We start from the raw sequence: 57,671 nt of genomic DNA on the forward strand, positions 1-57,671 counted from the left end.
AAATCTGACTCTGACGCGGGATGGAGCAGCCCGGTAGCTCGTCAGGCTCATAACCTGAAGGTCGCAGGTTCAAATCCTGCTCCCGCAACCAATACTTCCAGTCAGATATCAAACACTTAGCGCCCAAAGGGGCGCTTTCTGCGTTCGCACCAACTCAACTCGAAGCACTCTGGAAGCATTAGGGACGCAATTCACCCTGTGATGAATGCGCAACAGAGGCTGAACGAGCACCTGGGGCGGCACGAAAACAGGACACGTCCATTCCCCCAAACATGCTTTGGAAACGCTTGATCCATCGCAAAGTCCCCAATCCTGCCAGGCACTAGACTGACCGTCGCATTCAACGACCTGGCAAAAGCTATGAAGAAGAGTTCACCCATCTTTTTGGCTCTGGTAGTCATCGTGGTTGCTGGCGCGGTTATTTACTCCGTCATCTACCAAGACGGTGATCAATTGCCGAGTGGCTTCGTACAGGGTAATGGAAGGATTGAGGCAGAGCAGGTTGAAATTGCGCCAACGATCGCCGGGCGTGTTGCCAAAGTTCTGGCACCTGAAGGCGGCATGGTCGCCGCCGGTGATGTACTTGCCAGGATGGACATAGATGAACTGTCTGCAGCGCTGGACCGGGCAAAAGCCGAGGTAGCCTTGGCGCGCCAGACAAAAGCAGAAGCTGAAGCCTTGGTTCTGCAACGCCAAAGTGAGCAACGTCGGGCGGCGCAGGAACTTGAACGTGCTACAGCGCTTCTGACCGGGAACAATATCTCTAAGACAGTTTTTGAGGAACGTGAAACCATCCACCAAGTTGCGTCTGCTGTGTTGGGTGCCGCCAATGCCCGAGTTGCAACCGCAGAAAGCCGGATTGCCGCTGCAGAAGCCGAGGTGCGCAGGATTGAGGCGCAAATCGAAGACAGTTCCTTGTTGGCACCAATGCCGGGTCGCGTTCTTTATCGATTGGCAGAGCCGGGCGAGGTCGTCGGAGCGGGTGAACCGATCCTGACCCTTCTCAGTCTCGAGAACGTGTATATGGAAGTTTTCCTTCCTGCTCGGGAAGCCGGGCTGTTGCCGATTGGAGCCGAAGCTCGCATCGTGCTTGATGCTTTACCCGAATACGCCACACCTGCATATGTCAGCTTTGTTTCTCCCGAAGCGCAATTCACGCCCAAACAAGTCGAGACTCTGGATGAACGCGAGCAACTGGTCTTTCGTGTCCGCGTTCGTATCCCCCAAGACCTGGTTGAAAGCCGGATTGAACACGTAAAAACGGGCCTGCGCGGCATTGCCGTGATTCGGATCGATCCCACCAGCGCATGGCCCGAGGCGCTTGAACAGCCCATCCCGCAAGAGCTGTTCGAATGAATGCCACAGTCGCCTCGTCAGAGTTTCGAATTGCCGGTGTTACACACAGGTATCGAAAACACATCGCGTTGAACTCTGTAACCTTGGACCTTCCAACCGGACAGCTTGTCGGCTTCATTGGCCCAGACGGGGTGGGCAAGTCCACATTGCTTGGGTTGATCACCGGTGCAAAGAAGCTTCAATCCGGATCAATCGACGTTCTGGGCGGAGCGATTGATGAGCCCACTCATCGTAGACGCATATGCCCTGCGATCGCATTCATGCCGCAAGGTTTGGGTCGGAATCTCTATTCGGAACTGTCGGTACGCGAAAATTTGGAGTTCTTCTCGGGCCTTTTCGGACAGGGGCACGACGAGCGTGACGCCCGGATCACCGCATTGCTGACAGCGACCGCGCTTGCACCATTTGAGGATCGCCTGATGGGCAGGCTTTCTGGTGGAATGAAACAGAAGCTTGGCCTGTGCTGTGCGTTGATTCATGACCCCAAACTCCTGGTTCTGGATGAGCCAACAACCGGGGTTGATCCGTTGTCGCGTCGACAATTCTGGGCATTGATCGACGCTATCCGAACGGAAAACCCCAAGCTCTCTGTCCTTGTGTCTACAGCCTATATGGAGGAGGCCGAAGGCTTTGACTGGATCGTCGCGATGGACGCAGGTCGCGTCATCTTTCAGGGTAAACCCGCCGAATTGAAGCGTGCCGATAAGGACTTCGAAACTGCGTACCGACGCTTGCGGGCAGACGAGGCATCTGGTTCAGCGCCGGGTCAATCAATCGTTCGACAGATCAAAACGGATCCCGTGATTACTGCACGCGGGCTGACACGGCGCTTTGGCGATTTCATCGCCGTGAACAACGTTGATTTCTCGATCAATCGCGGAGAGATTTTCGGGTTTCTGGGATCAAACGGATGCGGAAAATCCACGACGATGAAAATGTTGACCGGTTTGCTGCCTGCAAGCTCAGGCGAGGCATTGTTATTCGGCAAACCCGTTGACGCCAGGGATCGAAAGGTGCGCCGCGAGATTGGGTACATGAGCCAGGCGTTTTCATTGTACGGTGAATTGTCAGTGTATCAGAACCTTCAGTTGCACGCCCGGATTTTCGCAATCCCTGACCGCGACGCGCGCATTTCGGAACTGACGGAACGATTCGGACTCGGCACGCATCGTGATACCCTTGCGGCCGCCCTGCCCCTTGGGATCAAACAGCGCCTGTCGCTGGCGGTTGCGATCATCCATCGCCCGCGTGTGCTAATACTGGATGAGCCGACATCCGGAGTGGACCCAGAGGCGCGAGATACGTTTTGGGCCTTGCTCGTCGAGTTGTCCCGACAAGACGCGGTAACGATCTTTGTCTCCACCCATTTCATGGCAGAAGCAGAACGATGTGACCGTGTTTCGTTCATGCACGCAGGCCAGGTCTTGGCAGAAGGCACACCAGCCGAACTGATCGCCGCTGAAAGCGCCGACAGCCTTGAGGCTGCGTTCATCTCAATTCTGGAGGCGGCAGAAAGACCGGCGCCGGTTGAAGCACCGAGAGTTGATTTGGCCACCAATTCCAAACACGTCGGTGGCAGTGTCGGGCGCGCACTGGCCTATACGCGACGCGAGGCCGTCGAGGTGGCGCGCGATCCTGTGCGCCTTGCCTTCGCGTTTCTTGGGTCAGCCATTTTGATGTTGGTTTTCTGCTTTGGCATCACGCTTGACATTGATGAACTGGACTTTGCCGTTCTAGACCTTTCTCAGGGTCCTGAGAGCCGTGCCTATGCAACTGAGTTCGCGGGGTCGTCCTATTTCAAACCCACGCCGCCATTGGAAAGCGCTATGGAAGGCCACAACCGGCTCCAGGCAGGAGACGTTTCACTGGTCTTAGAGTTGCCACCGAACTTCGGTCGTAAGCTGCGCACAGGCGAGCCGACACAGGTCCTCGCGACAGTCGATGGTGCCATTCCGTTTAAAGGCGAGACCGTTGAAGGATATGTCGCGGGACTGCATCAGTCCTTTCTGGACGAACACGCCCGAAAGACGGGGCAACGGGACTTCGAGATTGCCCGGATAGAACCGCGATTTCGCTACAATCAGAGTTTTGAAAGCATTGCAGCAATGGCCCCGGCCATGCCGGCGATTTTGCTTATCATGTTGCCGGCCGTCTTGACGGCGGTCAGTGTCGCGCGTGAGCGTGAGCTGGGATCTGTGGTGAATTTCTACGTAACACCGACAACCCGGCTCGAATTCCTGATTGGTAAGCAAATTCCCTATATTGCAATTGCTTTTGCAAACTTTCTTTTGCTGGCAGCGATGACCATTTTCGTCTTCGGTGTGCCGCTCAAAGGCGATCCCATTCCGCTAGCGGTTGGTGCGTTTTTGTATATCTGGGCAACGACGTCCTATGGATTGCTGATTGCCACAATGACATCCAGCCAAGTGGCAGCGACATTTGCGACAGCCATCGCCTCGGTTGTGCCGACCATCCAGTTCTCGGGCCTGTTGCAGCCCGTTTCCACTTTGGAAGGGGGGGCTCAGTTCATCGGCTCGCTCTGGCCATCTTCCTATTTTCTGCACCTGAACGTCGGCGCGTTCACCAAGGGCTTAGGGTGGGAATCACTTGCCCCGGACATTCTTGCGCTTGCCTGTTTCGGTCCAGTGCTGACACTCGCCGCCGCCCTTTGCCTGCGCGCGCAGGAGAAGTGAATGCAGCGCCTTTTTTGCATATTCTGGCTGGGGTTGAAGGAAATGATGAGCCTGCGCCGCGATTGGGTGATGATGGCCTTGCTGGTCTGGTCATTCACGCTGGCTCCGATCATGGAAGCAACAGGCGTTGCAAGCTCGGTGAATAACGCCTCAATCGCATTTGCAGATGAGGATAACTCTCTATTATCGCGCACCCTTGCCACTGCGTTTTTCCCACCGGAGTTTCAACCGGTCGTGCAAATTGAACCGGGGACCGGTCCAGCGCACATGGATGCCGGGCGGTTTATCTTCATCGTTGCCATTCCTCCAGGTTTTGAAAAAGACCTGCGTGCCAGAAGCACACCAGAGATACAGGTTCTGATAGACGCCACGGCTATGGAGCAGGCAGGTATTGGCGCCAATTACATCACCAATATATTGAGCGCTGAAATCCATCGCTTTGCAGTTGGTGTCGACCTCGTAGATCCTCCCGCAATCAATGTCATTCTGAGAAGTGCCTTCAACCCAAACAGAGATACGGTGCGTTTTGCGGGCATCGTTGCGCTGATCGGTCAGATCATGTGGCTCACGACCATCCTGACCGGCGCTGCCATGATCCGGGAGAGAGAGCATGGAACAATTGAGCATCTGCTCGCCATGCCGCTAACTCCGCTCGACATTGCGATGGCCAAAATCTGGGCCAATGCGGCCGTTGTTCTGATCGCCGCGGGGTTATCGCTGACTTTTGTCATGCAGGGTTCGTTGGACATTCGTATCGCCGGATCAAAGACACTGTTCCTATTTGGAACCGCACTTTTTCTGTTTACAGCTACGGCGCTTGGGGTATTTCTGGCGACGATCGCGCGCTCAATGGCGCAATTTGCGCTTCTGGTCATGCTGATTGTCCTGCCAATGCTGATGCTGTCCGGAGGAGAAACACCCGTCGAGGGGCAACCAGGCTGGTTGCAAGCCGGAACGCTGTTTCTGCCATCGCGCCACTATATGTCAGCCAGCCAAGCAATTGTTTTCAAAGGTGCTGGAATCGAAACGGTCTGGCCGGAATTCGTTTGGATGGCTGTGTTGGGTCTGGCCCTGTTGATGACAAGTCTGGTTATGTTCAGACGGTCAGTCGCCCAGATGAGTTGATATCAACCGACCGTGTATGTTGTGGACGGGCGTATTGTGAAACGACGGCGCGAATTACCCAGTGAATTTGATCTCGGTTAATGTGAGTGCACCTCTGGGTGTGGTAAAATTAATCACCGTCTTCTTTTCCAGGGAGAGTTCACATGCCCACAAAATCAGCCGAAATCGAGACACAGGAAGCCCTTACCGACGTGTTGAAATCCATGCAGGGCATGATGTCCATGAACTCCGCGGTGACGCCGCAGATCGAGCAGTTTTGGAAAGCGCAGGACCACCTGCTGAGCGAGGCGGAGGAATACTCCCGCCTCTGGTTCAAGCGCCGCCATGAGGCTGCACGCACCGCGCTGCAAACTGCCCGGGAAGCTACGTTTGGCGACAACCCAGATCCAAGCAAAACGATGCAAGCCGTCGCCGAATGGCAACGCCATTCCATGGAACGAATGGTGGAAGACGCACGTGAATGGTTCGAAATGGTGTCGCGCTGCGCAAAATACGTAAGCGAAACAGAAGCAGACATCATCGGCGAAAACATGGAAGCTGCCTCCAAGGTCGCAGGCAAAGCCAAAAGCTGAGACCGACTAAACCCGTTTGACGCAGCCTTTCTTCGACGGGCGCGGTGCACTGTGACCCTCCATGTGTCGCTGGCTAAACCGAGTGGCCACGATTGCGGAAGCGCTCTGACAGTTTTTCGTGTGTGTCCAAACATGATTGAACATGCAAAGTTGGGACCAAGCGTTCGAGTTTGACGAGAATAAGTGCCCGGTGTTTTGGGCAATCTTTCGCCCCCCTTTCAGTTCCCACCTATCCCGCGCTGGGGTCTGGGACAATTTGGGTCAACGGGACAAACAAGCGATAATCTGGTCCGTTTCTGGTCTCCTGCGGGTTCGTTGTGGCATTTGGATAACCAGAGATCGGTCGGTGCGGAACAATTTGGTGTGCGCAGCTGTCAGCTCGCCTGTGGCCAAGGCGTCTTCGATCAGGCACAGGTGCCCCATCAGTATTCCTGCGCCCGCCTTCGCCTCCTCTACGGCCAGACTGTAGAGGGAGAATTGAGCACCGCCCTTGGCACTATGCAGGTCATAGCCAGAGTGTTGGGTCCATTTGGTCCAATCTTCGTTCCACACCAGATCGTGCAGCAACGGTACGCCCAGAAAACCGTTTGCGCGGCAAACTTGGTCCTTAAGCGCCGGGGCGCAAACCGGCACGATCTCGTCCGGGCAAACGACCACCTGATTGGCCGTGCCGTCCGGTGGAGCGAAGAAGATTGACAGGTCGAACAGTTCGCGCCCAAGGCTCGGCGGCGCTTCCAGCGCAGTGACTGAAAAACTGATGTCAGGAAATTGAGATCGGATCTGGCGCAGCCTTTTGGGAAGCCAGAGCTGAGCAATGGCCGGTAAAGCAGCGATATGAAAATCTGCATTGGGTTTAAGGTTGCGCAGCGCACGGGCCGCGTCGGCCAATTGGTCAAAAGCCCTGGTGAATTCAGCGACAAGCGACTGCCCCTCGGGTGTGAGTTCTACGCCTTGCGCGTTGCGCCGGAAAAGTGCTGCACCGGCCCAGCCTTCCAGCGTTTTGACGTGTTGCGAGATTGCACCCGGTGTGACGTTCAACTCTTCAGCCGCGGCGACAAAGCTGGTGTTGCGCGCCGCCGCCTCAAAAGCGCGCATTGCGTTCAGTGGGGGCCCTTTGGGACGCTTTGGGGAAACGCTCATCACCTTAGCCTTAGTTTTTCTACGCCAAGAAATAACAAATCTGCTTTGCGAAGTCACGCAGCAGCAGTCACAGTGGACGAAACAGGAGGATGTCAGATGACACTTGCACATAGAGACTGGGTGCCCGCCGCTAGCGAAACGCTGGTTCAGAATATCGCGACAAAGACAGCATCAGCATCGTCCGGCGATCTATTGGACCAGATCGCGCATCTGGCAGAGGAAAACCGCCGCATTCACGAGAAAGAGTGTTTCAACCTCAATCCCGCGACCAATGTCATGAACCCCAAGGCCGAGGCGCTTTTGTCGTCGGGCATCGGGTCGCGGCCTTCGCTGGGCTATCCCGGTGACAAATATGAAATGGGGCTGGAAGCAATCGAAGAAATCGAAGTCATCGCGGCCGAGCTTTGTGCAGAGGTCTTTGATGCCCGATTTGCAGAGGTTCGTGTGCCGTCGGGCGCAATTGCAAATCTTTATGGCTTCATGGCGACCTGTAAGCCGGGTGATACAATCATTGCGCCACCCGCAATGATCGGCGGCCATGTGACCCATCATACTGCGGGCTGTGCAGGGCTGTTCGGGCTGCGCACGATCGAGGCACCGGTTAACACAAATGGCTACACAGTCGATCTGGACCAACTGCGCGACCTGGCGCGGGCTGAGCGCCCCAAGCTGATCACGATCGGCGGAAGTCTGAACCTTTTTGAACACCCTGTTGCCGAGGTGCGGGCCATTGCGGACGAAGTTGACGCGAAAGTCATGTTCGACGCCGCGCATCAGTGCGGGATAATCGCGGGGCGTGCCTGGTCGAACCCGTTGAACGAGGGCGCGCATTTCATGACCATGAGCACCTATAAAAGCCTTGGTGGACCAGCAGGTGGATTGATCGTGTCGAATGATGTCGACATTGCCAAATCATTGGATGCTATTGCTTTTCCCGGGATGACAGCCAATTTCGATGCCGCCAAAACGGCCGCTCTTGCGGTTACCATGCTGGATTGGAAAGACTTTGGTCAGGCGTACGCGAACGAGATGATCGCATTGTCAAAAGCACTGGCCGCAGCGTTGGATGCGCAGGGTGTTCGCGTCTTTGAGGGTGCGGAAGGCTTCACCAATTCGCATCAGTTCGCGGTTCTGGCAGAGCCCTATGGCGGAGGGCAGGCGGCATCGAAGAAGCTTCGCGAAAGCGGGTTTCTTGCGTGCGGCATCGGAATGCCTGTCAAGCCGGTTGAAGGGGACTTGAACGGGTTGCGGATTGGCACTCCTGAATTGGTTCGCTGGGGCATGACCTCTCGAGATGCTGATCGCCTCGCCGATTTGATCAGGCGAGGACTGGACGACGCGCCTGTCGCTTCGGAAGTCTCTGCCTGGCGTAGTGAATTCGACACGCTGCATTTCGTGAACTAGGCGCAAGCGGCCACCACATCCGCCCGGTCTGGTGGCTGCTCTTAACTGTTTTCCTGAATTATCGCGTCAATTCTGGCCAATGTAGCAGTGTTGACGGCGACACCTTTTTGACCTGCGGCAAGGCGACATGCACGGCGCCCATCTCCGGGCAGGTGCGCGCCGTCCTGATCTCTGATCGACGCGACCAGATCCGATATTGCGGTTGAAAACAGTCCATTTGACGAAACCGCAGGGTCAATAGCGATGAAGAACTGCCCGGTTTTCGGTGGACCCCCGACCGTTCCCGAGAACGGAGAGGCATGCAGCCCAAGAGTAGATCCTGTCAAAGCCGCCGCCATGATTTCAGTCAGCAAAGCGATACCCACACCTTTGTACCCGCCGGATGGGGCCATGCTTCCTTTCAGACCGACATTCGGGTCTGTTGTCGGGTTTCCGTCCGGGTCCAGTGCCCAGCCGACCGGGATGGCCTTGCCTTCTCTGGCGTGTTTCATCACTTCGCTTTTGGCGATGGTGCTGGCGCTCTGATCAATCAGCAAGGCGGGTTGCCCGTCTGGGCCCGGCACCGCAACAGAGAACGGGTTGGTGCCGACAACGGGCTTCGATCCACCCGAAGGTGCAATGGATGCTGGTGCATTGGTGAATCCAAGACCAACCAGACCCGCCTGCGCCAGTCGATACGTGTGATAACCCAACACACCGCAATTGTAGCTGTTGGTGATCGCAAGGGCCGCGATGCCCTGTTCACGAGCCGCCGGGATCAATGCTTCGAAGCCCATTTCAATGGCTGCATGTGCGAACCCGGTCGCAGCGTCTACGCGGATAAGGCCGGGGCGCGGGGTTTCCAGCGCCGGTACTGCCTGACCGTCGACTTTACCGCATTGTACATGTTCACAGTAAATCGGAATGTAAGCCAGACCATGGCTGGCCACCCCATCCGCTTCGGTTGCCGCAGTGGCCACGGCCAGAGGGCGCGCGCTTTCTTCACTTGTGCCAGCGGCAACCAACGCGGTGAAGGACAGCTTTTCGATTTCGGCAAGCGACAGGGTTTGGGTCTCGGTCATCTGATGATCCTTCAGTCATTGTCCGACAGGCCGGAACCAGCGCCAAGCAGTCGGGATTCTTCAGTTGCAGGGGCATATGTACGGTGCGCCATGGAGTTGAGGATCTGCCACGCCTCTGCATTTGGGGCGGCACGGCTTAGCAGGGGGCGACCGTATTGAATGTGGTCGCCCTCGGTTATCTCAACATGATCAGCGCGGTCCAAATTGCTGTCTGCACAGCTTAGATGAACACCATCAGTTGTCGCAGAATACCCGTCGAAGGTGACTTTTACTGTCTTTCCCAGCTTTTTGGCCCCCGCAGCGACAAAGGGCAGCAACAGCAGCGGTGCTGCGAGATTTGAAATCGCAATGGTGCCTTGGGACAGGACGGCCGGGGAATCCGATATCACAGCTCCGGTCATCAGGGGGCACAGGTCTTGTTCGCCAACCCATACTCCGTTCGGAAGCACAGGAATGTGGCGTTCCAGACAGGGCGCATATTCACGTTTGAGCAGTTGGGCCAGAATAGCGGGCCCGTCGAACCCTTGGGCGCTTAGCCAACGGGTGGCCTTTGCAGCCTCTTCCGCCACGCCCCAGGCATATCCGGCCCCGCGGGTTGCACGTTTGGCGGTTGCTTCGACTTCGTTCAATGAAAAAGTCATTGTGCAACCTCCGGATAAACCCACAAATCTGAGTTTGCGGTATTTAGCTCATCAGGGTAGGGGGCGCCGGCATACATGCAGATGCGGACCCAGCGATCTGAACGAGGGTCGAAATGCGTCGCGCCAAAGAAGGACAGCTTTGCGCGCAACATATCGATGGGCATCACTTTCGCGCCGATTGTGTTGTCATGAATCTCACCATATGGCGCGATACGGCTGATTTGGGCGCGGCGCACGGTGTGGCGGTGCTCGGGGTGGCGCAAAAGAAATTCTGCTATCGGCGCATCATCCGGCCAGTCTTGCAGAGCCCTGAAAGCCATCGCCGCATCACGCGCGGGCGCGAGCGGTTGTTCATAGTCTGCAATTGGTTCTTCAAACCGTTCACCCAGTCGGGGTTCAAGTTTCTCTTCGGAAACGTACCAGGCGCGCGCGCAGTTTTTCGGATCACTCCAATCAAGATCCAGCGCCCAGTCAAAACTGTTCCGGATCAAGGTACGCACCCCTGACACCGGCATTGTTCCATCAATAACCTGTGCAGCCGTGTTTGTGTCCGCCATGCAGCTGGACAGCCCATCCACGACATCTCCGTAAGGCTCAAGGATCAGCGAGGCCAGCAACTCCTGGCCTTCTTCGCTGAGCGCGGTTTCCGACCATCGGATCATGCGATCCCACGGATGGTCTCGTGTCAGGTCGTCTGTAGCCAGAAATACGTCGATCGAATTCAGGTCGTCCTTCAGTGCCGCCAGTTTTTCCACCTGTATCGGATGTTCGGATTGCCACCACGCGATTGACTGTTTGCTGCGCGCGAATACGTCGCGAAAGACGCACGCGTCTTTTTCGGTCGCTGTCTTAATTGACCGCACGCGCGAGATGGCCTCTTCCCGCGCCATGATCCAGTTGTTGAACAGAACGGGATGGTTCACGATGAACGGCGCCATTCCCAGTCCTGTGGAATTTCCGATGCCCAGCCAGCGTGCGATTTCAGGATCAAGCTCGGCGGTTTGATCCCCACCTTTGACCTGCGCCATATATTGCACCAGATCGCGTACAAAAATCCGGGTCAGGTACACCGACAGCATTTCGATCTGGAAGGGACCGCTGACCTCATCCCGGTCCGCCGTTTTCTCACGATCCGCAGCGCCGAATTTGCCCGACCCGTAAACAGCCGTGGTCCTCATCAGATAGCCGACCTGATAAATCTGTTCCAGGTCCGGTTGTTGGCCCGCAGCCAGACGATCCACCACATGAGCCCAGAGTCGCACGGAACGGTTGGCGCGTGACAGTGACAATTCGGTTTCACTAACACGCCCTGCCTCTTGCAGCGGCACGTTCCGCGACAGCCGATCAATGTCTTCTAGCGTCGGGATACCGTCGAACAGCGCAAAGGTGGCGTCCCAGGCTTCGGCAATAACCCGGTCTGACCGTTGATCGGCAGGCAGGTCATGGGCAAATGCTACCAGCGAATAGGCGCGATCGGGGCCTTGCGCGGTATAGACCGCATGGCCGACACCTTTGTCGTCAATTTCGAATGCAGGTCGCGAGAAGCTCCAGTTTTCATCGGCCATGCGGCGTGTCAGTTGCCGCATAAAGCTGAGCCGGCATTGATGCAATGATCCCAGCCGTGACAGCCGCATGACCGTAGCGGTGTCACGTCTGGCGATCTCTGTCTGCGCGTGTGGTTCCATTTGGCTACCTTTGTGGGACGAAGTTCTCGGCAAAGAACCGATACCAGTTCCTGCCCATGATCCCGGCCACTTCGTCATCGTTCAGGCCGGTCGCGCGTAACCCTTGTTCGATGTTTCCAAAGTCTCGGTTGTCCTGAAACCAGCCCGGCATTGGTGGAAACCCTGGAGCCGAGGCCGAGCCTTCGCCATAGTCGATTTCTTTTGTCCACCGCCCCACACGCATCCATTCAACGATACTGTCAGGCTGATCCTGGCACAGGTCAGTGCCGATCCCCAGATGTTCGGCCCCGTATTTGTCCGCAGTGCGGGCGATCATCTCGCAAAAGCTTTCCAGCGTGCAGTCAGACTTGTCCTTCAGGTGGTGAGGGTAGACCGAAAAACCCAGCATCCCACCGTTTTCAGTCACGGCGCGGATGACATCATCTCGCTTGTTGCGCAGGGCCGGGGACCAATCGTGCGGATTGGCATGCGTGATTGCGATGGGCCGGTCTGAGAGTTCAGCCGCCTCGATTGTGGACCGGTCAGCCGAATGGCTCATGTCCACCACAAGGCCCACGCGGTTCATCTCTTTGATCACCTGCTTGCCCATTCGGGTGATGCCGGTGTCTTCGGCCTCATAACAACCGGTCGCCAGCAGGGATTGGTTGTTATAGGTCAGTTGCATGAACCGCGCGCCCAAATCGTGCAGGATTTCAACCAGCCCGATGTCGTCTTCGATGGGCGATGGGTTCTGAAACCCGAAAAACACGGCGGTCCGGCCTGTTTCACGGGCCGTGTCGATATCGCCGGCCCACCGCCCTTTCATGATCAGATCCGGATATTGCTCGAACCAACGGTTCCATTTCTCGAAATTCAGAACCGTTTCTCGGAAATTCTCATGATAGGAGATGGTGACGTGGATCGCGTCCACGCGCCCTTCGCGCAATTGGCGAAATATCTTCTCCGACCAATTGGCATATTGCAGGCCGTCGATCCGCATCAGACGGGGCCTGCGCTGATATAGGCGGTTTTGACAGTCGTATAGAATTCAGCCGCTGCCTTACCCTGTTCGCGTGGACCATATGAGCTGTCGCCCCGGCCACCGAAAGGCACGTGGTAATCGGTGCCAGCGGTGGGCAGGTTAACCGTCACCACGCCGGTGCGTGCGTTGCGGCGGAAATGGGTGGCGCGGGCCAGCGACTTGGTCACGATGCCCGAGGTCAGGCCGAAATTGGTGTCGTTGACCACGCTCAGCGCTTCATCATAGCTGCCGACCTTGATGACGGATGTCAGGGGCGCAAACATTTCTTCGCGGTTGATGCGCATGTCGTTGGTGGTGTTCAGGAACACGCCCGGCGACATGTAGAACCCGTCATGAGGCATCTCCAGGCGCTGACCGCCACAGGCCAGCTCAGCCCCTTCGGATTTGCCCAGGTCGACATAGGCGAGGTTTTCTTTCAACTGCTGCTGGCTGACGACGGGGCCCATCTGCACGCCTGCTTCCAGTGCGTGACCCACCTTCATTGCCTGCGCACCGGCAACCAGTTTCTCGACAAAGGCATCGTGGATGCCCGCGTGAACCACCAGACGCGACGAGGCGGTGCATTTTTGACCGGTACCGCCAAAGGCCCCGCCCAGCGCCAGAGTTACGGCCAGATCCAGATCGGCGTCGTCCATCACGGCCAGCGCGTTTTTGGACCCCATTTCCATTTGCACCTTGGTCAGGTTCTGGATCGCCGCGGCGGCGATGCCTTTGCCCACGGGCACAGACCCGGTGAAGGAAATCGCATTGACCTTGGGGCTTTCCACCAGACGTTGCCCGACCGAACGTCCCGAGCCCATCACAAGGCTGAACAGACCTTTCGGAATATCCTGCCGTTCGATGATTTCAGTCAGGGCCACAGCCGAGGCGGGGGTGATGTTGGCGGGTTTCCACACCACCGCGTTGCCATAACACAGCGCCGGGGCAATCTTCCACGAGGCGGTTGCAGTGGGGAAGTTCCACGGACTGATGATCGCAACTACGCCAACAGCTTCGCGGCGCACATCCACTTCGATATCGGGGCGCACGGAATCGGCGTTCTCACCGATCTGGCGCAGACACTCGGCGGCGTAATATGTGAAGAACTGACCGGCGCGGTAAACCTCGCCCTTGCCTTCGGCCAGCGGCTTGCCTTCTTCGCGGCTGAGCAATGTACCCAGTTCTTCGGCGCGGGCCATCAACTCGTTGCCGATGGCGTTCAGGACGGCCTGTTTCCGCTCCAGCCCGTAGGCAGCCCATTCGGCCTGCGCGACGCGCGCCTGATCCAGCGTCGCCTCAAGCTGATCGGCGCTGGCCTGTGTGAACATGCCAACCAGATCGCTTAGATCCGAAGGATTGCGGTTTTCAATTTCGCTTTCGCCCGCCAGCCATTCGCCGGCAATCAGGTTCAGTTTGGTCACGTCAGGCCCCAAATTCGCAAATTTCGATTTGGGTCAGGATGGAACTTTCGGCTAACATCAGTCAAACTCAAATAACTTTAGGAAACTTCAGAAAGTTTGAAGTATGGCGATGAAAGTCGAGATGCTGCGGTGTTTTTGTACCGTGGCCCAAACCGGAAACCTTGCCGAGGCTGCCAGCCGTCTGGGTCGGACACAATCCGCCGTCTCAATGATGCTGAAGCAGTTTGAAGATCATCTGGGCAAGAAACTGTTTGAAGGTGAACGGAAAAATCACCTGTCGCCGCTGGGTCAGCAGGTTCTGGACCTTGCTCTCAAACAGGTGCGCGATTTTGATCAAACTGTTCAGAACATAGAAATGGCGGCGCAGGCGGAACATGGGTTGATCCGTATCGTATCCGTGCCGTCGGTGGGGGCCTTGGTCTTTCCCGCCTTGCTGGGACATATGACATCACGCTTTCCGGGGTTGAAGATCGAGTTGCGAGACGGGGATTCGCAACAGGTTCTGGACGCCGTCGCCGGGGACAAGGCGGATATCGGCATTGCATCTGGCCATCATCCCCTGAATGGGGTCAGTGCCGAGCCGCTTTTTCAGGATCGTTTTGGACTGGTTGCAGCATCCGATCATCCGCTTATGACACGGGCCAAACCGCCCGAAATCTGTGACCTGATGGCGGCACCCTTCGTGCGAAACGCCTTGTGCGACATTATTGAATCCTCCTCGTTCAAAAAGATTCTGGACCGGGCCGAGGTCACCATTCACAACACGCACTCGCTGATCACAACGGTCAGGGCAGGCGAGTGGATCACGGTCCTGCCGCAGACCGTCGCGCAATTCATCCCGGATGCGGTCGCCTTTCGCCCGATTTCAGATTTGCCAGACAAGCGAGAGGTATATCTTTACCGTCGGGAAAGAGCCCGCTTCCGCGAGATCACCCAGACGTGCTGTTCGTATATCCTGACGAGCGGTTTTGGAGATGCTGGCTTGGTGCAAGAACGAGTACCGGATTAACCCTGCTCAAAATCACAAATTAATTTGGTTTTAGCAGACTCGAAGCGGTGCACATGCTAGGTTCCAGGATGAAGCGGGGGACTTCAGAGGGGCAACATGTCTCAGGACCTGAGGGGCTGGCTGAGCGCAATTGGATTAAACGAGTACGCGCAGGCCTTCGCAGACAACAAAATCGATTTCTCCATCCTGCCTGATTTGACGGCCGAGGATTTGATCGAAATCGGGGTGTCGGCCGTCGGTGATCGGCGGCGGCTACTGCGCGCCATTGAACAGATTGATGCCAGCCAAACATCAGCAGAGCCTGAACCTGCCGCGCAGCTCGAGCCCGCGCGCCGACAGGTTACAGTGATGTTTGCCGATCTGACCGCATTCACGAAACTATCCAGCGAATTGGATGCAGAAGATCTGCATGCGCTGCTGAATCAATTCTTCAGCAAAGTGGACAATGTCGTCGAAAAGTATGGTGGTCGTATAGACAAGCATATCGGTGATGCGGTCATGGCCGTTTTCGGAGCGCCGATTTCACATACCAATGATACCGAAAGGGCCGCGCGTGCTGCTGCCGAGATACATGCAGCTCTGCCGACCTTGTCACCGCCGCTTTCCTGCCACATCGGTATTTCCTCGGGTCAAGTCATTGCCAGTACGACCGGAAGCCAGTCGCATACGGAATACACCGTTACAGGAGACGGGGTGAATCTGGCGTCCCGCCTGACGGATATTTCCGCGGGGGGTGAGACTCTGGTTTCACACGACATTCAGCGCGCGTTGGGGCCGCTATTCGTGGGCGAATCCATTGGTGTGAAGGCCATCAAAGGGCTGAATGATCCCGTTGAAATTTGGCGTCTGGATCGATTGGCCCGGAACATTCGCACACGGCGTCACAAATTCATCGGGCGCGAGCGGGAATTGTCGGTGTTTTCGGCCACATTTGACCGATGCAAGCGCCACGGCAAGGGCGAAGTCCATGTGATCCTGGGTGAGCCCGGGATCGGGAAAACTCATTTGTCCGAGCAAGTCGCTGAGCTGGCATCCGGCCAGTCCTACACGATCCACAACGGTGTCGTAATGGATTTCGGCGCGCGCGAAGGGCATTCGGCCATTCAGATGGTCGCCCGCAGCATTCTGGGTCTTGACCCATCAGACGGCGCGGAAACGGGTGCCGCAGCGGCCAGGGACGCAATCGCCAGGGGCTGGGTCAGCCCGCCGAACGCCGCGCACCTCAATGCGCTGCTTGAGCTGGAGCAGGATTCGGGACTGGCCGAGGTGTTTGCGGTGATGGACAACAAGACCCGCCTGCGCGGACGGCGGCAGGTCATTGAAGAGTTGCTGTCGGCCAACAGCCAGGAAGCCCCCCTGCTGATCCAGATCGAGGACATCCACTGGGCTTCGCCCGAGACCCTGATGACCTGCTCTCATATTGCGGCGGCAACGCGAGATATCCCTTGCGTGTTGATGATGACCAGCCGGGCCGAAGGCGACCCGATTGACCGGGATTGGCAAATGGCAACCGATGGCGCGCTGGTATCCAAGATGGAACTGGCGCCGATGGGCGAGGAACAGGCCAGACTGTTGGTCGAAGAATTCACGGCCATCGACCCCGAGTTGCTGGACACCTGCGTCAAACGCGCCGGGGGCAATCCGCTGTTTCTTGAGCAGTTGTTGCGCAATACGGATGTGCTTACACAGCAAAGCGTGCCTGGCAGTATTCAGGGGATCGTTCAGTCCCGACTGGATGCACTGGATCGAACCAGCCGCTCCGCCATTCAGGCAGCATCGGTACTGGGGCAACGGTTCTCTGCAGAAGTGCTGAACTTTATTCTGGGTGAAGGGCATCTGGATACGACCAGCCTGATCCGATCCGCGCTGGTCCGAGAGGCGGGGCCTGACCTCATGTTCGCCCACGCGCTGATCCGGGATGGATCCTATGCGACGTTGGTCAAATCCGAGCGCGCGCGCCTGCACAGGCAGGCCGCCAAGTGGTTCGAGGATCGCGATGCGACCCTGTGCGCACAGCATCTGGACCGGGCCGGGGCGAATAACGCCGCGCAGGCGTATCTGGAGGCGGCAGACAAACTGATCCAGGCCTTCAGATTCGACGATGCCAGCCCATTGATCGAACGCGCCCTGGAACTGCCGTCCCCTGCAGGTGTCCGGTTCGACCTGCTTTGCGCACGGGCTGAAACGCACAGGCTTCAGGGTCTGTCTGGCGACGCACTGCGAGAATTTCAGGAAGCTGCTCGCGTTGCCGAAACCGATGAGCAAATCAGCCGCGCGCATATCGGGCTCGCGCAGGCTGCGCGGCAAGCCAGCCTGTATCAGGACGCGCTGGAGGCACTCGATATGGCTGAAACCGCCGCCGAGCGTTGCGGGTCAGAGCGGGATGTGGCGCAGATCAATTATGTGCGCGGTAATGTCTTTTTCCCTCTGGGTCGGGACAAGGAAGCGCTAAGCGCCAATGAACGCGCCCTGACGCTTGCCCGCAAACTTGGATCTGCCCGCCTCGAGGTTGGGGCGCTAAGCGGATTTGGTGATGCAAACTTCATGAAAGCCACCATGAAGACAGCGACAGGCTTTTATATGCAAGCTGTTGAACGAGCGCGCGAAAAAGGGCTGGTCCGCGATCTGGCCGCCAATCTGCACAATCTCAGCGTCGCGCGCAGTTACACCGGGGACGTAGCACAGGGCAAGGCGGACGCCATTGAGGCCATCGAAGTCTCGCAAACGTATTTTGCCTTTGTTCCGGAATGCGTTGCACAGACCTGCCTTGGCGTGGCCGAGACCTTTTTGGGCAACCTTGATCAGGCGCTGGAAGCGTTCAGTGTTTCAGCTGAAATTGCGGAACGCGTCGGTGCAAAACGCCTTGAGGCGCAGGCCCTTGAACATCTGGCGCGAACGCAGGTTTATGCCGGAAAGTTGGACCACGGTCGGGAAACAGGTCGTCGCGCGGTTGAAATCGCGCTTGAACATGGGCGGAACTTTGTAGGGCCCAAGGCTTTGTCGGCCCTGGCAATGGCCGAGGCCAACCCTGATGAGCAAACGCGCTTGTTGAACCTGGGGTCTGAGATCATTTCCGAGGGATGTGTGGGTCACAGTCACCTTCACTTTTACTCGGACGCCTGCGCCGTCATGCTGGCGCGCGGCGATTGGGACGCAGCACTTGAATATGCGGATGGGCTTGCAGCCTTCACGACTACCGAGCCTTTGCCAATGGTCGATTTATCCATTTGTCAAACACGACTTTTGGCTGAAAGCGGACAGCAGAACACTCCGCCAATACAACACGGGGGGTATGCCGATCTGACAACGCAGTTTGCCGCTATGGGTATCACGCAATCCCTTCTGGGTTCAGTGGGGTTTCTGGCTGATTAGGTGACACGGCAGGAGGCTGAATGAGCGTTGAAAGAAAGGTGTGGCTGATTTCTGGCTTGTTGACCCTTGGGCTTGGGGGTCTCTTGCTCAAACTTTGGATCGAACTGAATCATTTTGAGGGTGATCCCACTCAACTTCCGGATCAGGCATCAGTGGACGCATATCTGGAAAAACTGGATGCCGTGCCAGATTACCGCGTTAAAACGGGGATCTTCTTAAAATCATTCAGCTTTCTTGGTGCCAGCGACGTGCAGGTCACCGGTTACGTCTGGCAGCGCTACATCACAGGTGTTCATGATGAGATCCGTCCGGCCGAGGGTGAGATCGGTTTTCTTCTGCCGGAAGCGGTCGATACAGCAAACGGCCTGATCGAAGAGGCCTATCGGCTGCCGCAACAAGATGGGTTGCTGATCGGGTGGTATTTTGAACAAACCCTTCGGCAGAGTTTTGACTACACCCGCTACCCCTTTGATCACAAAACGGTCTGGGTGCGCTTCTGGCCCGCATCTTTTGACATCAATGTTGCGCTGGTTCCTGACTTTGAGGCTTATTCCGCGACCGGCCCGGATGATATTTTCGGCATCGACAGTCAGATCGTGATGGGTACGTGGGAACGTGAGAACACCTATTTCGACTATAAGTTGTCAAGCCTGGATACGACGTTGGGCATCGCTCAGAACGCCTATCAAACCAACATGCCCGAGCTGCATTATAACTTTGTCATCAAACGCAATTTCGCAAACGCGTTCATCGTGCACATGGTCCCGCTGCTTGTCGTGACAATGCTGCTGTTTGGGGCGCTGATGACCGTCACGCGCCGCGAGGGGCTGGCAGATCGGCATGACTTCAGCACGTCCAGTGTAATCGGAACCTGCTCGGTTCTGTTTTTCGTGATCCTGTTGGCCCATGTGCAGCTGCGTGAAGGGTTCGCAGGTTCTCCTGTGATCTATATGGAGTCGTTCTTTTTCCTGATGTACTTCATGCTGCTGGCAGTTTCGGTCAATACATACCTGTTTGCGTCCGACGTTGAGACGTCGTTGCGGATCATCCACTATCGGGACAACCTTATTCCCAAGGCCGGGTTCTGGCCGTTCGTCCTGCTTTGTATGGTGGTGATCACGGCCTATAATCTCAGTTCCAAGGAAAGCCCGAAACCGCCACCAGTCAGCACAGCGGAAAACTAGATAGCCGGCTCGAATCCGGGCTTGGGTTCACCCTGCGCCATATCCAGCGTGTAGTCGCTGATGACATCTGATTTGCCGTCACGCCAGTTTTGCATGTATTTTTCAGGATCGGCGATCACATAGGCGTAGGCGGGTTTCATCACGCCATCCAAGATCACGTTGATCTTTTTGCGGATATAGACGTTCTTGGACGAGCCCGGACCATGATAACCTTCCAGCTTATCCAGCTCGTGCAGGCCCGATTCCGTCACCCGGTAAACCTCTCCGCTTACTTGTTTGCCCATGCCCTGCTGATCGACAAGGGTCGCCATTCGGTGCAGGAAGCCACAGTTCGGATTGTCGCAGAACGGTTCATTTGGAACGATCAGGGGCATTGGTTGCCGCGTGCGGGCAGGCCCGACGAAGTCATTCAAGACCCGGCTGTGTGCCTCATGGTTCGGGAACCCCTGTTTCAGGGAGCCGTATGTGAAATACAGATAGGTGGGTTCCTGAACGGCAATAAAGGTTTCGTCACGGCCCTGTTCCGCGTCTTTTATCTTAAGGTTGTGGTCTCGCGCCCAAGCATCCAGCATGGTCCGTATCTCGGGGGCGATATCCATGCCCTGAACAAATTTAATGCACGAGGTTGCATCCATGCCATTGGCGCGCAACAGGATGTCGACCATCCTTGGGGCTTTGTTCATCACAGCCACATGCAATGCCGTGAAACCGTGATCGTTGACGATATTGACGTCGATATCGCGGTCGATCAAATCCTGTGCCGCTTCATAGTCTGGCTTGCCCAGATCGTGACCGCCTTCGTTCAACTCTCCTTCGCCACCGGCCGCATAATGCAGCAATGAATCGCCGTGGGCCTCGTCCACGATATTGATGCCCACGACACCTTCATCGATGGCGCGGAACACACGTTTCCATTCATTGATATCATCAGCGGCGGCAGCCTCTCGGGCCCATTTGCACACGCGGTATTTTTGGTCGTCCAGTTCTTCGAACGCTTCGCCCAATGCTTCCATGATCTGGTCAGGTGTGGCCATCATGCCAATCCCCATCCGACCGTTTGACAGCCGGCCTTCCCGGGGACCTATGAAATCAATGCCCAGCGTCTTCAGTCTTGCGACATTGTTCTGGGTGGTGATGTTGTTCCACATATTCGTGTTACAGGCCGGGCACAGGATCACGGGCTTCTTCTGGTACTGCCACGCCACAAAGACCGAGGTCAGAAGGTTATCGGCGATCCCGTTTGCCACTTTGCCCATGGTGTTGCAGGTGATAGGAGCGACGATCACGCAATCGGCCCAGTCGCATAGCGCCAGATGAGACGCTCGCACCGGCATGTCGAATTCCATGTAACGGAAGTTCCATTCATCATCGTCGCGGTAGTAGTCGTTATGGGTGATCTTGGCGTCGATCCGTTCAGCGCCGAAGTCCCGAAAGAACTTCTCGGCCGAAGTGGAAGGGATCAGTTTGACATTGTGTCCGGCGTCGACGATGCGCTCAACCAGTTCGGGGATCTTGTCTGCCGCTGATGATCCGCAGGCACAAAGCAGCACGTTGCGTTTGCCGCTGCTTACCTGGTTCATCACACCTTTGGGATAGCCGAACATGTTCTTGTTCAGGCTGGGCGTCTCTTCAAGCTTGGAAACGGGAAGACCCGCTTCGATCATGCGGTCCTGAAGGTGACCCGCCTTGATCATGTCCACAATGTCTTCCAGCTTTTCGCCTTTGCTGATGCATTGGCCTTGGAAAAACAGGTAGGGAACTTTGGGTTTTTCACCTAAAGATATCAGCTGACGTCGCATCTTTATCGCGTTGGGGTCGCGACCGCCCACATCTACCTGCTTTACGCTGGTCGCACCGATGTTCGAAAGAACACTTCTGAGCATGTAGGACCATGGGTCTTCATCTTCATAAAACAGAACCATGGGGTTGTTCCGGATAATGCTGGTGACATCTCCGGGGTCTTCGGGCGGCTCAACCGTTTCGATCACCAGCAACGCCGGGTTTTCCAGATCGCGCAGCCCGCGGAAGATGTTGCCGCGAGGGGCTTGCCAGACCTGTGACGTTGCGGGGCTCATGTCGACGATCGTCACAAGGTCGGTTGCTTCATCATATGCGATACAGAGGCACCAGAATTCTTCGAGCAACGCGGTTTCCCGGTAAACGTTTACTGGTGGGCGGATGGCTTCGATCCCGGTGACCCGATTAAAGTCGATATTGATCATCAGGTGACGGTCCGTAATGGCGTCCAGGCCCTGAAGTTGCATCTTGAACCAGTCTTCGGGGGTATCGATCGATGTGTCCTCGCGCGTTCCGAAACTGCGAAGTGAACTGCTCAGGTGCACGTTTTCGGACCCGTTCAGGTATTTCTGGGCCATGTCGTGCATGTCCGCGGCCGTGGCCACCCGTGAGACAACATCCGTGAAAGAGGCTTCGGTGGCCCGCAGCAGCTCGTCTTCGTCTACCTTGTCGTCGCCGTGAATGGCGAGGCTTTCCACCAATACCCCCAAGGAGTTCATGTTCGGAGTGGCGCGGCGGAACAGGTTGCGCCGTTTCTTGGGGTCTTTCGCCAGATAGAGTGTGCTGTCGACATAGTTGCATCGTTGCCTGAATGTCTTCAGATGCGTCTTGACCGCGGCACGCGCCGAGAAGCGCAAAATACCACGCGACCGCATCGAGGTTCCATCACGGTCCGACATCGCCTTCCAAAGCCGGTCTGCGGTTGTAACCCAAAGCTTGCCGTATTTCTCAGGATGTACGTCCATCATGTGCACCAGCCCAGTGCTTGGGTTGCACTTGGCGATGACGGCAAAATGCCCGCCCGGCATATTCGCTTTGCCATGGGCGACGCCGACCTGAAAATTCGCCACCAGAATATCGTTGTCACCACCCAGCCGGTTGGATTCGTCAATCGCATCCAGCAACAGCTGCACGTTTGTCGTGTCCTCGTCCATGAAATAGGCCTGAACCTGAACCCTGTCCCGCAGGCCCTGCGAATGAATGTAGGTACACGCGACGTCAAACAGCTCACCCAGTGAGATACCGTCATTGACGACGAAAGACGAAGGCAGCGCGCATTCACGGAAAATGTCGTTCACTTCGCAACTGAAGCCCAACGCGGACATGCTGAGGGCGGCAGCCGTCACGCTGCAACAATTGATCGGCTGCTGGAAATTCTGCAATTGAACACTGACCAGATCGCCGAACATCGTGGCGAAGCAGGGTTGCCGGATTTCCTCTGGTATCTGCCGCCAGTTCTCGCTGGACAGAAAAGCCAGCCGCGATCCGTCCAGCGCAAGCGCTTCGAGGCTGACGGGAATGTCCGATATCTGAAGGTGCTCTTCATAGAAATAGTCACCGACATCCGCGCTGGCCAAAGGATTTCCATTCTGCCGCAGCTGAACCACACCGCGCAGAACAACATACATGCCGCTTGCTGGCAGAACCGTGTTGTCGGTCACCTCGATACATTCGAAATGAGGGTTAATAACTGACGGGTCGGCAATCTTGGCCTCGCCCGGCAGAACCTTGTATATCAGGTTCCAGTCTGCGTCATTTGGGATATATGATCTGGACGTTTCAATTTGATCTATAAGCACAACTGTTCCCCCCGGAGTTGCGTTTCAAATGTCTAAGTGCGGCCAGCCGGGGCTTTCGGGTTTTGCGATGTGCAGATACCCGTCATTCTGAATTAAGGGCGGGTCTGTTTTTGCCTGTCACTGGCCAGGGCCGGCCTGCCAAAGAAAAAGTATAAGCAAATTGGCCCAATTGGCTGCACAGTATCCGATTTTTGAATAAAAATCACGATGGCAGTGATGTTGGGTTTAGGCGGCCCGCTCCGGCAGGCAAATATGCGGTGCACCCTATGCATCGAAGGGGCCGGAAAGCTGTCGGAATTCTGGCTGATCTTCCGTTTAATCGGCGAACAGGTAGTCCAGCCGCATCACCGCGCTGGCCTTTTCTTCGTCCACCCCTAGAAATTCGGATATGACAGCTACGTTTTCGGCGCGCTGGGCGGTTTCCCGCAGTCGCAGGTAATTGTCCAAACCGGCGGCGCGGATTTGTTGGGACTCGTAACTCAGATCGTTGCGAAGTGTCGGCAGCAGATGGGAAACAGTCTCGACCGGGCTGTTGTCCCCCGCCAAGCCGACGCGGCGCGCATGTCCGATCAGGTATTCGTCCGAATATTCGCATTCGATCTCAAGCACATGGGTTTTGGCCTGATCACCGCTGAAATCCTGAACTACGTCCAGATTGGCCGGGTCGAGGCACAGAACCAACTGGTTTGATCCGAAACTTTCGAAAAGCATTCGTACAACGGCCCGCCGATGGCGCGAGCGCTTGGTCAGCGTCGTTTCAATACCGCCCAGATCAGGCAGTTGAGTTTCCTCTTCGTTAAACAGGTATTCGACGCAGGGGATATCTGTTTCAGACGCGATCTGATCGACCAGCCTTTTGGCGACATGCCACTTCTTGCACACGATCACAAACAGCTCTCGGTCGGGGCCCAGAACACTTCCGGCCTCCCAGAAACGTTGCCCGAACCGGCGCCCGATGCGCCCCCGGCCGGCCAGAAACGCATACAGACTGCGCCCCTCGTTCGAGATGGAAAAATCGATGCCCTCACTCGCGTAAAGTGAGCCGAGACGCTCTTTCAGTTCATGCGCCTCTGGGCTGATCTTGCGGGCAAACAAATAGTCCTGACCCAGAAGCATGTCATAGTGATCGTTGTAGAACGTGACGGGCATTCCATAATCCGAAAACATCAGGAATGTCGGTGTACGGTTTTCGATTTCACCCTTCGGGATCAGATGGCGTACCAGCGTTTGAAAGAAGGTTTCATCGGGTATCCAGGTAGTCGCAAAAAACCGGATCACGTCCCTGCGCTGTCGCAGGAAGTCCAGAATCATCTCGACCGTTCGGCGGCGCAGACACCACCATTGGCTGCCTATCATAACCTGAAGGTCTTCGGGAATTCGCCGCGTCAGCCCGAAACGCTTCTGCGTTTCATAGGCAGCGTAGAATAGTTTCGGCTGGGTGCGTTCATTGAAATAATGGCGATAGATTAGCCGGTCTTCTTTCATGCCGGTCTTGATCCAGTCGCTTTCGAAAAAGTCGTGGCTTTCAATGAAATCCTTGTCGTGATTATCCAGAAACCGATGGGTGTATTCTGCCGTTTTGATCGCCATGCAATCACCGGACAGCATGTAAAAATGCGTGGCGCGTGGGAAGGTTTCGACAGCAGCCTGCAAGGCGTTCAGCGTGGCCTGCACCAGCGACCACTCTCCCCAGCCGCATTTGATGCGCCTTTTTGCAAAGGTCACGTTCGGATTTTGATCCAGCGCGGAACGGATGCGCCCGTAAGCTTCGGGGCTGGCGCTGGCGTCAAAGTGGATCGCCATGCAATCGCCCGCAGCAGTCAGCTGTTCAGCCTGTGCAATGATCGCATCAGGGTCCTTATGGCACAACAATATATAGGCAATCTTAGCCATCGAGGTTAGGTAATTTCCGTTTCTGCCCGGTTTCAACCGTGATACTGAGGATGAGCGATTGAATAAACAGAATAATTTTGGTTCCTTGTTATCAAAAGCTGGCATATCGGTTTGAGACCAGACCAGCGTAGGAGGCACAGCAGATGGGTTTTCCCGGTACCTGGATGACCGAGAGCGAAAGCATGGTGTACCGCGTCGTGCCCAAATGCGCCTGCTCGACCATTGGGCAGATCATGTATTATTCGGATCACGGCCAGTTCTTTGACGGTGACATCCATGACGCGAAGGATGGTATGCACAAATGGGCCTTTGATCAGAGCCAGGATCTGATTTCCAAAAATGTGCGCGATCATGCCTCGTATTCCTTTACCTGTGTGCGCAACCCATACACGCGTATTCTGAGCTCGTTTTTCGACAAGATCTGCGGGATCCAGCGCAACGGCAAACGGTATCGTGGCAATCTGGTGCCGACGCTGATCTACAATTACGGGATCGAGGTGGGCGGTGACGATGGCAAGGGAGAGTTTGACCAAATCGCCAGCTTTCGCCGGTTCCTGCTGTTTGCGCGGGATACCATCCGCTGGCGACGCCCGATGGACCCGGACATTCACTGGTCGGCCATGTCTGGTCACGTGTCGACCTTCATCGTGAACGGTGGCCGTTATGATCGGATTTTCTGGACCGAAGCGTTCAACGACGGGATGCAGGGTGTCTTGGACAATACCAAGCTGAAGCACTCTATTTCGCTGTCCGAAATACCCCGGTTCAACGAATCCGAAGGCCATGGCCCCAAGCGCGCACATCCGGTCGAGGATTATTTCGACGACCTGTCGATGCATCTGGTCTATGAGATCTACAAGCAGGATTTCGAGTTGTTCAAATACGATTTCGAAAACCCGGCCAACAAGATGCCGATCGGCGAAATCGATCTGGACGAAATTCACGCCAAGCTGGGCGATTGATCTTAAGGCTGGATGCCTCGTCCTCTGTCAACGTTTCGTGCGAAACACCTGCTCTGGTTGGCCCGAGAGCGCCTGTGCATGATCGGCTTACCGGTCTGCCGCGTCAGCAGACCGGTAATGTGTCAGTTTAGACTTGGCGTACGGCACCTTTTGCCGCGCTGGTGGTCAGCTTGGCATAGGCCTTCAGCGCGGTAGACACCTTGCGTTTGCGCGGCGCAGCAGGCACCCAGCCTTTTACGTCCTGTGCTTCGCGCCGGGCGGCAAGCTCTTCATCTGACACGGCCAGATTGATCGAGCGGTTGGGGATGTCGATTTCAATCGTGTCGCCATTCTGGACCAGGCCAATCTCTCCGCCTTCAGCCGCCTCGGGCGAGACATGGCCGATCGACAGACCGGATGTTCCGCCCGAAAACCGCCCGTCGGTTAGCAGGGCGCAGGCTTTGCCCAGACCCTTCGATTTCAGATAGGATGTCGGGTACAGCATTTCCTGCATCCCCGGACCGCCACGCGGGCCTTCATAGCGGATCACCACCACGTCGCCCTCTTTCACCTTGCCAGTGAGAATATCGCTGACTGCCTGATCCTGGCTTTCGCACACGTAAGCCGAGCCAGTGAATTGCAGGATATTGGCATCCACACCAGCGGTTTTCACGATGCAGCCGTCGCGGGCGATGTTACCGAACAGAACCGCCAGACCACCGTCCTGACTGAACGCGTGTTCCTTGGACCGGATCACGCCGCCCTTGCGATCAGTGTCCAGTTCCTTGAACCGGTTCGACTGGCTGAACGCCTGTGTGGTGCGCACACCGCCGGGGGCGGCCTTGAACAGTTCCTGTGCCTTGGGGTTGTTGGCGATGGTGATGTCCCAGTTGGCAATCGCCTCTCCCATCGTGGCCGAATGCACGGTGCTGCATTCGTTGTGCAGCAGGCCCGCACGGCTGAGCTCACCCAGGATCGAGAAGATACCACCGGCACGGTGGACGTCTTCCATATGCACATTTTCGGTGTTGGGCGCGACTTTGCAGAGGCAGGGAACACGACGGCTGAGGCGGTCCATATCGGCCATGGTGAAGTCAACTTCACCCTCATGCGCGATGGCCAGCAGGTGCAGCACCGTGTTGGTCGATCCACCCATGGCGATATCAAGGCTCATGGCATTTTCGAACGCATCAAAGGTGGCAATCTCACGGGGCAGAAAGCCTTTTTCATCCAGATCGTAATGGCGCTTGGTAATCTCGACGATCCTGCGGCCGGCTTCAAGGAACAGTTCTTTGCGGTCTGCGTGCGTCGCCAGAGTCGAGCCGTTACCCGGCAGGGCCAGACCCAGCGCCTCGGCCAGACAATTCATCGAATTCGCGGTGAACATGCCCGAACATGAACCACATGTGGGGCAGGCGTTTTCTTCGATGTGCTGAACCTGTTCGTCGGTGAACTTGTCGTTCGCAGCGGCCACCATAGCGTCCACAAGGTCAATCTTCTTGGCTTCCAGATCGGCGATGTCGATCTTGCCCGCTTCCATCGGACCGCCTGAGACGAAAATGGCCGGGATGTTCAGACGCATGGCGGCCATCAGCATGCCGGGAGTGATCTTGTCGCAGTTCGAAATGCAGACCATAGCGTCCGCACAATGGGCGTTGACCATATATTCGACCGAATCCGCGATCACTTCGCGTGAGGGCAGCGAATACAGCATCCCGTCATGGCCCATGGCGATACCGTCATCCACGGCGATCGTGTTGAACTCTTTCGCCACGCCACCTGCGGCTTCGACCTCGCGCGCGACCATCTGGCCCAGGTCCTTCAGATGCACGTGACCCGGCACAAACTGGGTGAATGAGTTGACGATGGCGATGATCGGTTTGCCGAAATCGTCGTCACCCATACCTGTGGCCCGCCAAAGGCCACGTGCGCCAGCCATGTTGCGGCCATGGGTAGAGGTTCTGGATCGGTACATTGGCATGATGCTGTTTTCCCTGTTGCCTCGGGTTGCATAATTCGGGGTTCGTACGTTATAGCGCACGTAGCACATGTGCGTTATAACGTACAAGGTAAATCGCAGGGCGCGGGTATGGCTATGGACGACATTACGCTGAAATTACGGGATGTGCGGACAGCTTCGGGGTTGAGCCTGTCCAAAGTCGCCGAGATGACCGGGGTCAGCAAAGCCATGCTTGGCCAGATTGAGCGCGGCGAATCGAGCCCAACGATCGCCACGCTTTGGAAAATCGCCAAGGGTTTTCAAATACCGCTCAGCGGGCTGATCGACACGACGCTGGGCGATCCATCGGTCTTTCAGACCGTAACCTTTCCCGGCAGTATCGAGGTCAAGATCGTCTTTCCCTTCGATCCCGCACTGGGTGCCGAAACCTTTCACGTGAACCTTGACGCAAACCAAAGCCACGAATCCCCGGCTCATGCCGCCGGGGTGACCGAGGAAGTGTTTGTCCTCAGCGGTACTTTGGAAATCCTGCGTGGCGAGGAATGGGTTCCCTTGCAGGCCGGGCAGGGGTTGCGCTTTGCTGCGGACCTGCCGCACGGATATCGCGCCGGTTCGCAGGGGGCTGCGTTTCTGAATATGCATCACTACGCCCAACACACAGAAACTCCTGAAATTGGTAAGGCACCTTCATGACTGCCATTTTTGACACTCTTACCATCGTGGATGCCATCGGCTCATTCGGGGCGCTGATCGTGGTGGCCGCGTATTTCGCGACGCAGATGCGGATGATGAATTCCGATGATCTGGCCTTTCCGGTGATCAACCTGCTGGGGTCTGTCCTGATCGTCTTTTCGCTGCTTGAGAATTTCAATCTGGCCTCGATGCTGATCGAAGGCTTCTGGATTGTGATCAGCATCATCGGCATCATCCAGCATTTACGCCTGCGCAAGGCGCGATAAATCCAGAGGTTCACAAGCGCTAGCGCTATCCAGCCTTGAACGCCCATGCCACGGGGTATAGGGAAACCCCAAGCTCGCTTAGGGGAGGCTTTGATGCAGGACGATCCGAAAACCCTCGTATCCACCGAATGGTTGGCCGCGCATATGAAAGACCCGGATCTGCGGATTCTGGACGGGTCGTGGTATTTGCCCGCGCAAAACCGTGATGCCAAGGCCGAATATGATGCCGGGCATATCCCCGGAGCACGGTTCTTCGATATTGATGAGATATCAGATCACCGTTCCGACCTGCCTCATATGGCGCCACCGGTCGAAAAATTCATGTCACGCCTGCGGGCCATGGGTGTCGGTGATGGTCATCAGGTTGTGGTTTATGATGGTGCCGGGTTGATGTCCGCAGCGCGCGTTTGGTGGCTGTTCCGTCTGATGGGGCAGGAAAACATCGCGGTTCTGGATGGGGGTTTGCCAAAATGGCAGGCCGAGGGGCGCGAGATCGAGGATCTGCCTCCGGTCATTCGCGACCGCCACATGACTGTTCGCGTGCAAAACCAGCTTGTCCGCGATGTCACGCAAGTTTCCGCCGCCGCCAAACTGGCAGATCACGAAATTATCGATGCCCGCTCGGCCGACCGGTTTGCCGGAACCGCACCCGAGCCGCGCGAAGGGCTGCGTTCGGGCCACATTCCGGGCTCGCGCAATGTGCCCTTTGGGCAGTTGTTGAACGCCAATGGAACAATGAAGTCGCCCGAGGACTGCCGCGCCATATTCGAGGCTGCAGGCGTCGATCTGTCTAAACCGGCTATCACCTCTTGCGGTTCAGGTGTCACGGCCGCCATTCTCAGCCTTGCGTTGGAACGCATGGGCAAGAAAGACCACTCGCTTTATGACGGCTCCTGGGCTGAATGGGGTGCCTTCCCGACCCTGCCCGTCGCAACCGGAGAGAACTGATGTTCGAGAACCTGAAACCGCAGCCCGCCGACAAGATTCTGGCGCTGATGCAGATGTACCGCGAAGACCCGCGTGATCAGAAGATCGATCTGGGTGTTGGTGTCTACAAGAATGCCGAAGGCGTGACGCCGGTGATGCGCGCGGTGAAAGCCGCCGAACAGCGCATCTGGGAAGAACAGGAAACCAAGGCCTATACCGGTCTGGCCGGTGATCCGGCTTATGCGGATGTGATGATCGGTTTGATTTTGGGTACTTCGGTGCCGCGTGGCAACATCGCCACAGTGGCGACACCCGGAGGCACCGGCGCCTGTCGTCAGGCGTTCGAGTTGATCCGGATGGCGAACCCTTCGGCACGTGTGTTTGTGTCGAACCCGACCTGGCCCAACCATCTGTCGATCCTGAATTACCTGGGGATGGAAACCGTTCAGTATCGTTACTTCGATGAAGAGACCCGGGGCGTCGATTTCGATGGGATGATCGCAGACCTGAAAACCGCCAAAGCGGGTGACGTGGTTTTGCTGCATGGCTGCTGCCACAATCCGACCGGTGCCAATCTGAACATGGTGCAATGGCAGGAGGTTGTGAACCTGATCAATGCACTGGGCCTCGTTGCGATGATCGACATTGCCTATCAGGGTTTTGGTGACGGTCTGGAAGAGGATGCGCAAGGCGTGCGGCTGGTGGCCTCATCGGTAAAGGAATGTCTGATTGCGGCGTCATGTTCCAAAAACTTCGGCGTCTATCGCGAGCGCACCGGGTTGCTGATGGCCGTCAGTGACAACGCGGCTGAAACGGCGTTGAATCAGGCCACGCTGGCGTTTTTGAATCGCCAGAACTACTCCTTCCCGCCGGACCACGGCGCGCGCGTGGTGACAACCATTCTTATGGATGAGGCGTTGCGGGCAGACTGGGCAACTGAACTGGAAGAGGTTCGCCTGTCCATGCTGGGCCTGCGCCAGCAATTGGCTGACGAGTTGCAGCGTCTGGCCGGATCCGACCGGTTTGGGTTCATCGCCCAGCACCGGGGCATGTTCTCACGCCTTGGGGCGGCACCGGAACTGGTCGAGAAACTGCGCGTTGAACACGGTATCTACATGGTCGGCGACAGTCGCCTGAACATTGCCGGGCTGAACGCAGCGACTGTGCCGATTTTGGCCAAAGCAATTGTGGATGTCGGGGTTTAAACGCCGACGCGACATTCGAAACGGAAACCCGGGCGCGAACGCCCGGGTTTTTTTGTCAGGTGGCGGCAAGGCTTAGCCTTTCGAGAATTCGGGGTATGCTTCCATTCCCAGTTCCGCCATGTCGAGGCCGTTGATCTCATCCTCTTCGCTGACACGGATGCCGACGGTGGATTTCAGGATCGTCCACAGGATCAATGCGCCGACAAAGGTGAAAACGCCGTATGCAGCGATGCCCAGAAGCTGCGCGCCCAGGCTTGCGTCACCGTAGAAGACGACGGCAATGGTGCCCCAGATGCCACAGAACAGGTGGACCGGGATGGCACCGACAACATCATCGATCTTGAACTTGTCCAGCATCGGGACCGCGAAGACCACGATAATACCACCCACGGCACCGATCCACAGGGCACCGAACAGGGTTGGGGCCAGCGGTTCGGCCGTGATCGAGACCAGACCCGCCAGCGCGCCGTTCAGCACCATCGTCAGGTCGGGCTTCCTGTACAGAACCTGAGTCAGGATCAGCGCTGCAACCGAGCCCGAAGCAGCCGCCATGTTGGTGTTGGCAAAGATGCGTGACACGTCCGATACATCGCCCACGGTTCCCATCGCCAACTGCGAGCCGCCGTTGAATCCGAACCAACCCAGCCACAGGATGAACGTTCCCAGGGTCGCCAGCGCCAGGTTAGAGCCGGGCATCGGGTGAACTTTGCCATCTTTGTACTTGCCGATCCGCGGGCCCAGGATAAGGGCCCCTGCCAGCGCAGCCCAGCCACCGACCGAGTGTACGATGGTCGAACCGGCAAAGTCCGCGAAGCCCTTGGCATCCAGCCAGCCGCCGCCCCATTTCCATGAACCGGAAATCGGGTACATGATGCCTGTCAGCACGATGACGAAGATCAGAAAGGGCCAAAGCTTGATCCGTTCCGCCACGGCGCCGGAAACGATGGATGCGGTCGCGGCCACGAACACAAGCTGGAAGAAGAAGTCTGAACCGACCGAAGCATAGTCCAGTGCCGCATCCGCCGGCGCAACACCAACCGCATCAAGCGTTGTGGTCGAGAAGAACGGGCCAAGCCAGCCCGTGATGGACCAACCGTCGCCGGGATACATCAGGTTGAACCCGATCAGCCAGTACATGATTGCGGCAAATGAAAACAATGCCACGTTCTTGATCATCTGCATGGCAACGTTCTTGGATCGTACCAGACCGCCTTCCAGCATGGCGAAACCTGCGGCCATGAAGAAAACAAGAAAGCCCGCCATCAGAAACAGCAGCGTGGTAAAGATATACTGGGTGTGCTGTGCCGCTTCGCCGGTTGCGGCGGCCTCTTGCGCAAGACCCATCTGCGGCAGCGCAACAATGGCGGCGGCAGGGATGAGAGATTTCATCAGGTTCATTGTCAGTCCTCGAATGATTGTGAGTGGGCGCACTTACAGCGCGTCCTCGTTGGTTTCCCCGGTACGCACACGCATCGCCTGTTCGACATCGAGGACAAAAATCTTGCCGTCACCGATCTTGCCGGTTTTGGCGGTTTTGGTGATGGTCTCGACGATCTGGTCGGCCATTGTCGCAGGCACCACGATCTCAAGCTTGATCTTGGGCACGAAGTTCACCGCATATTCGGCACCACGATAGATTTCGGTGTGACCGGACTGCGAGCCGAAGCCCTTGATCTCGGTTACCATCATGCCGCGCACGCCAGCCTCGGTCAGTGCTTCGCGCACCTCCTCCAGCTTGAACGGCTTGATTGTCGCAATGATCAGTTTCACGTCTTTCCCCTCTGATTGTCCGGTGGGACCGGCTTGTTTGCACCTGCAGAAAAAAAGCGCGCCGCGGCGCAGTAAGAAACGCTTTCGGGGCCAAAACCTGTCGGAAAATAATGCGAAGTTGCACAATTTTTGCACAACACAGTCGTTGCGACTAATAATTGAGCACTATAGAGAGGGGAAATTCCGGAAATTCGGACCTCTACATACTGCGGTTGTCGAGGTATGGTGACCAAAAAGTATAACCGGGCAGAGTTTGAGCATGACTGAGTCCAAGCGCCGCAAGCCGACATTGGTCGCGGATAGACGGTACCCTTCAAAGGGCCGAAAACCGGCGGCGACCAAAAGCGCGGCGGGCAAGAAATCGACGGCGCGCAAAACGGCCACGCGCAAAACCACACGCAGGAAAACCCGCAAGTCATCAGGGGGCAAAGGCGGGGGTATCTTTCGTCGCTTGTTCCGATGGATCTGGCGGCTGATCTGGGGCTTGACCTGGCGTGTCGGTGCGGTTTCGGCCATGCTGCTCGCGCTGGCGGTGGGTATCGTTTACGCAACCTTGCCGGATGTGGATGCCTTGCTGGATGGGCGTGCGCGGGGGTCCGTGACCTTGCTGGATCGTGACGGCAAGGTCTTTGCCTGGCGTGGTGATCAGTTTGGTGGCGTGATCACGGCCGATACCGTGTCTCCGCATCTGAAAAACGCGGTTGTCGCGACCGAAGACAAACGATTTTACCGGCATTTCGGGGTCAGCCCGCGTGGTGTCGCCAGCGCGGTCAGCATCAACCTGAAAGAAGGCCGCGGGCCTTTGTCCGGGCATGGCGGATCGACGATCACGCAACAGACCGCGAAACTGCTGTGTCTGGGTGTTCCCTATGATCCCAGCGATTGGGATTCCGAGGCCGCGTATGAGGCCGACTGCCGTCAGGGTTCCTTGTGGCGCAAGGCCAAGGAGGCTGTCTATGCGCTGGCAATGGAGGTGAAATACTCCAAGGACGAGGTCCTGACGATCTACCTGAACCGCGCTTTTCTTGGCGCAGGCGCGCGTGGGTTCGAAGCCGCAAGCCAGCGCTACTTTGGAAAATCTGCCGCCGAGGTTTCGCCCGCAGAGGCCGCGATGCTGGCTGGTCTGCTGGTTGCGCCTACACGCTATGCACCGACCAACAACCTGCAACGGTCTCAGGATCGGGCGCGGCTGGTGATCGGTCTGATGGAGGATCAGGGATATCTGACCGCCGCACAAGCCAGCGAAGCGCGTACGCGCCCGGCGCAACTGTCTGAAGCTGCAGCTGCCCGAGCAGGAGGCTATTTCGCAGATTGGGTTGTTTCGGAACTTCCCAGTTATTTTGGCGACAACACAACCGAAGATGTTGTGATTCAGACGACTTTGGATCAGCGGATTCAGCGATCGGCGGAAGAGGCTTTGCAATTCATCTTTCAGGAAAAGGTGCGCGAAGGCTCCAAGGCGCAGGCGGCCATCGTGGTCATGTCCGCGGACGGCGCGGTAAGGGCGATGGTCGGCGGCCGAGAAACACGGGTTGCCGGGGTGTTTAACCGGGCCACCATCGCCAAGCGCCAAACTGGTTCGTCCTTCAAACCTTTTGTCTACGCTACCGCGCTGGAACTCGGCTATTCCCCGCTGGATACGGTAATGGATGAACCTTACTGCGTGGACATTCCCGGGTCCGGTCAATGGTGCCCCAAGAACTATACCAACAAGTATTACGGGCGCGTGTCACTGGCGGATGCGTTGAAGAACTCGCTGAACATTCCGGCGGTGAAAGTTGCCGAGATTTCGGGCTTGGATAACGTCCGCACCGTGGCCAGTGGCTTTGGGATTGCCAGCGATCTGGCGCAAGGTCCGGCCTTGGCGCTGGGTGCGTCGGAAAGCACGCTGATTGAGATGACGGGGGCTTATGCAGGTATTCTGAACGGCGGCTCTGCCGTTGAACCTTATGGCCTGACCGAGCTGAAGCTGCTGGGGGATGAAGCACCTGTCATGGTCACGACGACAGGTATTGGTGAGAGGGTCGTTAATGAGACGGCAGCCAAACAGTTGACCTGGATGATGGAACGTGTGGTGTCCGAGGGCACAGGTGGACGGGCCAAGTTGCCCGGCTGGCAGGTGGCGGGCAAGACCGGAACGACCCAGGCCGCGCGCGACGCGTGGTTCATCGGGTTCACGGCGGATTATGTGACCGGGGTCTGGATGGGGTATGATGACAACACGCCCTTGTCCGGCGTGACCGGTGGTGGCTTACCGGCCGAGATCTGGAAAGAAACCATGCTGCGCGTGACCGAGGGGATGACGCCCACCCCGTTGCCGATGATGGCGCCGGAACCTCCGGTGCAAACGGCGCAGCCGCAGCAACAACGGCGTAAGAAACAAACCGGGTTGGATCGGGCGATCAACAACCTGCTGAACAACATCTTCGGGAATTGACCGGCCAAAAAAAAAGGCGGTGCGCCGGGCACCGCCTTTGCAATTGAATTTGGGTCGGATCAGAGGCTTTCGTCGAGGGCCGCCAGAATGGCGTCGCCCATTTCGCTGGTCGAGACGGGCTGAACGCCCTCATCCGCAAGCAGGTCGCCGGTGCGAACGCCGTCGGCCAGAACCTTCTCGATCGCAGCTTCCAGCCGATCCGCTTCCTCGCCCTGATCAAAGCTGTAGCGCAGAGCCATCGCAAAGCTGAGGATGCAGGCGATCGGGTTGGCTTTGCCCTGACCCGCGATATCGGGGGCAGACCCGTGTACGGGCTCGTACATTGCTTTGGGGCGTCCATTGGCCATCGGCGCGCCCAGCGACGCCGACGGCAGCATGCCCAGAGAGCCGGTCAGCATCGCGGCGCAGTCGGACAGGATGTCACCGAACAGGTTGTCGGTCAGGATCACGTCGAACTGTTTCGGCGCACGCACCAGCTGCATGGCACCGTTGTCGGCGTACATATGGCTCAGCTCAACTTCGGGGTAGTCAGCGGAAACGCGGTTGACCACTTCGCGCCACAGAATGCCCGATTCCATCACGTTGGCTTTTTCCATCGAGCACAGCTTTTTGTTCCGGCGCATCGCCAGTTCAAAGGCCGAACGCGCGGCGCGTTCAATCTCGGATTCGGTGTAACGCTGGGTGTTGATGCCGACGCGTTCATTGCCTTCCTCGAAGATACCGCGTGGTTCACCGAAATAAACGCCCGAGGTCAGTTCGCGCACGATCATGATATCCAGACCCGCAACGATGTCTTTCTTCAGCGACGAGAAATCAGCCAGCGCGTCAAAGCACTGGGCCGGGCGCAAGTTCGAATACAAGTCCATTTCCTTGCGCAGGCGCAGCAGGCCGCGCTCGGGCTTCAGGCTGAAATCCAGATCGTCGTATTTTGGGCCGCCGACAGCGCCCAATAGAACCGCGTCGACCTCTTGCGCCTTGGCCATCGTCTCATCGGACAGAGGCTTGCCGTGGGCATCATAGGCGGCACCGCCGACCAGATCCTCGCTCACGTCAAATTGAAGACCGCGATTGGCGCCGAACCAATTGATGATTCTGCGCACTTCGGCCATGACTTCCGGGCCAATTCCGTCTCCGGGCAGGATAAGGAGCGAAGGGTTGGACATGAAGGGTCTCCTTGCGTTTTGTTGCACAGGGCCTAGCGTCTGCGTTGCATCGGGTCAATGAGACGAACCTGCCAAAACAGAAGGAAAACACATGCTGACACCTGGAAATCCGGTTCCTGCGCTGAAAATCGAAACTGTTGCCCATGGCAGGTTCGATCTTGAGGCGGACAAGGGCGAAAACGGGACGCTGGTTATTCAATATCGCGGGCTGCATTGCCCGATCTGCATCAGGCAGATGACCGAGGCCGAGGCGGCGCTGGACGATTTCGCGGCGCTGGGTGTCGAGGTTATCATGATCACCACCGATACCGCCGAACGTGCCGCTGAAACCGCCGCAAAAGCCAATGTTTCCCGCCTGCGTGTAGGCCACAGCCTGCCCCTGTCTGAGGCACGGGAGGGTTGGGGGCTGAACATCTCGACCAGGCGCGAAGGCAGTGCCGAACCAGACCTGTTTGCGGAACCCGGACATTTTTACATCGCACCTGACCGGACGCTTTATTTTGGGTGGCAGCAGACCACGCCTTTTGGACGTCCGTCGATGTCGGATATCGCGGGTGGTCTGAAGTTCACTTTGGGCAATAACTACCCGGTGCGCGGAACGTATACGGGTCCTCTTTGATCCTCAGAGGCTGGCCTTGAGCCCTTCTGCCAGCAAATCCCAGACCCTGCGGATACGTGGGGTCTGGCGCATGGCCTGCGGCGCAGCCAACCACACGGGCAGAACCGGGATTTCAACATCCAGCGGCAAGATTTCGACATCCGGGTCGGCTTCGGCCATCTGGACCTGACTGAAGCCAATGCCGCATCCCGCGCGGACCAGTTCCCAATAGGCGCTTTGCAGATCGCAGCGGGTCGCAAAACTGTTGCGGCTTGCCGGCCATCCTTTTTCGCGCATGGCCTTGATGATTTCCTGATTGGCGTCAAACCCCACAAGGTCGTGGGAAAAAAGTTCCTCGGGTGTCTTGGGGCGTCCCTTACGGTCGAGATAGGACCTGGCCGCGCAGAAGCATAACGGCACCTCACCCAGATAACGCGAAATGATATCCATTTGCGCGGGGCGATACATGCGAACGGCAATATCTGCCTCGCGGTACAACAGGTTTTCCGTGGTGTCGGTGGCGACCAGCTCAAGTTGAATGGCGGGTTCCTGCCTTCGGATATTCGCCAGAATCGGAGGCAGCAGATGATGCGACGCGAAGACCGAAGCGGTGATGCGGACCGAGCCTTCAAGCTGTTGCGACTGCCCTGCGGCGGCAAGGCTGAAGGCAGTCATGGCGCTGTGCATTTGCTGCGCCATTGGCAAGAGTTGGGAACCTGCCACGCTCAGTTTCAGGCCACGCGCGTGCCGGTCGAACAAGGATACGCCCAGTTCGGTCTCAAGGCTTTGTACTTGCCGCCCCAATGTGGGTTGGCTGCGATCAAGGTGCCGAGCAGCGGCAGACAGGGATCCTGTTTCGGCCACGGCCAGAAAGCTTTGGATCAGAGACCAATCCGCATGTGTCAGTGCTTTATCCATTCATAATTGAATACACATTCTACATTTCCCGGCAATTCCATACGTGCATTGAATGGATAGATTGGTCTGAAACAGGAGGCATCAATGACACAAACTGCTCTGATACTCGGCGCGTCGGGCCGGTTTGGGCGTAATGCTGCAAAAGCGTTTCGGAATGCGGGTTGGACCGTGCAGACATTCCGTCGCGGGTCCGATTCACTTTCCCAGGCGGCAAAAGGGGTGGATGTCATCGTAAATGGGTGGAACCCGCTCTATCCTGATTGGTCGCGTGAAATGCCCGACCTGACCAGACGCGTGATAGACGCCGCATCCGAGACCGGAGCCACCGTACTGGTTCCCGGAAACGTCTACGTTTTTGGAGCGGACACGCAAGGCCCATGGTCCGGCCTTACACCGCACTTGGCCACCAATCCGCTTGGCCGTATCCGGATTGAAATGGAGGAGGCGTATCGCGCTTCAACCGTCAGAACGATCCTTCTGCGTGCGGGTGATTTCATTGACACTGAGGCATCTGGAAACTGGTTCGATCAGGTCATGATCAAGCATCTGTCGCGCAATCAATTCGTGTATCCCGGAGATCCAGAAGCTCTGCACGCCTGGGCCTATCTGCCTGATCTGGCCCAAGCTGCCGTAGCGCTATGTGAAATCCGAAAGGATCTGCCGCGGTTCTGCGATGTTCCTTTTGCTGGCTACACCCTGACCGGAGCTGAGATCGCGCAGTCTCTGACGAGAGTGACCGGGCGGGACATATCCGTGAAGCCTATGCAATGGTGGCCATTGCAGCTGGCGCGACCATTCTGGCGCATGTCCTCACACCTGATTGAAATGCGGTACCTGTGGCAGGTGCCACATCAGTTGGACGGATCGTACCTGACCGAGTTGCTGGGTTCCGTGTATCAGACAGATCTGGATGATGCATTGCGTTCTGCGATCTCACCCAGCCTTGTGGCTTTACCCTATGCGAACGGAGAGTCGGTCACGCCTTAAGGCAGGGTGACGTCAATCCAGACCAATCGGTGCCTGCTGGCGCGCAGGGCGGATTCGTACAGCTTGGTGCCTTCTTCCGGCCACGTTATACCGGCATCCGAAATGCGCAGGTCGGCCGACGGCAGCACATAATCCACGCGCATTTCACCCGTGGCCTTCCACACGACCGTTGAGGTCGAACCTGACGGGTCTTTCGGCAGCGGGTCTTGCAAACGCGGATGGGCCAGAAGGGACTGAATGGCCTGTTTACGGCCCTCTCCACGCGTTGGGTCAAGGTTGGCATCGCCGGCGATTACGAAGGGACCTTCGGGAACTGGCCCCAGTTCACCGTTCAGTAAAACGGACCAGAGCCGGATCTCATCCTGGTTGCGCAATCCGTTTCGATCCTCGGGCCCATCGAAAACGGGTGGCGCGGCATGAAAGGTCATGAGATTGAGCCGCCCATAAGGGGTTTTGATCGGTACAACCCAATGCGCGGTCGAAGACAGGCGTTGTATCTGATGTGCCGCGTCAGACGGGAAGGGGTGCCCGTTTACGCCGGGCAGGGTAGCGCCCGGTAAACTCCGCCACAACAGCTCGGAATAATCCTGAACCTCAGCGGTGATGATTTCATATCGCGACAACACCGCCAGCCCACCTTGACCTGTGAATTGCCCCCAGCCTTGGGCGTCGCCGGGGCCTTGGGTCTTGCCATCACCGTCCAGATCAAGCGAGGTTTCCAGCCCGGCATTGGGTTGTGTGGCAAGGTAATATCCGTAATCAAGCCCCGCGTTGCGCAGTTTCCTGGTCAGGGCGATTACAGCGGTATTGTTCAGGTCCCAGTCGATACCCTGAAGGGCGATTATGTCAGGGCGCGCCGACGCGATAACGTCGACAACGGCCAGAACCTGCGCGTCATCGCGTTGAATGTCGCGAAGCAGTAGGCCAGGACCTTTTTCGCTGAGCTCGGTATTATAGGTGGCGATACGCACGACCTCTGCCTGTGCCGCAAAGGGCAGCAATAGCAGACATAGGGTGCGGATCATGCGGCCTGTGTTGACTCGCTGGTCGAATAAGCGCGGCGTTTTTCCATGATCAAGCCCGCGATCCTAAGGGTCGCCATGCCGCGCATGATCATGCTGGCGGGCAGGAAGGCCCATGCGCTCATGGTCCAGATCAACGTCTGTGGGTTCCCGAGAGAGATCGGGGCGATCACACTGCTCATCAACTTGATGATCGCCGGAATGAGGAATGGCAGCAGAATGCCGATACAGATGTTAAGTCGGCCATCCCTTTGAAGGCGCGTAACGACATCGCCCCCTTTGGTCGGGTCAAACAGCGGCAGGTTTGTCCACACATTGAAGGCGCCATTTCCGGTTGGCCATCCCCGAACCCTGACCGCATAGGCAAAGCTGACAATCGTGGCCAAAGCCGCGACATAAGCCACGCTGGCCGTGATGCGAACCAGTTCGATCAGGGCGTGGCCGGCATCCGGGGGCAACATCAACACGATGAGGCGCACCGGAGAATAGGGGAAGTCCACCACATTTGCGACAGCCAAACCAACCGAATAAGAGAACGTGGTCAACTGCGTTGGTTCAAAAGCGTTTTTGCAGATCAGCGTCAGAAAGGTGACCATCGACATCAGGCCGACAAACCGAAGGCGATTGACCGGGGGCGCGTCGCGGAATTCGATAAAGCTGGGAAAGGCGGAATTGTATTCGGCAAAGGTCAGGATAAACGCGAGGATCGCGAGAAAGACCAGTATCTCGGTCCCGTTCGTAGATGAGACAGGCAGGTACAACGCAGGTGTCAGCACCAAAAGTGCAACAAGTATACCGCGTATCGCCGCCCCTGTTGTGCGCGCAATCACTATCCGAACCCTTTTTCAAACCGGATCAGCCGATCTTTGTCGACTTGTTTCCAACTTGTGCCCGTCGCTTCGTCTGACGTTGACGGATGCCTCTTTAGCGCCAACATGAACGATAAGCGGCATTTTGCTCAAGCCGAGGTGCAGAAAACACGGGATTTCGGGCAAAAAGATGGCGCAACTGGTGCGGTATTGCATCATTTTCGACGCAAATCCGACGTGTATCTCAAATTGATACCCACATGTTGTGGTTTGCGAAAAATCAACCCCAAGAATGCGAGCGGGGCCGCCTTGGCGACCCCGTCAGGTTGAGTATCCACAGATTCGTCCCCAGAATCACACCCAGGGACGGGCCTGACTGGCGTGATCCTCGAACTTGTCGATGTGATGATCTTTTTCCATCGTTAGCCCGATATCATCCAGACCATTCAGCAGGCAGTGCTTGCGGTGAGGATCGATTTCGAAATCGATCACGACGCCGTCCGATGTGGTGATCTGCTGGTCTTCCAGATGTACGGTCATGCGGGCGTTTTCGCCTTTGTGCGCATCATCCATCAGGATCGCGTGGTGTTCTGCCCCGACAACGATCGGCAGAATGCCGTTCTTGAAACAGTTGTTGAAGAAGATGTCGGCAAAACTGGTCGAGATCACGACCTTGATGCCGAAATCCTTGATCGCCCAGGGCGCGTGTTCGCGTGAGGACCCACAGCCGAAGTTGTCGCCTGCAACCAGAATCTCGGCCTCGCGATAGGCAGGCTTGTTCAGGATGAATTCTTCATTCTCCTGACCGTTATCGTGATAGCGCATCTCGTCGAACAGAACGACACCCAGGCCGGACCGTTTGATTGTTTTCAGGTGCACTTTCGGGATGATCATATCGGTGTCGATATTGATCAGCGGCATTGGGGCGGCCACCCCGTGGACTTTTTCAAACTTATCCATGTTCACACTCCTGCGGGAGAGGGCCGCGCCCAGACCCCGCGTTAAGCTTGTTTCGTTTCTTTTGGTGCGTCCTTGACGAAGAACGCCATGAAGACAAGGCCGAGCCCGTTAAAGATCATCTCGATCCCCAGCAGGATGCCCAGCAATTGCAGCAGCACCGAAGGATCCATCGCGGCAAAGCGCCAGATCAGGATCGCCAGAACAATCGACATGATGCCCGAGACCAGCGTCGCCCAGAAATACTGTGTTCCGCGCATCTGGAACGACAGGATCACGCGGGCAATGCCGCCAGCCATGAACAGGATCAGGCAGACGGTCGCCAGTGTCAGCGTTCCTTGCAGTGGGTGATCCAGAAAGGACCAGCCCAGAAACAGCATCACGACACCCATGATAAGTGACAGTATCTTGTTGCCGGCCCCCTCGACGGTGAAGCCGCCGACAACCTGCAATGCGCCCGAAATCAGCAGCAATACACCTGTGACCACCGTCACGGTAATTGATGCCACGACCGGTGCGCCCAGCACAAAGATGCCGAACACGATGGACAGAAGTCCAAGCAATAGCCATTTTGTCCAGTCACTCATGTCTTCAATCCCTCAAATATCCAGTTATGAGGGCAGCTTACATCATTTCACGAACGTCTGTCAGCCGTCCTGTAATTGCCGCTGCGGCGGCCATTGCCGGGCTTAGCAGGTGGGTGCGCCCACCCCGGCCCTGACGGCCTTCGAAGTTGCGGTTCGAAGTCGCGGCGCAGCGTTCACCCGGTTGCAACTGGTCGGGATTCATCGCCAGACACATCGAACATCCTGCCAGACGCCATTCGAAACCGGCTTCTTTGAAGATATCCGCCAGACCTTCTTCTTCGGCCTGTGCGCGGACCAGACCCGAGCCCGGAACGACCATGGCGCGTATGCCATCCTTGATCTTTTTGCCTTTCAGAATCTCGGCGGCGGCCCGCAGGTCCTCGATCCGGCCGTTGGTGCACGAACCGATAAAGACGGTGTCGATCTCAACTTCGCTCAGCTTCTGGCCGGCTTTCAGCCCCATGTATTCGATGGAGCGGCGGGCCGCGTCGACTTTGCCACCTTCGAAATCTTCGGGGTTCGGGACGGTTGCGGTGATCGGCAGAACGTCCTCGGGGCTGGTGCCCCAGGTCACGACCGGCGCGATGTCTTCGCCGCGCAGGGTGATGACCTTGTCGAAATGCGCGCCTTTATCAGTAAAGAGCGTTTTCCACCATGTCAGAGCCGCTTCCCACTGCGCGCCTTTCGGCGCGTGCGGGCGGCCTTTGACATATTCGAACGTTGTTTCATCCGGCGCGATCAGACCGGCACGAGCCCCGCCTTCAATCGCCATGTTGCAGACGGTCATGCGACCTTCCATTGACAGATCACGGATTGCTTCGCCGCAATACTCGATGACATAGCCGGTACCGCCAGCGGTGCCGGTCTCACCGATCACAGCCAGAGTAATGTCCTTGGCGGTCACGCCCGGTTGCAACTTGCCGGTGATTTCCACCTTCATGTTCTTGGACTTCTTCTGGATCAGCGTTTGCGTGGCCAGAACATGCTCAACCTCGGACGTACCGATGCCGTGGGCCAGCGCGCCGAATGCACCGTGGGTCGCTGTGTGGCTGTCGCCGCAGACAACGGTCATACCCGGCAGGGTCCAACCCTGTTCCGGGCCAACGATGTGGACAATGCCCTGGCGCACGTCATTTACCGGGTAGTAGTGAATGCCGAAATCCTTGGCGTTCTTGTCCAGCGCCTCGACCTGAATGCGTGATTCCGGGTTTTCGATCCCATTCACGCGGTCCGGTGTGGTCGGCACGTTGTGGTCCGGTACAGCGATGGTTTTTTCCGGCGCGCGCACTTTACGGCCTGCCATGCGCAGCCCTTCAAATGCCTGCGGGCTGGTGACTTCGTGCACCAAATGGCGGTCGATATAAAGCAGGCAGGTTCCATCATCGGCTTCGTGCGCGACATGGGCATCCCAGATCTTGTCATAGAGTGTCTTGGGGGACATCGGTCCTCTCCCGTATGTAATGAGAAATAGCTGGCGAGTTGGCTCAGGCGACGGATAGGCGCGCCAGAACCGTGCGGGCAGCGCCAAAGAACCGTTCACGCAAGCGCGCGCGATCTTCCAGATTCTGAAGTTGGGCCACATTGAGTCTCATGCGGATCAGATATACCGCGCCCTTCCGGCAATCAAGGTTCAAAACCAGTGTCAGGCTTGCATCGCCCTGCATTGCTGTCCAAGCTGGCCCCGCAGGAGACGTGCATGAACCAAGACCTGATCCCAAGTACGCTGACCGACCTCTATAACAACATGGTTGCGGCTTTTTCCGCGCAATTCGAGAGGCTGCTTGATCTGATCGTCACGCCGGGCTGGCGACAATACCAATTGCTCATCATCCTGTTGCTGTGGGCGCTGGCTTTGCTGCTGAAATTCCTGACCCAGTCTAGATGGGATGCCTGGGCTCGTTCACGCACGGGATGGCCGAAATGGCGGCTGCGGGTTCTGGTGCAGCTGATGCGGCGGTTGGCGCTGGTCTACTTCATTCTGCTTTCGTGGGCATTGTATCTGACCATGCAGCAGCTCACCTGGCCGTCGCGCAGCTATATCATAGGGGTGATAGCTACGTTGGCGGCGGCGTGGCTGGCGATAGCACTGGTCGCGAGACTGGTCCAAAACCGCACGCTTCGCAGGATATTCAAATGGGCAATGTGGATCTACGCAACGCTTGTCGCGCTGAATCTGACGGATGATGTCGCGGGTTTTCTTGATGGTGTCGCGATTTCCATTGGGGACCTGCATATTTCGGCTCTTGGGATTCTCAAGGCAACTTTGCTGATTGGCATCCTGCTGACACTGGCCCGTATCGGCACGCGCGCAGCCGAACGCGCATTGCAAAGCAATGACGACATAACCCCGTCCATGCAGGTGCTGCTGTCAAAAGGCATACAGGTTCTGCTTTACGGGGCAGTCTTTATAGCTGCGATCCGAACGTTGGGGTTCGATCTGACCGGCATCGCGCTTTTGTCTGGCGCCATCGGCGTGGGTATCGGGTTCGGTTTGCAAAAAGTGGTGTCGAACCTGATATCGGGGATCATCATCCTGATGGACCGCTCGATCAAGCCGGGCGATGTGATCTCGTTGGGGGATACGTTCGGTTGGATCAATGCGCTTGGCGCGCGATACGTGTCTGTCGTAACGCGGGACGGGCGCGAGTACCTGATACCAAACGAAGATCTGATTACCAACCAGGTGGTGAACTGGTCGCATTCCGACCGGTTCGTGAGATTGGATCTGGATTTTGGTACCAGCTATGACGACGATCCGCATAAAGTGCGCGCAACCGCAATCAGGGCGGTGAAGGCGGTTGCCCGGGTCCTGAGCGGCGGCAAACATGAACCGGTTTGCCACATCACCGGGTTTGGTGACAGCAGCGTGGACTATGTGCTGAGGTTCTGGATCAGCGACCCGACAAAGGGGCTGACCAATATCCGGGGCAATGTCTATCTGGCGCTTTGGGACGCATTCAAGGAAGAAGGTATCTCGATCCCCTTCCCGCAGCGCGAAATCCGGTTGCTGCCAGACGGCGCAACTGCGCAACAGATCATTACAGAGTAAGCGCCTGTGTGCGCCCTGCAGCGTGCATTCATTGAAATGTTGCATTCCCCTTGCTACCTTATTAGTACCCCGGCGCCGGGGTTTCACGGCGCGCAGCAAAGGAGGACTATGTCCTGTCTCTACATACACAGGCGGGTTTGCCCGCCGATGATGGGGTCAACATAATGGCCCACTCTCAGTCAATCAGCGACAAGCTGCTTGAACGAATCCTTTCCTCACTTTCCGATGACAAGGCCGAAGACGTCGTGCAGATCAACCTGCAGGGCAAATCATCGGTTGCGGATCACATGGTGATTGCCTCGGGTCGGTCGACCCGTCAGGTTTCGGCCATGGCGGAAAAGCTGACGGATCGCATCAAGCAGGAATTCGGTTTCACCTCGAAGGTCGAAGGCAAGGACACCGGCGACTGGGTGCTGATCGATACGGGCGACGTCATCGTCCATATCTTCCGCCCCGAAGTGCGTGAATTCTATCAGCTGGAAAAGATGTGGCTGCCTCAGGGCGGCAGCGCCTCGGCGAACTGAGGCGCCATCCCGGCCTGCATTAACAGGCCGGAGGCGAGAGAGATATGCGTATCAGCATAGTTGCGGTCGGGCGATTGCGCGCCGGACCCGAGAAGACACTGCTTGACGATTACCTGACCCGTTTTGACCGGACCGGCCGTGCGCTGGGCCTTGGGCCTGCGCAGGTGATCGAGGTTGAAGACAAGAAAAACGCAGGCATGGCAGCCGAGGCCGCGCTGCTGCGCAAGGCCCTACCCAAAGGGGCAGTGTTGTGCACGCTGGATGAACGGGGGCGGGTCATGTCCTCGCCCGATTTCGCGAAGAAGCTGGGTGATTGGCGCGACGCGGGCCGGCAGGACCTGGCATTTGTTATCGGTGGCGCGGATGGAATCGACCCAGTTCTGCGGGCCGAGGCGGATTTTTCCGTTTCATTCGGGTCAATGGTCTGGCCCCATATGCTGGTCCGTGTGATGCTGGCCGAGCAACTTTACCGGGCCGCGACCATTCTGTCAGGTGGCCCCTACCACCGGGTCTGACATGGCGCAGCTTCTGATCGTTTATCACTCCCGCACAGGCGGTGCCCGGCAGATGGCCGAAGCGGCGGCCGAAGCAGCGCGAGGTGAGGCTGACACAAAGCTTATTCCAGCCAATCAAGCCGGGCCGGAAGATCTGCTGGCTGCCGATGGCTACATCTTTTGCGCGCCAGAAAACCTGGCGGCAATTTCGGGTCTGATGAAGGAATTCTTCGACCGCTGCTACTACCCGGTGCTGGGAAAACTGGAAGGCCGACCCTATGCGCAGATGATTTGCGCAGGATCGGATGGCGAGAATGCCGCCCGTCAGATCGCACGGATAGCCACCGGTTGGCGATTGAAAGCTGTTCAGCCTCCGCTGATCATCTGTACTCATGCGCAAACGCCCGAGGCCATTTTGGCCGAAAAGACAATCCCGCAAGACCAACTGGATCAATGCCGCGAGACAGGAGCCGCTTTGGGTGCGGGTCTGGCCATGGGTATTTTCTGAGGGTCAATCCAGTTTGACCACTGTGGTGCCTTCATTCCATCCATCGACGATGCACCGTGCCTGAATTTGCACCTGTGTCATGCCATCGGGAATGACCACCCCGCCCAGAGAGCGGGTAAAGGGTTGTTCGGTTTCGTGAGGATGGAGCAGGACGCGCATTCCCAACTCGTTTCCATCCATATCCAGAACACGCCAGCCGTCGGCGTAATGATCCCAACCCGTATCGGGATGCCGGATCGTCACATCGAACCGCCATGTATCACCGTTTGCACTGGTGCGGACCTGTTCGATTGTTGGCGGGTCGGCAAGGGCAGGGCTGGCCAGTAAGGCGCAGAGAATCAAGTATCGCATCGCACCAGTGTAACCAGTGGAATAGCGCATCGGTATCACGTATCCGTGCTGGCGGCTCGGGCCATGAGTATTTCCCGGGAGTGTGAGGCGAACTCGCGCCGATACAAGACGCCAAACGTGACCGCTGTACCCAAAATGAGCGCGACAGGTCCAAGAAACCATGCCAACGACGCCAGTGCAAAATAAGTGGCGCGCAGACCACGGTTGAAGCTGCGCGCGGCGGTGACACAGATCTCAGCCGCCTGACCGACGCGGGGATAGGTTTGCGGGTCTTCGGGGTCATTGGGAACTGCAGCCATCAACACGGCGCAATATCCGAAAAGGCGGTGCGCCCAGACATATTTCAGAAATGCGTTGGCCAGCAGCAATACGACGAAAAGGATTTTGATCTCCCAGACCATTGCCGGGACACTGCCGATGGCGAGGTCGATTGCGACGCCTGCCAGCCTTTCGGTGTTGCCCAGCAAGGCCAGCCCGCCCCCGATGGCAATCATCGTGGTCGACGCGAAGAATGTACTGCCCTGCCGCATGGCCGCCACGACTTGCGCGTCGAACATGCGCGGTTGGCGGGTCACCATCTCGCGCATCCAGTCGCGCCGGTAATCGTCCATCATAAGGGCTACGGATTGCCTCTGCGGTGATGGATGTTCGATTTTCCACCCGATCCACAGCCACGCAACCAGCAGCAAAAGCAATGATGCGTGGTCTAGAGGGGCAAAAAGAGCGGCACGTTCGATCCAGGTCATGGCCGCGACAGTAAGGCCGGGCATGGGAACTTGCCAGTGCGATAAATTGGTAATATAATTTTACCAAAAGGAGGAATGCCATGGAGATGCCAAAGCCAAGCCCGGATGTTCTGAGCCGGAAATCTGCGCTTGTTGCGCGGCTGTCGCGGGTTCTGCCCGAAGATGCGATCATCCATGACCCCTCCGAAACCCGCGCTTACGAGTGTGACGCTTTGACGGCCTATAAATGCCCGCCAATGCTGGCCGTGCTGCCGTCAAGCACACAGCAGGTTTCGGATGTTCTGCGCATTTGTCATGACGAAAACGTGCCTGTGGTGCCGCGCGGCGCGGGCACTTCACTGGCCGGTGGAGCCTTGCCGACCGCGGATTGCGTCATTCTGGGCGTCGCACGGATGAATGAGGTGTTGGAAATCGACTATGACAACCGCTTCATCAAAGTACAGACGGGTCGCACCAATCTAAGCGTTACCGGTGCGGTCGAGGAAGAGGATTTCTTCTACGCCCCCGATCCGTCTTCACAGCTGGCCTGTGCCATTGCTGGCAATATCGCGATGAACTCGGGCGGAGCGCATTGCCTCAAATATGGGGTAACAACAAACAACCTGTTGGGCGTGACCATGGTCATGATGGACGGCAGCGTTGTCGAAATCGGTGGTGCGCATCTGGATGCACCAAGTCTGGACCTGTTGGGCGTCATATGTGGGTCCGAAGGTCAACTGGGTGTGGTGACCGAGGCCACGCTGCGTATTCTTCGCAAGCCCGAGGGCGCACGACCGGTCCTGATGGGTTTTAATGACAATGAGGTTGCGGGGCAGTGTGTCTCGGACATCATCCAATCGGGCATATTGCCGGTCGCGATCGAGTTCATGGATACATTGTGCATCAGGGCCTGCGAAAACTTTGCCCATGCCGGGTATCCCGATTGCAACGCGCTGCTGATCGTCGAAGTGGAGGGGTCTGACGCTGAAATCGATTATCAGCTTTCGAAAATCATCGAGATAGCAAAACGCCATGACCCCGTTGAATTGCGCGAAAGCCAGTCGACCGAGGAAAGCGCCAAGATCTGGTTGGGTCGGAAATCTGCATTCGGTGCCATGGGACAATTGAACGATTATATGTGTCTGGATGGGACGATCCCGGTGTCAGCCCTACCAACCGTTCTGCGCCGCATCGGAGAACTGAGTGAAGAGTTTGGGTTGCCGGTCGGAAATGTGTTCCACGCAGGCGACGGAAATATGCATCCGCTGATCCTGTTCGATGCCAACAAACCCGGCGATCTGGAAAAATGCGAAGCTTTTGGGGCAGAGATTCTGAAGCTGTGTGTTGACGAGGGCGGCTGTCTGACTGGGGAACATGGTGTGGGGATCGAAAAGCGGGATCTGATGTCTCATCAATATTCACCTGCCGACCTTGAGGCGCAGATGGCGGTTAAGGACGTTTTCGATCCCAAATGGCTGCTGAACGCGGCCAAAGTGTTTCCGCTCGACGTGTCGGAGCCGCGGCGTATGGCTGCAGAATAAGGGGGCGCTGCCCCCTTGCCCCCGGAGTATTTTGGAAAAGATGAAGCCAATGAGACCTGAGACTGAGGCCGATCTGGCAAAGCTGGTGGTCGGGTTAGAAAAACCTGTACGCATTGTCGGAGGCGGGACGCGTGGAATTGCCAGCCCGTATACGGAAATCGAAACCGGAGCTTTGCGCGGTATTACGCTATATGAACCCGGGGCGCTGACCCTTGTTGCACGGGCAGGGACGCCCTTGGCCGAGATCACGGCGACGCTGGAAGCAGAGGGTCAGCACCTCGCGTTTGAGCCGATGGATCATCGCGGATTGCTGGGGACTCAGGGTGAACCGACCATTGGCGGCGTCGTCGCGGCCAATATTTCGGGCCCGCGACGGATACAAGCCGGGGCCTGCCGGGATTTTCTGCTGGGGGTACGCTATGTCGATGGGCGCGGGCAGGTGATCAAGAACGGTGGCCGCGTGATGAAGAACGTCACCGGGTACGATCTGGTCAAATTGATGGGCGGGTCCTGGGGTACTTTAGGAGTTTTGACCGAAGTTTCGCTGAAGGTGCGTCCAAAACCAGAACGGGTGGCAACATTATCTGTTGGGGTTCGGGATGCTGGCACTGCGGTTCGGGTTCTGTCCACCGCACTGAGATCTCCGTTCGAGGTAACGGGGGCTGCGTATGATCCTGACGCTGGAAAAGCCCTGCTTAGGGTCGAAGGTTTCGCGGGCTCGGTCGCATATCGCACAGGCAGATTGACGGCTGAACTGTCTAGGTTTGGTGAGATTACAGAGGAAGCAGGTGCAGACACGCTTTGGGCTGGTATCCGCGATGCTCATCCGTTTCAGGGGCAGGACGGGGATGTCTGGCGGCTTTCCGTAAAACCCGGAGATGCGGCCGAAGTTTCTGCGCGTGCTGAAGCGGATCAGTTGCTGTTTGACTGGGGCGGTGGACTTGTCTGGCTGCGCGTCCCGAAGGGCACGGATCTGCGCGCGCGTCTAGGTGTGTTTTCTGGCCACGCGACAGTTGTACGAGCGGATGCAGAAACAGTCGAGCGACTGGGGCGTTTTCAACCGGAGAACGCGGCCGTCTCGACCCTGACAAAGGGGTTGCGCGCGAAATTTGACCCACGTGAATTGTTTAATCCGGGGCTGATGGGATAGGTTTATGCAGACATCATTCTCAGAACGGCAGCTGCAAGACCCGGCAACCAAGCGCGCGAACGAAATTCTGCGCAATTGCGTCCATTGCGGATTCTGCACGGCGACTTGTCCGACCTATCAGGTTCTTGGCGACGAGTTGGACAGTCCGCGCGGGCGCATCTATCTGATCAAGGATATGCTCGAAAACGAGCGGCAGCCCGATGAAAAGACGGTCAAACATATCGATCGGTGCCTGTCCTGCCTGGCTTGCATGACCACTTGCCCATCAGGTGTGCACTATATGCATCTGGTCGATCACGCGCGTGAATATATCGAGGCGAATTACAAACGCCCTTTGGCGGATCGTATTTTGCGTTGGGTTCTGGCGCAGATCCTGCCCTATCCGATGCGCTTTCGCTGGGCTCTAATCGGGGCGAAACTGGGTCGCCCGTTCTGGTTTCTCATGCCAGATGCCCGGTTGCGTGCCATGCTGGACATGGCGCCCAAGAACATTCCGCCGGTCAGCCGTAACGATGACCCTCAAAGCTTTGCGCCCGAAGGCGAGCGGAAAATGCGGGTGGCGCTGATGACGGGCTGCGCACAGAAAGCGCTGAATACTGACATTAATGACGCCACGATCCGTCTGCTGACCCGGCTGGGATGTGAGGTTGTGGTGGCTGAGGGTGCAGGATGTTGTGGAGCGCTGACCCATCACATGGGCAAGGTGAAAGACAGCCACGCAGCCGCAATCGCCAATATCAGGGCCTGGATTCGCGAGATGGACGGCGGCGGATTGGACGCCATCGTGATCAATACCTCAGGCTGTGGGACGACGGTCAAGGATTACGGGCATATGTTCCGGAACGACGCGCTCTCGGTCGATGCTGCGCGGGTCTCGGGTATCGCGATGGATATCAGTGAGCTGGTTATGAAGCTGAGTCTACCCGAACGGCGTGATCAGGACCTTACAGTTGCGTATCACGCAGCCTGTTCGCTGCAGCATGGGCAGAAGATCAAGACCTATCCCAAAGACCTTCTGAAACGTGCCGGGTTCAAAGTGGTCGAGCCTGCCGACAGCCATTTGTGCTGCGGTAGCGCAGGGACTTACAACCTGATGCAGCCGGAAATCTCGGGTCAGTTGAAGCAGCGTAAAATCAGGACACTTGAGGTCAAGAAACCTGATATCATCGCAGCAGGCAATATCGGTTGCATGATGCAGATTGGGTCTGGGACCCAAGTGCCAGTCGTTCATACGGTCGAGCTGCTGGATTGGGCGACAGGGGGGCCAAAGCCACCCGCCTTGCAACGGGCAGAGGGCGCTGTTCCCATATTGCGATGAGCCGCCCTGATGCCGACCCGCATCATTTCCTGAGGAAATACCCCTGTACACCGATCGCCCTATTTTTGCCCAACGGGGCACGTAGGACAAAAGCTTCAGAGTGAGTCTCCGGAGACCCGAGTGCGCAACTGGATTAAGGCGATTGTGCTTTGTGCTTTGCCGATGGCGGCTACAGCACAGGACACCAGGCTGGAAAGCCTGGAGACCTCGGATTCCGGGCGCGAATGGATGGCTGTCGGGCGTCTGGATATTGCAGGAAAAGGGTTCTGCACCGGAACGCTTGTGTCGCCGACCCTTGTGCTGACAGCGGCGCACTGCCTGTTCGACAAGGTGTCCGGGCAGCGGGTGAACCCGTCCGATATCGAATTTCTGGCCGGGTGGCGGCTGGGCCGCGCTTTGGCTTATCGAACGGCAAGACAAGCTGTAATTCACCCGGATTATCAATTCAGTGCTGAGTCGTCGACGGACCGTGTCGGCGCGGATGTTGCCCTAATCGAGCTTTGGCAGCCGATCCGCAACACATCGGTCATTCCGTTTGAATCAGGAGATCAGCCGCGCCGGGGCGCGGAAGTGGGCGTGGTGTCATATGCACATGACCGGTCAGAAGCGCCTTCGTTGCAACAGGTTTGTTCGGTCATGAACCGGCAGGCAGGCGTTATGATCATGTCTTGCGACGTCGACTTCGGGTCTTCAGGAGCACCGGTTTTTTCTTTTACAGGCGCGCGCCCTCAGATCGTGTCGGTTGTGGCGGCAAAGGCCAGCATGGATGGCCAGAGCGTTGCGATCGGAACTGCGGTTGAACATTCGCTGCAATTGCTGCGAGACGAGCTGTCTGCCGGGCACGGATTTGGATTGTCGACCTCCGGTTCGGGGACGGGCAAGAACGTCGGTGCAAGGTTTATCCGGCCATGACCAAGGTCTTTCTAAGTCTGCTTTTGGGCCTGAGTGTTCTGGCGACCGCATCCCATGCGCAAGCCAACAAACGCAAGCTGACAGACCGGGACGACCTTTACGGTTGGGAAGCAATCGGGCGGCTTGATGTGCGCGAAGAGTCCTATTGCACAGGTACGCTGATTGCGCAGGACATGGTGCTGACCGCTGCCCATTGTGCTGTGGACCGTCGTACCGGGGAAACATACGCGCCCGAAGACATCACGTTTCGTGCGGGTCTGAGCAACGGCAGCGCGTTGGCCGAGCGTCAGGTCACGCAGATTGCGGTTTTGCCCGGCTACGCGTCAAATAACCCGCTTTCGCACGAAGGCGTTCGGATGGATGTCGCCCTGATGCGGTTGAATGAGCCCATCCCGTATTCGATTGCCGATCCTTTCGTGTTGTACAGCGGGCGAGTTTCAGGAAACGAGATCAGCATAGCCTCGTATGGGCGCGGACGATCCGAGGCGATCACGCGGGAAAGGTCGTGCCGCGTTTTGGATCGCAGGCAAGGCCTGATCACTTTTGATTGCGACGTCACTTTCGGGTCTTCCGGATCCGCCATTCTGGCAAAAAACGGATCGCGCTGGCAGGTTTTGTCCGTGGTTTCAGCGGTTGGCACGAACGGTCGCAGAAAGGTGGGGTTCGGCATGGAGCTTGACGAGGTCGTGGCCGAGCTCAAGTCCATCATGCGGCGCGATGCGCCAAAACCAACGGCTACGATCCGCCGGTTACAGGCTGGGTCCGGTGCGTCCGGGTCTGGCGCGAAATTCATCAGCTCCGGCGGGGGTTGAACTCGGTCAAATCGCTTCCCATGTCACTGATATCGGATCGCCACAACGGGGTCCGTTATCAACATTGGTCCGTCCAGCCGGAGGGCCAGATCGTGAATCGCTCAAGACTGAGGATATGACACATGCGTACATTTGATTTTGCACCGCTGCACCGCGCCACCATTGGCTTTGACCAGATCGCCGACATGATGGATCGCGTTCTGACCAATGATGTGGCACAGCCAAGCTATCCGCCTTACAACATCGAAAAAACCGATGTCGACACCTACCGTATCTCGGTGGCCGTTGCCGGTTTTTCGGAAAGCGACCTGTCCGTTGAAGTGAAAGAAAACTCGCTGGTTGTTGCCGGTAAGAAGGCATCCGAGGACAAGAGCCGCAGCTATTTGCATCGCGGCATCGCAACCCGCGCGTTCGAACGTCGCTTTGCGCTGGCCGATCATGTCCGTGTCACCGGCGCAAGCCATGAAAACGGAATGCTGAACATCGACCTGAAGCGCGAAGTGCCCGAGGCACTGAAACCGCGCCGGATCGAAATTACCTCGGCCAAAGCCATCGAAAAAGATGTGGTTGACGCCAAGGCCGTGAACTGAGGCTTTGAAAGCCTAGCGGCAGTCTCCTCCTCCCGGGCTGCCGCAACACCCGCGCCCCGCGTTCCTCCAGACGCGGGGCGTTGTTCTTTGATGAAAGCGCCTTTGCACATCAAAGCGTCGGCCCGGTAAACTCGGCTACACTCGTCGTGAACCTGTGCTAGAACTTGCAGATGTCGACGACATCCACGCAGACCAGACCGGCTATTCCCCAATCGCTTGCGGTTGTTGGCGTACTTTTCGCATCAGTCTGTTTCGGGCTTGTTCCCTATTTCAGCAGGGGATTGACCGAGCAGGGCGTCGCACCTTTCGCCGTCGCATTCTACCGCTACATCGTTCCGGCGGTTTTGTTACTGCCAGTTCTCGTCGTACATCGAAAAGCCTGGCGCGAGATTTGTTGGGGTCTTGCGGTCGGAGTGGTGATGGGGCTTGGCTGGATCGGATATGTCACAGCCCTAAAGACACTGCCCGCATCGACGGTGGGCGTGCTCTATATGACATATCCGGTTTTCACGTTGATCATTGCGTGGGCTTTGTTCGCCGATACTCCCACAAGGCGCGCGTTTCTTGCGTCTGGCCTCATCATTCTGGCTGCCATCATAGCAGGCTCGCCAGCATCCGTTCCGGTCGAGCACATTCCTACGCTCTTAATCTCGCTGGCGGCGCCATTTGGTTTTGGCTTCGGGATTTCTGTTCTGGTCCACAGGTTGTCCCGAATTGCGCCACTTGCACGCATTGCTTCGGTGTCTCTGGGATCGGTTCTAGGGCTTTTGCCTTTGATGCTGAATGCAGACGTTTCCACGCTGCTTCCTGACGGTCAGTCCGATTGGGTTCTGATCATTGGAATTGGATTGGTCACGGCGCTTGTGCCGCAGCTTGTCTACACGATCTGTTCGCCGCTGATCGGAGCTTCTCAAACTGCGGTTGTCGGAAGCATTGAATTGCCCACGATGTTTGCAGTCGGGTTCTTCGCGTTTGGAGAAGCGATCACAACTGCGCAAGCCATAGCCTGTGCCTTGGTCATAGGGGCGATTGCAATCACCAGAAGTCGGGTGACGCGCACCGTAACGACCGTGATAGCGAAAGACGAAAAGACCTAAGTTTGGGATCGGATCGGGCCCTATACGAAAACTCCCCGCGAAGCTTGCCCGCAGGGAATTCATGCTTGGTGAAATAAGGTCATTGCCCAGCCGTCACCGGCCCGTTTGACCGGAACAACGCCTCGCCTGTGGGCAGAATGGCCACCGCCCCAAGGCGATGGCCGCCAGATCAGACCGACATGCAGACGTATTTCATCTCAAGATAGTCTTCCATGCCGTGATGGCTGCCTTCGCGGCCCAGACCGGATTGCTTGACGCCGCCGAACGGGCCCAGCTCAGTCGAGATGATGCCGGTGTTCACGCCGACAATGCCATATTCCAGCGCTTCGGCCACTTTGTAGACGCGGCTCAGGTCCTTTGCATAGAAATACGAGGCCAGTCCAAAGATCGTGTCATTCGCCATTGCGATCACGTCATCTTCATTCTCGAACTTGAACAGCGGTGCCAGCGGGCCAAAGGTTTCATCCTGCGCCACCATCATGTCCTGAGTCACTCCGGTCACGATGGTCGGCTGAAAGAACGTACCGCCCAGATCGTGAGGCAAGCCGCCGGTCAGAACGGCGCCGCCCTTGTCCGTGACATCCTTGATATGCTCTTCCACCTTGGCGACCGCATCGGCATTGATTAGCGGACCGGTCGTGGTGCCCTCGGCCAGACCGTCGCCGATTTTCAGGGCTTCGACCGCCGCTTTCAGTTTGGCAGCGAACGCGTCGTAAACACCGGCCTGTACATAGATGCGGTTGGCACAGACACAGGTCTGGCCGTTATTGCGGAATTTGCACAGCATCGCGCCTTCGACCGCAGCATCCAGATCCGCGTCATCAAACACGATAAAGGGTGCATTGCCGCCCAGTTCCATCGAGCATTTCATGACCTGATCAGCAGCTTGCCGCAGCAGGATGCGCCCCACCTCGGTCGAGCCGGTAAAGGTCAGCTTGCGTACACCGGGGTTTTCGCAGAACTCCTTGCCGATCTCGCTGGCCTGAGATGAAGGCACCACGTTGAACACACCAGCTGGCACGCCGGCTTGTTCCGCCAGACGCGCCAGAACCAGCGCGGACAGTGGCGTTTCTGCCGCCGGGCGGGCAACAAAAGCACACCCCGCCGCCAGCGCAGGTCCTGCCTTGCGAGTGATCATGGCGTTGGGAAAGTTCCAGGGTGTGATCGAGGCCGCTACACCAATGGGCTGTTTCAGCACCATGATCCGTTTGTCGCGCTGATGCCCGGGGATCGTCTCACCATACACCCGCTTGGCCTCTTCCCCGAAAAATTCGATGAAGGAGGCACCATAGCCGATTTCTCCGATGGCCTCAGCCAGTGGTTTGCCCTGCTCCGCGGTCAGGATCTTGCCCAGATCTTCGGCGTTCTCCATCATCAGGTCGAACCAGCGCCGCAGGATCACCGCTCGTTCCTTGCCGGTCAACTTGGCCCATTCCTTTTGCGCGGCTTCGGCCTGTGCAATTGCTCCGGCGACTTGCGCTCGGCTGACATCGGCCACTTTGGCCACCACATCGCCCCGGGCCGGGTTGGTCACGTCGAAAGTTCCGTTGTCACCGTCCACCCACTGACCACCGATATAGGCTTTGGTTACAAGCAAGTCAGGATTCTTCAGAATTGATTTCAGATCGGTCGTTGCGTCCAGCATGTCATTCTCCGCGCAGAAGTTGAGTTGCCGCACCCAATCAGGTGTTGAGGGCTTTGTCTATGTCCACCGATGCGGGTCGATCAGCCCAGATTTGATCAAATTATTTTCAGACCCAATCGTTGCAGCATAGTCGCAGCGTTGAGTTCTACGTCAGGTTGCGATCACGTGGCTTTCCTTTCCACCCCAAGTTTGCCAGAGTTTGCGTGATTTTTGGACTCAAGGGGATGTAAATGACCGTAACATTCCCTATCTTATTGGGTAATTAAAGAAAAAAAGGACAGCAGAGATGTCGAACCAGCAATTCGAAGCGCTTATCAAAGAAACGCAAACGAAAGTGCGCGAAAGCCAGTCGCAGATTGAGGGGCTGACCTCGCGGATCGAAGCGGCGCGGGCCAAGATTGGAACGGCCGAGGCCGATATCGACATCGAAAATGCCACGCTTGAGGATGTTCACGCCCATACTGAGGTGATGAACGCCAACATCGCCGAGCTGATCATGGGTCTGGACGATGTTACCAACGCGTTTTCCAAGGATTTCGACGAGATGCGCTCGAAAACCGGGT

The 57,671-nt window shown here is 57.2% G+C and carries 50 protein-coding genes and 1 tRNA gene (1 of these 51 running past the window's edge); 29 read left to right on the plus strand and 22 right to left on the minus strand.

From position 1 onward, the window contains the following. The first annotated feature begins 14 nt into the window (after positions 1–14). The 5 genes from ACR0BZ_RS11275 to ACR0BZ_RS11295 all read left to right on the plus strand — a co-directional run bounded on the left by ACR0BZ_RS11275 (position 15) and on the right by ACR0BZ_RS11295 (position 5,746). Positions 15–91: transfer RNA gene (locus ACR0BZ_RS11275), tRNA-Met, on the plus strand. Between the two features lie 269 nt (positions 92–360). Further along, positions 361–1,356 carry an HlyD family secretion protein gene (locus ACR0BZ_RS11280; protein ID WP_480920218.1) on the plus strand — a complete coding sequence of 332 codons (996 nt, stop codon included), beginning with the start codon at positions 361–363 and terminating at the stop codon, positions 1,354–1,356. Continuing rightward, a complete protein-coding gene (rbbA, locus tag ACR0BZ_RS11285) occupies positions 1,353–4,049 on the plus strand; it encodes a ribosome-associated ATPase/putative transporter RbbA (protein WP_480920219.1) in 2,697 nt (898 codons plus the stop codon). The genes ACR0BZ_RS11280 and rbbA overlap by 4 nt, the downstream gene beginning before the upstream one ends. Then, positions 4,050–5,174 carry an ABC transporter permease gene (locus tag ACR0BZ_RS11290; RefSeq protein WP_480920220.1) on the plus strand — a complete coding sequence of 375 codons (1,125 nt, stop codon included), beginning with the start codon at positions 4,050–4,052 and terminating at the stop codon, positions 5,172–5,174. 143 nt (positions 5,175–5,317) lie between these two features. Then, the gene (locus ACR0BZ_RS11295) at positions 5,318–5,746 is read left to right on the plus strand and encodes a phasin family protein (protein WP_480920221.1); all 429 of its coding nucleotides are present in this window, start codon (positions 5,318–5,320) and stop codon (positions 5,744–5,746) included. A gap of 261 nt (positions 5,747–6,007) precedes the next feature. On the opposite strand, the gene ACR0BZ_RS11300 is transcribed toward ACR0BZ_RS11295, so the two are convergent. Further along, positions 6,008–6,886, minus strand: a complete 879-nt coding sequence (locus ACR0BZ_RS11300; protein ID WP_480920222.1) for a LysR family transcriptional regulator — start codon at positions 6,884–6,886, stop codon at positions 6,008–6,010. 96 nt (positions 6,887–6,982) lie between these two features. On the opposite strand from ACR0BZ_RS11300, the gene ACR0BZ_RS11305 reads away from it, so the two are divergent. Further along, entirely contained in the window at positions 6,983–8,290 is a 1,308-nt protein-coding gene (locus ACR0BZ_RS11305; protein ID WP_480920223.1) for an aminotransferase class I/II-fold pyridoxal phosphate-dependent enzyme, read from the plus strand. Between the two features lie 41 nt (positions 8,291–8,331). Here ACR0BZ_RS11305 and ACR0BZ_RS11310 read toward each other — a convergent pair whose 3' ends face one another. From ACR0BZ_RS11310 to ACR0BZ_RS11330, 5 genes are read right to left on the minus strand one after another with little or no spacing between them, the layout of a single operon-like run. Beyond that, positions 8,332–9,351 (minus strand): Ldh family oxidoreductase, encoded by a 1,020-nt coding sequence (locus ACR0BZ_RS11310; protein ID WP_480920224.1) that lies wholly within the window; start codon positions 9,349–9,351, stop codon positions 8,332–8,334. Between the two features lie 11 nt (positions 9,352–9,362). Further along, positions 9,363–9,992, minus strand: coding sequence for a DUF3726 domain-containing protein (locus ACR0BZ_RS11315; RefSeq protein ID WP_480920225.1), 630 nt, complete (start codon positions 9,990–9,992; stop codon positions 9,363–9,365). After that, complete coding sequence (locus ACR0BZ_RS11320) at positions 9,989–11,677, minus strand: hypothetical protein (protein ID WP_480483865.1); 1,689 nt, start codon at positions 11,675–11,677, stop codon at positions 9,989–9,991. Before ACR0BZ_RS11320 ends, ACR0BZ_RS11315 begins: the two co-directional genes overlap by 4 nt. 4 nt (positions 11,678–11,681) lie before the next feature. Further along, complete coding sequence (locus tag ACR0BZ_RS11325; RefSeq protein ID WP_480920226.1) at positions 11,682–12,656, minus strand: membrane dipeptidase; 975 nt, start codon at positions 12,654–12,656, stop codon at positions 11,682–11,684. Next, positions 12,656–14,098 carry an aldehyde dehydrogenase family protein gene (locus ACR0BZ_RS11330; protein WP_480488181.1) on the minus strand — a complete coding sequence of 481 codons (1,443 nt, stop codon included), beginning with the start codon at positions 14,096–14,098 and terminating at the stop codon, positions 12,656–12,658. Before ACR0BZ_RS11330 ends, ACR0BZ_RS11325 begins: the two co-directional genes overlap by 1 nt. Before the next feature lie 103 nt (positions 14,099–14,201). Between ACR0BZ_RS11330 and ACR0BZ_RS11335 the strand changes: the two genes are divergently transcribed. From ACR0BZ_RS11335 to ACR0BZ_RS11345, 3 genes are all read left to right on the plus strand, one after another. Next, positions 14,202–15,107: a LysR family transcriptional regulator gene (locus tag ACR0BZ_RS11335; RefSeq protein ID WP_480832805.1), complete on the plus strand. Its 906-nt coding sequence runs from the start codon at positions 14,202–14,204 to the stop codon at positions 15,105–15,107. Positions 15,108–15,203: 96 nt separating this feature from the next. After that, positions 15,204–18,479, plus strand: coding sequence for an adenylate/guanylate cyclase domain-containing protein (locus tag ACR0BZ_RS11340; protein WP_480920227.1), 3,276 nt, complete (start codon positions 15,204–15,206; stop codon positions 18,477–18,479). Between the two features lie 20 nt (positions 18,480–18,499). Further along, positions 18,500–19,663 carry a hypothetical protein gene (locus ACR0BZ_RS11345; RefSeq protein WP_480474678.1) on the plus strand — a complete coding sequence of 388 codons (1,164 nt, stop codon included), beginning with the start codon at positions 18,500–18,502 and terminating at the stop codon, positions 19,661–19,663. On the opposite strand, the gene ACR0BZ_RS11350 is transcribed toward ACR0BZ_RS11345, so the two are convergent. Both ACR0BZ_RS11350 and ACR0BZ_RS11355 read right to left on the minus strand, forming a co-directional pair. Next, the gene (locus tag ACR0BZ_RS11350) at positions 19,660–23,259 is read right to left on the minus strand and encodes a flavoprotein (protein ID WP_480920228.1); all 3,600 of its coding nucleotides are present in this window, start codon (positions 23,257–23,259) and stop codon (positions 19,660–19,662) included. The genes ACR0BZ_RS11345 and ACR0BZ_RS11350 overlap by 4 nt on opposite strands. Positions 23,260–23,574: 315 nt before the next feature. Then, positions 23,575–25,152, minus strand: coding sequence for a DUF5928 domain-containing protein (locus tag ACR0BZ_RS11355; protein ID WP_480920229.1), 1,578 nt, complete (start codon positions 25,150–25,152; stop codon positions 23,575–23,577). Between the two features lie 143 nt (positions 25,153–25,295). Between ACR0BZ_RS11355 and ACR0BZ_RS11360 the strand changes: the two genes are divergently transcribed. Continuing rightward, entirely contained in the window at positions 25,296–26,114 is an 819-nt protein-coding gene (locus tag ACR0BZ_RS11360; protein WP_267364226.1) for a sulfotransferase family protein, read from the plus strand. 127 nt (positions 26,115–26,241) lie between these two features. Here the strand turns inward: ACR0BZ_RS11360 and ilvD are convergent, their stop codons facing one another. Beyond that, entirely contained in the window at positions 26,242–28,074 is a 1,833-nt protein-coding gene (gene ilvD / locus ACR0BZ_RS11365) for a dihydroxy-acid dehydratase (protein WP_480488176.1), read from the minus strand. A gap of 108 nt (positions 28,075–28,182) precedes the next feature. On the opposite strand from ilvD, the gene ACR0BZ_RS11370 reads away from it, so the two are divergent. From ACR0BZ_RS11370 to ACR0BZ_RS11385, 4 genes are all read left to right on the plus strand, one after another. Beyond that, complete coding sequence (locus ACR0BZ_RS11370) at positions 28,183–28,746, plus strand: helix-turn-helix domain-containing protein (RefSeq protein ID WP_480773950.1); 564 nt, start codon at positions 28,183–28,185, stop codon at positions 28,744–28,746. After that, a complete protein-coding gene (locus tag ACR0BZ_RS11375) occupies positions 28,743–29,012 on the plus strand; it encodes a CBU_0592 family membrane protein (protein ID WP_480773951.1) in 270 nt (89 codons plus the stop codon). The genes ACR0BZ_RS11370 and ACR0BZ_RS11375 overlap by 4 nt, the downstream gene beginning before the upstream one ends. Positions 29,013–29,105: 93 nt before the next feature. After that, entirely contained in the window at positions 29,106–29,960 is an 855-nt protein-coding gene (gene sseA, locus ACR0BZ_RS11380; protein WP_480488175.1) for a 3-mercaptopyruvate sulfurtransferase, read from the plus strand. Then, positions 29,960–31,144 carry an amino acid aminotransferase gene (locus ACR0BZ_RS11385; RefSeq protein ID WP_480920230.1) on the plus strand — a complete coding sequence of 395 codons (1,185 nt, stop codon included), beginning with the start codon at positions 29,960–29,962 and terminating at the stop codon, positions 31,142–31,144. The genes sseA and ACR0BZ_RS11385 overlap by 1 nt, the downstream gene beginning before the upstream one ends. A gap of 72 nt (positions 31,145–31,216) precedes the next feature. Here ACR0BZ_RS11385 and ACR0BZ_RS11390 read toward each other — a convergent pair whose 3' ends face one another. Both ACR0BZ_RS11390 and ACR0BZ_RS11395 read right to left on the minus strand, forming a co-directional pair. Beyond that, positions 31,217–32,542 (minus strand): ammonium transporter, encoded by a 1,326-nt coding sequence (locus tag ACR0BZ_RS11390; RefSeq protein WP_480920231.1) that lies wholly within the window; start codon positions 32,540–32,542, stop codon positions 31,217–31,219. Between the two features lie 33 nt (positions 32,543–32,575). Further along, positions 32,576–32,914: a P-II family nitrogen regulator gene (locus ACR0BZ_RS11395; RefSeq protein ID WP_209507249.1), complete on the minus strand. Its 339-nt coding sequence runs from the start codon at positions 32,912–32,914 to the stop codon at positions 32,576–32,578. Between the two features lie 259 nt (positions 32,915–33,173). Between ACR0BZ_RS11395 and ACR0BZ_RS11400 the strand changes: the two genes are divergently transcribed. Continuing rightward, positions 33,174–35,351, plus strand: a complete 2,178-nt coding sequence (locus ACR0BZ_RS11400) for a transglycosylase domain-containing protein (RefSeq protein WP_480920232.1) — start codon at positions 33,174–33,176, stop codon at positions 35,349–35,351. Between the two features lie 59 nt (positions 35,352–35,410). Here ACR0BZ_RS11400 and leuB read toward each other — a convergent pair whose 3' ends face one another. Then, positions 35,411–36,514 (minus strand): 3-isopropylmalate dehydrogenase, encoded by a 1,104-nt coding sequence (leuB, locus tag ACR0BZ_RS11405; RefSeq protein WP_480920233.1) that lies wholly within the window; start codon positions 36,512–36,514, stop codon positions 35,411–35,413. 91 nt (positions 36,515–36,605) lie between these two features. Here leuB and ACR0BZ_RS11410 point away from each other — a divergent pair, with 91 nt between their 5' ends. After that, positions 36,606–37,133 (plus strand): redoxin domain-containing protein, encoded by a 528-nt coding sequence (locus ACR0BZ_RS11410; protein WP_480920234.1) that lies wholly within the window; start codon positions 36,606–36,608, stop codon positions 37,131–37,133. Positions 37,134–37,136: 3 nt separating this feature from the next. On the opposite strand, the gene ACR0BZ_RS11415 is transcribed toward ACR0BZ_RS11410, so the two are convergent. Then, positions 37,137–38,030: a LysR family transcriptional regulator gene (locus ACR0BZ_RS11415; protein ID WP_480920235.1), complete on the minus strand. Its 894-nt coding sequence runs from the start codon at positions 38,028–38,030 to the stop codon at positions 37,137–37,139. Between the two features lie 84 nt (positions 38,031–38,114). Between ACR0BZ_RS11415 and ACR0BZ_RS11420 the strand changes: the two genes are divergently transcribed. Then, a complete protein-coding gene (locus tag ACR0BZ_RS11420) occupies positions 38,115–39,017 on the plus strand; it encodes a Rossmann-fold NAD(P)-binding domain-containing protein (RefSeq protein ID WP_480920236.1) in 903 nt (300 codons plus the stop codon). Here the strand turns inward: ACR0BZ_RS11420 and ACR0BZ_RS11425 are convergent. From ACR0BZ_RS11425 to ACR0BZ_RS11450, 6 genes are all read right to left on the minus strand, one after another. Further along, positions 39,014–40,042 carry an endonuclease/exonuclease/phosphatase family protein gene (locus tag ACR0BZ_RS11425; protein WP_480920237.1) on the minus strand — a complete coding sequence of 343 codons (1,029 nt, stop codon included), beginning with the start codon at positions 40,040–40,042 and terminating at the stop codon, positions 39,014–39,016. The genes ACR0BZ_RS11420 and ACR0BZ_RS11425 overlap by 4 nt on opposite strands. After that, positions 40,039–40,869, minus strand: a complete 831-nt coding sequence (locus tag ACR0BZ_RS11430) for a hypothetical protein (RefSeq protein ID WP_480914375.1) — start codon at positions 40,867–40,869, stop codon at positions 40,039–40,041. Before ACR0BZ_RS11430 ends, ACR0BZ_RS11425 begins: the two co-directional genes overlap by 4 nt. A gap of 333 nt (positions 40,870–41,202) precedes the next feature. After that, entirely contained in the window at positions 41,203–41,808 is a 606-nt protein-coding gene (leuD, locus tag ACR0BZ_RS11435) for a 3-isopropylmalate dehydratase small subunit (protein WP_480920238.1), read from the minus strand. Between the two features lie 41 nt (positions 41,809–41,849). Continuing rightward, positions 41,850–42,392, minus strand: a complete 543-nt coding sequence (locus ACR0BZ_RS11440; protein ID WP_480920239.1) for an HdeD family acid-resistance protein — start codon at positions 42,390–42,392, stop codon at positions 41,850–41,852. Between the two features lie 37 nt (positions 42,393–42,429). After that, a complete protein-coding gene (gene leuC / locus ACR0BZ_RS11445) occupies positions 42,430–43,833 on the minus strand; it encodes a 3-isopropylmalate dehydratase large subunit (protein WP_480920240.1) in 1,404 nt (467 codons plus the stop codon). Between the two features lie 43 nt (positions 43,834–43,876). Continuing rightward, on the minus strand, positions 43,877–43,972 hold the full coding sequence (locus ACR0BZ_RS11450; protein ID WP_245220657.1) for an isopropylmalate isomerase: 96 nt from the start codon (positions 43,970–43,972) through the stop codon (positions 43,877–43,879). A 116-nt stretch (positions 43,973–44,088) separates the two neighbouring features. Here ACR0BZ_RS11450 and ACR0BZ_RS11455 point away from each other — a divergent pair, with 116 nt between their 5' ends. The 4 genes from ACR0BZ_RS11455 (at position 44,089) to ACR0BZ_RS11470 (ending at position 46,967) form a co-directional block, all read left to right on the plus strand. Continuing rightward, the gene (locus ACR0BZ_RS11455) at positions 44,089–45,441 is read left to right on the plus strand and encodes a mechanosensitive ion channel family protein (RefSeq protein WP_480488168.1); all 1,353 of its coding nucleotides are present in this window, start codon (positions 44,089–44,091) and stop codon (positions 45,439–45,441) included. A gap of 164 nt (positions 45,442–45,605) precedes the next feature. Then, positions 45,606–45,965, plus strand: coding sequence for a ribosome silencing factor (gene rsfS, locus ACR0BZ_RS11460; protein ID WP_209599225.1), 360 nt, complete (start codon positions 45,606–45,608; stop codon positions 45,963–45,965). A gap of 44 nt (positions 45,966–46,009) precedes the next feature. Beyond that, entirely contained in the window at positions 46,010–46,480 is a 471-nt protein-coding gene (gene rlmH, locus ACR0BZ_RS11465; protein WP_480488167.1) for a 23S rRNA (pseudouridine(1915)-N(3))-methyltransferase RlmH, read from the plus strand. 1 nt (position 46,481) lies between these two features. Next, positions 46,482–46,967: a flavodoxin family protein gene (locus tag ACR0BZ_RS11470; RefSeq protein ID WP_480920241.1), complete on the plus strand. Its 486-nt coding sequence runs from the start codon at positions 46,482–46,484 to the stop codon at positions 46,965–46,967. A 3-nt stretch (positions 46,968–46,970) separates the two neighbouring features. On the opposite strand, the gene ACR0BZ_RS11475 is transcribed toward ACR0BZ_RS11470, so the two are convergent. Further along, positions 46,971–47,318 carry a hypothetical protein gene (locus ACR0BZ_RS11475; protein ID WP_480623346.1) on the minus strand — a complete coding sequence of 116 codons (348 nt, stop codon included), beginning with the start codon at positions 47,316–47,318 and terminating at the stop codon, positions 46,971–46,973. A gap of 35 nt (positions 47,319–47,353) precedes the next feature. Then, positions 47,354–48,064, minus strand: a complete 711-nt coding sequence (locus ACR0BZ_RS11480; protein ID WP_480920242.1) for a DUF599 domain-containing protein — start codon at positions 48,062–48,064, stop codon at positions 47,354–47,356. An 80-nt stretch (positions 48,065–48,144) separates the two neighbouring features. Here ACR0BZ_RS11480 and ACR0BZ_RS11485 point away from each other — a divergent pair, with 80 nt between their 5' ends. From ACR0BZ_RS11485 to ACR0BZ_RS11515, 7 genes are all read left to right on the plus strand, one after another. Next, positions 48,145–49,584, plus strand: coding sequence for an FAD-linked oxidase C-terminal domain-containing protein (locus tag ACR0BZ_RS11485; protein WP_480920243.1), 1,440 nt, complete (start codon positions 48,145–48,147; stop codon positions 49,582–49,584). Between the two features lie 49 nt (positions 49,585–49,633). Then, complete coding sequence (locus tag ACR0BZ_RS11490) at positions 49,634–50,734, plus strand: FAD-binding protein (RefSeq protein ID WP_480920244.1); 1,101 nt, start codon at positions 49,634–49,636, stop codon at positions 50,732–50,734. A 4-nt stretch (positions 50,735–50,738) separates the two neighbouring features. Further along, on the plus strand, positions 50,739–52,052 hold the full coding sequence (gene glcF / locus ACR0BZ_RS11495; RefSeq protein WP_480920245.1) for a glycolate oxidase subunit GlcF: 1,314 nt from the start codon (positions 50,739–50,741) through the stop codon (positions 52,050–52,052). A 120-nt stretch (positions 52,053–52,172) separates the two neighbouring features. Next, positions 52,173–52,964, plus strand: a complete 792-nt coding sequence (locus ACR0BZ_RS11500) for a trypsin-like serine peptidase (RefSeq protein WP_480920246.1) — start codon at positions 52,173–52,175, stop codon at positions 52,962–52,964. Then, a complete protein-coding gene (locus ACR0BZ_RS11505; protein WP_480920247.1) occupies positions 52,961–53,776 on the plus strand; it encodes a trypsin-like serine peptidase in 816 nt (271 codons plus the stop codon). The genes ACR0BZ_RS11500 and ACR0BZ_RS11505 overlap by 4 nt, the downstream gene beginning before the upstream one ends. A 122-nt stretch (positions 53,777–53,898) precedes the next feature. Then, positions 53,899–54,366, plus strand: a complete 468-nt coding sequence (locus tag ACR0BZ_RS11510) for an Hsp20 family protein (protein ID WP_209599221.1) — start codon at positions 53,899–53,901, stop codon at positions 54,364–54,366. A 170-nt stretch (positions 54,367–54,536) separates the two neighbouring features. Then, positions 54,537–55,463, plus strand: a complete 927-nt coding sequence (locus ACR0BZ_RS11515) for a DMT family transporter (protein ID WP_480920248.1) — start codon at positions 54,537–54,539, stop codon at positions 55,461–55,463. 169 nt (positions 55,464–55,632) lie between these two features. On the opposite strand, the gene ACR0BZ_RS11520 is transcribed toward ACR0BZ_RS11515, so the two are convergent. Then, positions 55,633–57,108: an NAD-dependent succinate-semialdehyde dehydrogenase gene (locus tag ACR0BZ_RS11520; protein WP_480920249.1), complete on the minus strand. Its 1,476-nt coding sequence runs from the start codon at positions 57,106–57,108 to the stop codon at positions 55,633–55,635. A 286-nt stretch (positions 57,109–57,394) separates the two neighbouring features. Here ACR0BZ_RS11520 and ACR0BZ_RS11525 point away from each other — a divergent pair, with 286 nt between their 5' ends. Continuing rightward, positions 57,395–57,671 carry the 5' end (the start) of a coiled-coil domain-containing protein gene (locus tag ACR0BZ_RS11525; protein WP_267365200.1) on the plus strand. It continues 803 nt past the right edge of the window, so 277 of the gene's 1,080 nt are visible here — the first part of the coding sequence; it begins with the start codon at positions 57,395–57,397; the stop codon falls past the right edge of the window.

This window comes from Ruegeria sp. P8 (assembly GCF_056534665.1).

What these genes read in the sequence shown, in the direction of transcription:
- ACR0BZ_RS11515 (WP_480920248.1), top strand. Translation starts at nt 54,537, where the DNA reads ATGTCGACGACATCCACGCAGACCAGACCGGCTATTCCCCAATCGCTT.
- ACR0BZ_RS11375 (WP_480773951.1), top strand. Translation starts at nt 28,743, where the DNA reads ATGACTGCCATTTTTGACACTCTTACCATCGTGGATGCCATCGGCTCA.
- ACR0BZ_RS11290 (WP_480920220.1), top strand. Translation starts at nt 4,050, where the DNA reads ATGCAGCGCCTTTTTTGCATATTCTGGCTGGGGTTGAAGGAAATGATG.
- ACR0BZ_RS11305 (WP_480920223.1), top strand. Translation starts at nt 6,983, where the DNA reads ATGACACTTGCACATAGAGACTGGGTGCCCGCCGCTAGCGAAACGCTG.
- ACR0BZ_RS11320 (WP_480483865.1), bottom strand. Translation starts at nt 11,677, where the DNA reads ATGGAACCACACGCGCAGACAGAGATCGCCAGACGTGACACCGCTACG.
- sseA (WP_480488175.1), top strand. Translation starts at nt 29,106, where the DNA reads ATGCAGGACGATCCGAAAACCCTCGTATCCACCGAATGGTTGGCCGCG.
- ACR0BZ_RS11415 (WP_480920235.1), bottom strand. Translation starts at nt 38,030, where the DNA reads ATGGATAAAGCACTGACACATGCGGATTGGTCTCTGATCCAAAGCTTT.
- ACR0BZ_RS11390 (WP_480920231.1), bottom strand. Translation starts at nt 32,542, where the DNA reads ATGAACCTGATGAAATCTCTCATCCCTGCCGCCGCCATTGTTGCGCTG.
- ilvD (WP_480488176.1), bottom strand. Translation starts at nt 28,074, where the DNA reads ATGCCAATGTACCGATCCAGAACCTCTACCCATGGCCGCAACATGGCT.
- ACR0BZ_RS11300 (WP_480920222.1), bottom strand. Translation starts at nt 6,886, where the DNA reads ATGAGCGTTTCCCCAAAGCGTCCCAAAGGGCCCCCACTGAACGCAATG.
- ACR0BZ_RS11485 (WP_480920243.1), top strand. Translation starts at nt 48,145, where the DNA reads ATGGAGATGCCAAAGCCAAGCCCGGATGTTCTGAGCCGGAAATCTGCG.
- ACR0BZ_RS11310 (WP_480920224.1), bottom strand. Translation starts at nt 9,351, where the DNA reads ATGACCGAGACCCAAACCCTGTCGCTTGCCGAAATCGAAAAGCTGTCC.
- ACR0BZ_RS11355 (WP_480920229.1), bottom strand. Translation starts at nt 25,152, where the DNA reads ATGGCTAAGATTGCCTATATATTGTTGTGCCATAAGGACCCTGATGCG.
- ACR0BZ_RS11475 (WP_480623346.1), bottom strand. Translation starts at nt 47,318, where the DNA reads ATGCGATACTTGATTCTCTGCGCCTTACTGGCCAGCCCTGCCCTTGCC.
- ACR0BZ_RS11315 (WP_480920225.1), bottom strand. Translation starts at nt 9,992, where the DNA reads ATGACTTTTTCATTGAACGAAGTCGAAGCAACCGCCAAACGTGCAACC.
- ACR0BZ_RS11420 (WP_480920236.1), top strand. Translation starts at nt 38,115, where the DNA reads ATGACACAAACTGCTCTGATACTCGGCGCGTCGGGCCGGTTTGGGCGT.
- ACR0BZ_RS11335 (WP_480832805.1), top strand. Translation starts at nt 14,202, where the DNA reads ATGGCGATGAAAGTCGAGATGCTGCGGTGTTTTTGTACCGTGGCCCAA.
- ACR0BZ_RS11480 (WP_480920242.1), bottom strand. Translation starts at nt 48,064, where the DNA reads ATGACCTGGATCGAACGTGCCGCTCTTTTTGCCCCTCTAGACCACGCA.
- ACR0BZ_RS11425 (WP_480920237.1), bottom strand. Translation starts at nt 40,042, where the DNA reads ATGATCCGCACCCTATGTCTGCTATTGCTGCCCTTTGCGGCACAGGCA.
- rbbA (WP_480920219.1), top strand. Translation starts at nt 1,353, where the DNA reads ATGAATGCCACAGTCGCCTCGTCAGAGTTTCGAATTGCCGGTGTTACA.
- ACR0BZ_RS11370 (WP_480773950.1), top strand. Translation starts at nt 28,183, where the DNA reads ATGGCTATGGACGACATTACGCTGAAATTACGGGATGTGCGGACAGCT.
- glcF (WP_480920245.1), top strand. Translation starts at nt 50,739, where the DNA reads ATGCAGACATCATTCTCAGAACGGCAGCTGCAAGACCCGGCAACCAAG.
- leuB (WP_480920233.1), bottom strand. Translation starts at nt 36,514, where the DNA reads ATGTCCAACCCTTCGCTCCTTATCCTGCCCGGAGACGGAATTGGCCCG.
- rsfS (WP_209599225.1), top strand. Translation starts at nt 45,606, where the DNA reads ATGGCCCACTCTCAGTCAATCAGCGACAAGCTGCTTGAACGAATCCTT.
- ACR0BZ_RS11385 (WP_480920230.1), top strand. Translation starts at nt 29,960, where the DNA reads ATGTTCGAGAACCTGAAACCGCAGCCCGCCGACAAGATTCTGGCGCTG.
- rlmH (WP_480488167.1), top strand. Translation starts at nt 46,010, where the DNA reads ATGCGTATCAGCATAGTTGCGGTCGGGCGATTGCGCGCCGGACCCGAG.
- leuC (WP_480920240.1), bottom strand. Translation starts at nt 43,833, where the DNA reads ATGTCCCCCAAGACACTCTATGACAAGATCTGGGATGCCCATGTCGCG.
- ACR0BZ_RS11400 (WP_480920232.1), top strand. Translation starts at nt 33,174, where the DNA reads ATGACTGAGTCCAAGCGCCGCAAGCCGACATTGGTCGCGGATAGACGG.
- ACR0BZ_RS11360 (WP_267364226.1), top strand. Translation starts at nt 25,296, where the DNA reads ATGGGTTTTCCCGGTACCTGGATGACCGAGAGCGAAAGCATGGTGTAC.
- ACR0BZ_RS11280 (WP_480920218.1), top strand. Translation starts at nt 361, where the DNA reads ATGAAGAAGAGTTCACCCATCTTTTTGGCTCTGGTAGTCATCGTGGTT.
- ACR0BZ_RS11470 (WP_480920241.1), top strand. Translation starts at nt 46,482, where the DNA reads ATGGCGCAGCTTCTGATCGTTTATCACTCCCGCACAGGCGGTGCCCGG.
- leuD (WP_480920238.1), bottom strand. Translation starts at nt 41,808, where the DNA reads ATGGATAAGTTTGAAAAAGTCCACGGGGTGGCCGCCCCAATGCCGCTG.
- ACR0BZ_RS11505 (WP_480920247.1), top strand. Translation starts at nt 52,961, where the DNA reads ATGACCAAGGTCTTTCTAAGTCTGCTTTTGGGCCTGAGTGTTCTGGCG.
- ACR0BZ_RS11490 (WP_480920244.1), top strand. Translation starts at nt 49,634, where the DNA reads ATGAGACCTGAGACTGAGGCCGATCTGGCAAAGCTGGTGGTCGGGTTA.
- ACR0BZ_RS11440 (WP_480920239.1), bottom strand. Translation starts at nt 42,392, where the DNA reads ATGAGTGACTGGACAAAATGGCTATTGCTTGGACTTCTGTCCATCGTG.
- ACR0BZ_RS11510 (WP_209599221.1), top strand. Translation starts at nt 53,899, where the DNA reads ATGCGTACATTTGATTTTGCACCGCTGCACCGCGCCACCATTGGCTTT.
- ACR0BZ_RS11410 (WP_480920234.1), top strand. Translation starts at nt 36,606, where the DNA reads ATGCTGACACCTGGAAATCCGGTTCCTGCGCTGAAAATCGAAACTGTT.
- ACR0BZ_RS11325 (WP_480920226.1), bottom strand. Translation starts at nt 12,656, where the DNA reads ATGCGGATCGACGGCCTGCAATATGCCAATTGGTCGGAGAAGATATTT.
- ACR0BZ_RS11345 (WP_480474678.1), top strand. Translation starts at nt 18,500, where the DNA reads ATGAGCGTTGAAAGAAAGGTGTGGCTGATTTCTGGCTTGTTGACCCTT.
- ACR0BZ_RS11295 (WP_480920221.1), top strand. Translation starts at nt 5,318, where the DNA reads ATGCCCACAAAATCAGCCGAAATCGAGACACAGGAAGCCCTTACCGAC.
- ACR0BZ_RS11340 (WP_480920227.1), top strand. Translation starts at nt 15,204, where the DNA reads ATGTCTCAGGACCTGAGGGGCTGGCTGAGCGCAATTGGATTAAACGAG.
- ACR0BZ_RS11455 (WP_480488168.1), top strand. Translation starts at nt 44,089, where the DNA reads ATGAACCAAGACCTGATCCCAAGTACGCTGACCGACCTCTATAACAAC.
- ACR0BZ_RS11520 (WP_480920249.1), bottom strand. Translation starts at nt 57,108, where the DNA reads ATGCTGGACGCAACGACCGATCTGAAATCAATTCTGAAGAATCCTGAC.